The following is a 57671-nucleotide window of genomic DNA, read 5'->3' as shown; positions in this document are numbered from 1 at the left end:
TGTTCGCCCTTTGATTATTTTTGTAATTTATTTTCTTGATAATGCGTCGAATAATGTCCATGTCAACAGGATATCGCGCAATGAACTGCGCCGTCGGCGTTAAGATGAAAATTTATGAAATTGATTTTCATGAAGCGGCGGCGGACACACCGCGATGATGAGCGGAAAATGCATGCCCATTCAATGCCTTTAAGGCGGCTCTCAATGCTCCATGTGATATAAATTTACTTATCAGATGAAAAAGGAGCCGAAAAATTCGGCTCCTTTTTCATGTTTTCCGCTCACTTTTTTCAGCGTTAGGCCGTCATTTCACGCCACCATTGGCGCACAGTTCACCAAACGGTCCCACGTGCGGCAACATCTTCAACACGAGTCACCACACCGTCACGATGAAAAACAATGCGATCGAACAGGTTGCTGACGACGCACGTGTGATTGGGGATGACCCGAACAACAGCCCCCACCGGCGCGAAATCTTGTTTGCAATCCGTCAGATCGACCACACCGTGCTCTTCCGAAAGGGAAACAATCCGCGCGCCCTCAAAGCCTTCGATAACACCATGGTCAACAAAACCAAGCAGGTCCGATGTCAGAGCTTTGGAACCGCAATCCAGCACGGCCCTGCCCGGCGCGGGTCTGGAAACTACAGTTGCAAGAATATGCATGGCAAGATTCTCATTGGTGCAGTGCCCTGCCCTAACCATGCTGCGGTCGTTATAGACATAGGTACCAGCGCGGTGTTCAGTCGCTGACGGTACGAGATGCGCGGAATAGAGGTCCGGCGAGCCGCCATTCGACCGGATCGGGCAATCTATTCCTTTCGCCGCCAGCTTTTCCATCGTCTCGACGATGAAATTTTCGACTTGCGCCGCGCCTCCCGCCGCCGGGTAAGTCAGGATGCCTGCAAAACGAAGACCGGGCTTGGCGGAGATCACTTCAGCCAATGCCACAACGGCATCCGGCGTCTGGACACCGCATCGCTTGCCGCCTGTGTCGCATTCCACTAGCACCGCCAGTGGTCGCTCGGCATCAAAGGTTTCAGCAAGTCCCTTGATCGTGACTTCACTATCGACAGTCACTTTTAAAGCGCCGATTTTCGCATTGAGCACTTTCAACCGCGCGAGCTTTGCAGCTCCGAGAATATTGTAGGTTATCAAAATGTCATCGAAACCGGCCTCGGCAAAAACCTCCGCCTCGGTGATCTTCTGGCAATTGATGCCTTTGGCGCCCGCTTCAAGCTGTAGCCTTGCGATGGAAGGTATCTTGTGCGTCTTGATATGCGGACGAAAAGCCTTCCCGTGCTGGTCGAAATAAGCCTGCGCGCGGGCAATATTCGAGGCCATACGGTCTTCATCGATGATGGGCATTGGGGTCGGGATATTTTCAACAGGCGTGCCTGCTTCTGGCCAAGGGAACGTCATGGATTGCCTCTTCGGGTACGGTGCGCGATTGTTTTAGGCGGTGTATATTATTTTCTTGATTAACCTCGTGTGAGAGATAACCATTGATCAGAACGTGGAAAATTTCCATAGTCATGTAATTATTTTTCATCAGTATAGATATGGAAAGCGCTTTCAAAGTGCGTTTCCTTCTCGACCGGAGTTCCAATGGACGTCATTCACGCATTGTCGGACAAGGAAGGCAAACTTTCCGGTCTCGAAAAAAAGCTCGCAGCCGTGGTGCTGGAAAATGTCGATTTTGTCGTGAATTCCTCGATTGGTGAACTGGCGGAGAAGGCAGGCGTTTCTCCGCCAACCGTAACACGGTTTTGCCGACGGATAGGCTGTCAGGGCTATTCCGACTTCAAGGTGCAACTGGCAAAGATAACCTATGTCGGATTGCGCTATCTGATGCCGGAAACCGAGACCAGCTCGGTGGAAGAAGTCGCCGAAGACATTATAACCAAGGCGCAAAATGCGCTCTTCCAGTTACACCGGCAACTCGATCTCGCCGCAATAGAACGTGCCGCCCACCTGATCCGTGGGGCCGAGTTTATTCAGGCCTTCGGCGCGACGGGCAACTCGGCCATGATTGCCAATGAACTCCACAACCGGTTGTTCCGCCTCGGTTGTCGCATCAATGCATCGACGGACCACAGCATGAACCACATGCTGTCAGCTGCTGCGCAGCCGGGAACGGTTGTCATCGGTTCATCCATTACAGGGCGAGATCGCGAGCTGGTGAATTGCATGAATTTGCTGCGCGCCCGGGCCATTCCCACCATTGCGATAACGCAGAGCAATTCGCCTGTCGCACAGGCTTCCGATGTATTGATTGCAATTGATCTGGACGAAGGCAAAAATATCTTCCGTCCCACATCCACCCGCTACGCCTATCTGGCCACAATCGACATTCTGGCAAACATGGTTGCCTATGCAGACCGTAACCGCTCCGCGCATGTTCTCCGACAGATCAAGGAAGAGCTTGTCCGCTCCAGGGATGGCGACGACAAACAGGTGCTCGGAGATTAAGCGTTTGTCTCTCAGGCCGCAGTGGTTGCGGCCTGAGAGTTTTAAAATGCGCAGGCGTTAGCGCTGCGCCACCGGCCTGACCAGCGGTGTCACTCGGCGAATGGTAACACGGCGGTTTTCCTGCTCTGGCCCGTCGGTCTTGATCTTCAGAAAGCGCTCACCATAGCCCTGCGTGACGAGATTTTCGGCAGGAATATCATAGACTTCCGTTAGCAGGCTTGCGACTGACTCTGCGCGCTTGTCGGAAAGAACGAGGTTCGATCGATCAGAGCCGACAGCATCCGTGTGGCCTTCGATGAAGAAGGTTTCACCCGGGTCCTTGGAAAGAACCTTCTGCATGGCATCAGCCACTTTGCGCAGCGTCTTGGCCTGTGAAAGCGAGACTTCCGCGCTCCCGGTGGCAAAGTGGATGGTGTCCAGATCAATGCGGCGCACCTTATCGCGCAGACGTGCCGAATGACGCACCTCGTCAATCGTATACACGCGTTCAACCCGCTCTACCGGAGGCATGGCCAGGAAGTCATAGAAGTCGCGATCGCGGTCGTCTGTGACGTCAATGATATAATCGCTGACAGGAATTGTGAGACGCATCGGCGGTAGCTCGTAGCCGACATCGGCAATAGCTGCACGGGGTGTATCTTCATAGTCGGGTGCGTAGACCATGAGATATTCGTTGCCGTCGCGATCAATACGGGAACGTTGCACAACATCACCATAGCGATCATAGACAGTAACCACGCGATAGCCGCCGGGACGCACAATCGTTTCGCGCGTGCGGCCGCGCGGAAGCTCATCATAATAGGCTTCTTCAGCGTTGCGGCGCAGACGTGGGCGGTCATCGCCGCGCACAAAAATTCGATCTCCCACATTCATAACAACGCGGTTGTCGATTTCTTCAAGCACTTTCACATTGCTGACGTTGTTCGTCACATTGTTGACTGTCGTGTTATTGACGACCGTGTTGTTAACAACGGTGTTGTTCACAATGTTTGTGGTTTCCGGGACAACGAAAGCGGGTGCCTCATCGACGCGCTTTCCCTTTTCCTTCAGATTGGCTTCAATCTTCTTGGGAAGATCGGCTTTGATTTCTGCAGGAATAGCAACCTGAGCAGATGCGTCGTCTGCGGGGGGCGGCGCTGAGGCTTCGGCTTCGCGCTGTTGTCCACGCTGCTTGCGACGTTCCTCGCGAGCCTGATTGCCACCGTTATTATCGGCATCCTTGTCGCTGTCGAGAATCGCAGCACCGTTCTCGACCGGAAGAACCACCGTTTCGTCCGTCTTCGACGGATCTTTCGCGATGGCTTCCTTTTCTGCCGCGGAACGCTCGTCCACGATTGCAGGAACAGGCTCTGGCTTCTTCTCAGCCTCCTCTGGTTGTTCCGCTGGTTGCTGTTCTACCGGCGACGGGTCGCGCTTCTTCTTTCCATGCTGTTCTTTGACAGCTGGCTGTTCCGCAGGTTGAACGGGAGTGACTTCACCAGTCTGCGGTTCGGTCGGTTGCACCGGAACAGGTGCAGATTCCGGCTGTGGCGATGGCTTTTGCGCCTGTGCATCGTCGGCAGGAGCGGGCCTCTTCTTTGGCCGTTCCGCAGGCTCCTTCGTGGTCTCTTCCGATGCACCGTTTGCATCCGGCGTCTTCGCTGTTGGCTTTTTATGGGCAGGAACCTGTTGTTCTGGTTCAGCTTCGCCTTTCGGCGCGCTCTCTTCCGATGCAGGCTTCTTCTCTTGGGCTTGGCGCTGCGTCTCTTGCTCTGCCGCCTTCTTTTGCTCGACAGCCTGCTTTTCAGCCTCGTCGGCAGCAGCCTTCTCCTGCTTCTGTTTCTCAGCCTGGCGTTCCGCTGCTTCCTGCTCAACTTTACGCTGCGCCTGTTCTGCCGCCCTCTGCTGTGCGGCAGCTTCTTGTTCGGCCTTTTTCTGTTCAGCCGCCTGACGCTGCATTTCCGCTTCAGCCGCCTTGCGTTCTTCAGCCTGCCTGGCAGCCTCCGCCTTTTCCGCTTGCTGATTTTCTATTTCCTGGCGCTGCACTTCCTCACGTTCAGCATGCTTCTGCTCCTCAGCCTGACGATGCCCCTGACCTTCCTCAGAAGGACGCTCGCCTTCTGCCTGTGGCTGTTCAACGGGCTGTTCCTGCGGCGCTTGCTCCTCGCTGTTTTCCTGAGCCACTTGATAGGACTGCGACAGCCTATCCGCGAAAGATGGCTGCGCCAGAACACAGACCGATATCACTGGGATCGCAACAGTAGTGCGAAGCTTGGAACGAATAGACATATATCCTTCTCCTTCTCGAAGGCAGAACTGATAAGCAAAGGGCCTGCTTCCGATTCCGCACATGCTGGAATGCAAATAGAGGCAAATTGCGGCAACTTCACAGAAGCGTTACCGCTGTGATCATGAACCGAGGCTGAATGCCATTTTGGGAGCATTAAGTTTGGCAACCGATGCACATCGAATCGATTTTCGAGGCGCGGCGATGGCCACATTGTGGTTTCGTCATGGTCATCAAAGTGTAAGAATCTGCTCCGCGTGGGAGCAATTACCGACCCAGCAACTGATGTTCCGTTGCGCCATTAATCAAATGTCTTTTTTGTTTTAGCTGCATGGCCGTTCGCTGCCATGCCCGCAGAAAAATTCTGCGCAATATCCGCAAGGGTCACACCCTGCAATCGGCTCAAAAGCAGTTGCTCTGCTTCCTTGAAGACACTTTCAAGCTTTTTATTAACCGCTTGTTCTATAACGCAACCGGGAATGTCATAGGCGGGGCCGACAGCGAAAATAGAAGGTTCCCCGACCGCGCGGTAAATGTCCAAAAGTGTCAGCTGGTCGAGTGGCCGCGCCAGTGTCCAGCCGCCTCCGTGCCCCTTCTCTGAATGCACATAGCCCTCTTTACGTAACCCTGCCATCGTGCGTCGGATCACCACCGAATTGGTATCCAGCATCGCTGCAATTTCTTCAGACGTCATCGCGCCATCATGATGATCCATGTGGATCAAAACATGCAACATGCGAGAGAGCCGACTATCCTGCCTCATATGCGTTCACTCTTTATATCTGCCTGATAGGACTGCCCTGTTTATCGAACATTTCGTGTCAGAAAGCAATTTGACACACTATAAGTTACATGACTATTGACTCGAGCATTTCATGTAACTTAAGTTGTGTCATGTCGATTTTAACCCGCTTGATGTCCTGTCGAGGAGGTTCGTGCAGACTGCTCTGGCGCGTCATCGTCAACAGCTATCAAATGACCGGATAAACAATCATGCAAAATTACGAGACCATCATCATTGGCGGTGGCCCTGCGGGGCTTTCCGCAGCCTTGATCGCAGGACGCGCTCTGCGCAAAGTGCTCGTCATCGATGGCGGAGAGCCCCGAAATCGAAAAGCGCCCGCCATGCACAGTTACCTGTCACGGGATGGAATTCTGCCACAAGAATTTCGGAAGGTGTCGCGTGAAGAGCTATCGCGTTATGACACAGTGACCTATCGCGACGGTCTTGCCCAGGCGATCTGGCCAACAGATGGGGGCTACTCAGTAGAATTGGTCGATGGAGACATTGTTTCTGCGTCCAAAATTCTCCTGGCCCTTGGCCTGTCGGATCAGCTCCCGGCGATTGAAGGCTTAGCGGAGAACTGGGGACGAGGTGTTCATCATTGTCCATTCTGCGATGGTTTCGAACATCGCGGCGAGCATTGGGGTGTACTTGCCGAGAACGCCGCCATGCTGGATCATGCACCGTTTTTCAAAAACTGGGCGGGGCGTCTGACTATATTGACCAACGGCGCTGATCTTCCAGCCGACAAATTGACCGATTTATCGCGCGCCGGAATCAACCTGGTAACGACGCCAATCAAACAGGTTCTTAGCGGTGATGGTCACACCATCGGCGGCGCAATGCTCAAGGACGGTCGCCGGGAAGGCATCCAGTCACTGTGGATAAGGCCGCTTCAAAGTCAGACCCGCATCGTGGCAGATCTGGCGCTGACTATGCGCGAGGATGGCGGCCTGTGGCGCAACGAAATGAACGAGACTTCAATGAAGGGTATCTATGCCGCGGGTGATTGCGCGGCAGGGCCAATGCAGCAAGCCATCCTTGCCGCAGCCGATGGCGCCCGCACGATGTTTTCGATCATTCATAGCCTTGTGACCGCGCATTAAAGACGCGCTTCACGAAGGCAGCTTGAAACGGCTGCCTTCGGGTCAGATAATGCTTGAACTTAATCCAGCACGTAGCAGGCTTTTCCTTTGCCCGGTGCCGGATCTCCGAACGAATAATTGTCGCAATCGACTCCGTCACGGAAAGTCCGTTCGATAAAGCGACCTTTCGCGCCATAGCGAACCCGTTTGCGCCCGTAGAAGTCGCAATATCCGCCTTCCTTCGCGCAAGGCCGCCAATCGCGATCCCGATCATAACGGTCGGGACGATCCGGACGACCGGGGCGGTCGTAACGGTCACGGACAACGAAAGAGCAGCTCTTCTTCTTGCCCGGTGCTGGATCGTTAAAGACGCGGTTCGAGCACGGCACTTCCGGACGATCGATAAAGCGAGAGGTGTTGTGTCCGCCTGTCCCATAGACCACTTCAGCCGGGTAAGGCAGCCGGCAAATACCGCCTTCGCTTGCACAACGCTGCAATTCTGCCGCCGACGCGGATGTTGCGAGCAGCGGCGAAACCATTGTCATCACACCGCCCAGACATAGCGATGCAACCATCTTTTTAACTACAGATACCATACTGGGGTCCCTCCATATGCGCCGGACTATGCTTTAAATCCAACAGTTTGAATAGAGGATGAATGAGGTCGTACGCTTTGCGCCTAAGATAATTGCGTCGCCATATGGCGCAGACCTTTTACGGCACCTAAAACAGAAAAAGCCCCGCAAAACGGGGCTTTCCTAAAAAGACTAGAGCGGAGTTCGCTTAGCCCTTCGGGCTCAAATTCATGGAGAACCACTTTTCCGACATCTTGGCGAGCGTGCCATCTGCCCGCATTTCGCCCAGTGCATTGTCGAGCTTGGCTTTCAGTTCTGGCTCTTCCTTGCGCAGGCCGATGCAGACATTGGTTGCCTGAATGCCACCAACCAGAAGCGGCCCGGTGATCTTCAGCCTGCCATTGCTCTTCTCAGCACGGTCACGCGCGAAAACCACATTATCGTACTGACCGTCAACACGACCGGATTCGAGATCCAATTTAACCTGTTCCGATCCCTTATAGGTGCGGACCTGAACGCCATCACCGAAGTTCTGTTCGACAAACTGCAACTGGCTGGTCGAAAGCGACGCACCAATTGTCTTGCCTTTCAACGCTTCTTTGAGATCAGCAATCGCCTTTTTTCCTTCATCTGTATCTGTGGAAAGGCTTTCACCCGTATGCGGCAGATTGGCCAAAGGTCCATCAGCTGGCACCAAGAACGTATTCGGCGTAATCACATAAGGATCGGAGAAATCGATGACCTTGCGACGCTCTGGGTTTGGGCCCATCGTCAGTACTACGTCGAATTTTCCGGCTAGCAGCGACGGAATCTGGCTGTCCCAATCCTGCGCAACAATATTGCATTCAAGCTTGGCGCGCTTGCAAACTTCCTTGATGACATCGAGGTCAAGGCCCTGAAGCTCTCCGCCCGGGCTTGTAAGGTTGAAAGGCGGAAAGGCGCCCTCGACACCAACGGTCACAGCTTTCCAGTCTTTCGCCAAAACGCTGCCACTGTAAAGCATCGATAAAGTGCAAAGGCCAATGGCCGCAATTTTCTTCAGCATAGTTCCCTCGTGCGTATTTGTGTTTTTTACCTGCAATGCGGGCGGCGATTACGCGCTTTTCTCTGCCCGGTTGCTAAGAGTTTGAACCCGCTAACCAGCGATGAAAAGCGGAATTTGGTTCATATATATGAACTTTGTTCTGCCTTATGAAATCCGTGCATGACCGGTACACGTAAACACACCCGGTCCAAAAATCGGGCCAAAGTGAGTTTCAGCTGCACCGCAAAGTTCTAGTTATCAACCATTTAGCTTGGCATAACATGCAATATCCGCGTGGGTCGCAAACCATATATCCTTATAGGTGCGAATATGCGCAATCAGTTCTTTCAGTATCCAGATTCTCGAACGGTGCCCGATGATATCCGGATGCATGGTTAGCTGGAAAATGCCACCCTCTTCGTAAGCTGCATCGAACTCCCGGAGAAATATCTGGAGAATATCGTGCGGTGCGATCTGCGGGCGTAACCCACCCCATCTGTCCATGACGAGATAGGCTGCGTCATCTCGAATCCATTCCACAGGTAGTTCGGTGACACCACACGGCTCGCCATTAAGCAAAAGCTCGTAGCAATCTACATCCGCCATAAGCGATGAATCGTAGATCAATCCCATTTCAGAAGTGATCTGCAATGTGTTGTCGCTGAAATCCCAGGACGGCGTACGAATGCCGACCGGGCGAACACCGGTGATCTTTTCCAGCGTATCAGCGGCACGATGTTGAAGATCGCGCTCTGTTTCACCGTCAAGCAATGTGTTGCGCTCGTGTATCCAGCCATGAAGGGCAATTTCGTGCCCCTCGCCGATCAGGGCGCGTTGCTCATCAGGATAATGCATGGCCGAAATGGCAGGCACGAAGAATGTTGCCGGGATGTTATCGCGGCGCAGAATTTCGCGGATACGAGGGATGCCCTGCCTTGGGCCAAACTGCCCCTGCGACAAAGCCGATATTGATTTTCCGCCATCACGCAGTTCAAACGTGTCATGGTCTGAATCGAAGGACAAAGCGACTGCGCATCGAGCGCCGCCTTGCCAGGAAGACGGTTTGAAACTGCGGCCAGCGCGGGCACGATTCATGATGGTCTGAAGCCGTTCTTCAGACCATGTCCAGGTTGGAACAGGCGCGTCAGTTGTCATGATGTCGGCCCTCCACTGACCGATAATGTCTGGCCCGTGATCCAGCTCGCAAAGGGAGATGCGAGAAAAAGCACAGCATTCGAGATGTCTTCCGGCAGTCCGATCCGGCGCAACGGAATTTCGTTGATCATTGCGGCCTGCCCCTCATCACCATAGGAAGCCCACTGACGCTCATAGTCAGGGCTGGTGCGCAAAAAGCCGGGAGCAACGGCATTGACGTTGATCCCGAATGGTCCAAGCTCGTGACCCAGTTGGCGGGCAAGACTGATCAACGCAGCCTTCGCGCTCGCATAGGCCTGAATGCCAGTGAGGCTAACGCCAAGACCGGCGCCGCTGGAAATGAAGACCATTTTGCCCGTGCCCCGCCGCTTCATGGCCGGGACAAGTGCCCGGGCGACCAGAAATGCCCCGCGCACATTAATGTCGTAGATGCGATCCCAATCAGCGGCTGGAACGTTCTCCACCGGACGCTTCTTCTGTCCGAGGACACCACCGGCAACATGGACGAAGATATCAAAGCCTCCATTGGCCTCTTCTACCGCCGCCAAAGCGGCTATCGCGGCTTCATCGGTCACATCCAGATGTACTGTTCTGATCGAGCCGCCACGCCCGGGCTGTGCCTCACGGGCCAATTCTGTCAGTTCATTGTCCAAAACATCGGTAGCAGTAACGATTGCACCGTCCGCAGCAAATGCCTCGCAGATAGCCCGCCCAATTCCCCTTGCGGCTCCGGTCACCAGAACCCGCTTTTCTTTGAATTCTATATCCATGTTATTGCTTGTCTGCTGTTGTTGGTTTGTATCCAAGGCGCGCGCTCAACTCTGCCGCATGCTTGACGACAGCGTCGATCATGCGCTGACGGCATGCGGTAAAGCGCGATGAGATGGTGGCCATATTGAGCGTTGCGACCACTTCACCGCTGGCATCAAAAACTGGAGCAGCGACGCCGGACCCGCCGACAACCGCCTCTTCGTCACAGATTGCAAAGCCGTCCTCGCGGGCAACTTCAATGATACGACGTATCTGTACGCGATCGATCACGGTCTTATCCGTCAAAGGAACGATCCGTTCTTTGGCCAGATAGGAAGATGTCTTTTCCGGCTGCCAATGCGCCAGAAGAACCCGCCCCATTGCCGTGCAATAGGCAGGATCAGACCCTGTCAGATCAGAATCGAAGCGGACCGCCTGATGACTGACGCTCTTGGCGAGAAGCTTAACCCGCCCATCCTTGCGGCGTGTGCCGAGAAAAACGGTTTCGCCCTCACTGTCACGCATGGCGTCCATGATCGGCTGAGCCGTTGCGATCAGATAGGCATCGCTGCCGCTCGACCAGCCCGGCCCGTCACGAAACGCCTCATGGATGCGATAGGACTCGGTATCGTCCCGCACCACATAGGCGCGGGCCACCAATGTAGCCAGCAGATTGAACGTACTGCTTTTGGGATAACCAAGCTCAGCGACAATTGCTTTGAGCGTCACTGGCTTATGCGCACGACCGAGGAATTCGAGGATCTCGAGAACCCGAACGGCCGACTTAACTTCACCACTGTTTTCAATGTTCATATACGTGAACCAAATTCCTATTGTGGAATAATGTGGCAGACATACGATCAAGTGGCAATACAAAAAGGAGCGCATCTGGAAATGAACTCACAAAACAAGGTTGCCATTGTTACTGGCGGGGCAAGAGGCATCGGAAAGGCTTGCGCTCTCGATCTGGCGCGTGCGGGCTATGACATTGCGCTGGTTGATCTGCTGGAAGTGGAACTGGCGGCAACCGCAGCCGAAATTGAAGGCCTCGGCGTCAAGGCGATCTCCTGCGTGGCCGATGTTTCCAGCCACAAGCGGGCTGGTGAAGTCGTCGCACAAACCGTTGAAACATTTGGCCGTCTTGACTTTCTGCTCAACAATGCAGGCCGTTCTGCCCCGGTTGGCATTCTCGACATTTCGGAAGATGAGTTCGACCGCGCGATCGCCATCAACCTGAAAAGCTGCTTCAATTATATCCAGCATTCGGCGCCACATATGCTGAAACAGGGCGGCGGCCGCATTGTTTCCATGTCGTCGCTCAATGCACTTTCCGGGGGTGTGACCGCAGCCGTCAGCAGGTTTGCCTATGCTGCCGCAAAAGCCGGCATTCTGGGCATGACCCGCTCGCTCGCCAAGGAACTCGGCCCGAATATCGCCGTAAATGCGATCTGCCCCGGCGTCATCCGCACCGAGATCGACACGAATGTTACCGAACGCGCCGATGAAGTCATCAAGGGCATCGCGCTCGGTCGCCTTGGTTGTGCTGACGACGTGGCACGCCTTGTCACGTTCCTTGCCACATCCGAACCGTGCTTCATAACCGGTCAGGCATTCACGGTTGATGGCTTTCAATTCAATGTTTGACATGAACGCAGAAGGAAGTAATCAGCACCACTTCAGATTACTCCCTTCGACGGGATTGCGCTGAAAAGCGCAATCCCGAACATAAGGGCGACAATAACGGACCTCAATACAATGGGAGCCAGACGATGGAGGGTCGAGCTATGGCGAAGAACCATCACGATATCTGGGATATTGTGGACGGCAAAAGTGCCGCTTATTTCGAACTCAGCGACACGGTTTGGGATCATCCTGAGACCAATTATGAAGAATATGAGTCCAGCACAGCTCATGCTGCAATGCTTGAAGCTGAAGGGTTTCGCGTCTCGCGCGGCATCGCAGGACTGCCGACCGCCGTCATGGGCGAAGCAGGTGACGAAGGTCCGGTCATTGCCATTCTTGGCGAATTCGATGCCCTTCCCGGCTTGAGCCAGATCGCGGGCATTGCAGAAGAACAGCCCATCGAGGCAGGCGGACACGGCCATGGCTGCGGCCATAATCTGCTTGGTGCCGGTTCACTTCTGGCAGCGGCGGCAGTGAAGCAATATCTCGAAACACATGGGATCAAGGGACGTGTGCGCTATTACGGCTGCCCGGCGGAAGAAGGCGGATCAGCCAAGGGCTTCATGGTGCGCGAAGGCCTTTTTGACGATGTCGACGTCGCCTTTTGCTGGCACCCGGCACCTTTCGCAGGCGTCAACGACCCCGTATCGCTGGCCTGTAACGAAATAAGCTTTCATTTCACCGGTCGCGCGGCCCATGCAGCCTCCGCCCCCCATTTGGGACGCAGCGCTCTCGACGCCGTTGAGTTGATGAACGTCGGCGTCAATTACATGCGCGAGCACATGCCTTCTTCGGCCCGCATTCATTACGCTGTGACGGATTCCGGCGGTTTCGCGCCCAATGTCGTGCAGGCCAAGGCCAGCGTGCGCTATCTCATCCGCGCGCTGAGTCTGCCCGTGATGCAGACCTTGTTGGAGCGGGTTAAGAAGATCGCCGACGGCGCAGCGCTTATGACGGAAACGACGGTACGCAGCGAAATTGTTAGCGGCGACGCCAATCTGATCGGCAACAAGCCGCTGGAACAGCTTATGCAGCGCGAGCTGGAGCGTTTGGGACCACCCGTATTCGACGCAAAAGATCAGGAAATGGCACAGCGTTTTCAGGCCACGCTGACCAAGGAAGACATTTCTGACGCATTTCGCCGTTTCGGCGTCGAACCGAAGGAAGGCCTTGCTCTTTGTGAAGATGTTTATGAACCCTATAAGGGAGACAATTCCCTCGTTGGTTCGACAGACGTTGGTAGCGTGAGCTGGGTTGTCCCCACCGTGCAAATGCGTGGCGCTACCTGCGCTATTGGCACGCCGCTCCATTCGTGGCAAATGGTGGCGCAGGGTAAATTACCTACGGCTCATAAAGGAATGGCTCATGCTGCAAAGGTCATGGGAAGCACGGCAGTGGAACTGTTTTTGCATCCCGAACGGATTGTAGAAGCCAAACAGGACCACGTGAAAAGGCTTAACGGCGATGTTTTCGTCAATCCTATTCCAGATAGTGTGCAGCCTGCCCTGCCCGTCGCAGCGAAATGAAACATGGTCCAGCGCGACCGCCGGAAAGTGAAATGAACTTCAATCAATCCTTCAAGAATTGGCCTGACGCATCATGAAGGCTTTTTTCGACATTCTAAGCTTCGGCCCCGACGGCTGGGGCTATGTTCTCGTGATGGCGGCTTTGGTAACGGTCTCGCTGGCCGTTGTCGGTTTCCTGCTGGGTGCAACCATTGGCGTATTCGCCGCCTGGGCAAAGATTTCCGGCGGACGCACACTGCGCGGCGTTGCTGATGGCTACACCACCATCATTCGTGGCGTTCCCGATCTTCTGGTGATCTATCTGTTTTATTTCGGCGGCAGCGCCGCCGTTACGGCGCTTGGAAAGTTCTTCGGCGCTCAAGGCTTCATCGGCTTTCCCGCTTTTCTGGCTGGCGTGCTGGCCATTGGCATTTCCTGCGGTGCGCATCATACGGAAGTGTTTCGCGGCGCATTCAGAGCCGTATCCAAGGGAGAGCTTGAAGCTGCATCGGCCTGCGGCATGGGTCAGGCGCTCAAATTTCGTCGTATTATCGCGCCACTGGCCCTGCGCCATGCGCTGCCCGGTCTTGGCAATGTCTGGCAGGTTGCGTTGAAAGAATCTGCTCTGATCTCTGTTGTCGGCGTGGTCGATATTCTGCGTCAGGCGCAGATCGGCGCAGGCTCGACTGGACTCCCTTTCAACTTCTTCCTGATTGCAGGCGCGCTCTATCTGCTGATTTCCTCGGTTTCCGGCAGCATCCTGCAAGCTGCTGAACGTCATTTCTCGCGTGGCGTCAGGAGGGCAAAATGAACCTTCAATTCTACACAGAATCCTTTCTGGCAATGATGGGCGGGGTGCCGTTGACGTTGCAGCTTGCGGCCATATCCATCGTGTGCGGCGCAATTCTTGCCCTGCTGTTTGCTATGATGCGGTTGTCGGGAATAAAGGTCCTCGACTGGATTGCTCGGCTCTATGTGTTCGTGTTCCGTGGAACGCCGCTTCTAGTGCAAATCTTCATCATCTATTATGGTCTCAGCCAGTTTTCGACGATCCGCTATTCGTTCTTGTGGCCCATTCTCCGTGAGCCATACTGGTGCGCAATCATCGCGCTGACGCTGAACAATGCAGCCTATGCCAGCGAGATTATTCGCGGTGGTCTGCTGTCTGTGCCGCACGGCCAGATTGAGGCGGCAAAAGCCTGCGGCATGTCGCGTTTCACCTGCTTCCGCAGGATCGTGATGCCGCTTGCTATCCGACAGGCGCTACCCGGCTATGGCAATGAAATGATCTCGATGATCAAAGCAACCTCGCTTGCCTCCATCATCACGCTCATGGAAGTCACCGGCATTGCAGCCAAGCTCATTGCCGAAAGCTACCGCGTGATTGAGGTGTTCGTGATTGCGGGCGCGATCTATCTTGCTATCAATTTCGTTCTGACACGCTTGCTGCTGATCGCCGAATACAGGCTCACGCCCTATTTGCGCCAGCCCGTCGCTCGTATCTCCACCGAAGGAAAAACATCGTGAGTAAAGCCATCTCTCCTAACGCACCGGTGGCGCTAAAAGTCGAAAACCTGCGTAAAAGCTTTGGCGCGAATGAAGTGCTGAAGGGCATTTCGCTTGAAGCACGCGAAGGCGAAGTCATCTCAATCCTTGGCTCTTCCGGCTCCGGAAAATCCACTTTGCTGCGTTGCATCAACCTTCTGGAAATTCCAACATCCGGCACCGTCACCGTTTCTGGCGAAACGATCCGGATGGCCAAGAACTCCAAGGGCGAAGCCTATCCCGCAGACAAGAAGCAGGTCTCGCGAATCCGCTCCGAACTTGGCATGGTATTCCAGAGCTTCAATCTCTGGTCACACAAGACCATTCTTGAAAACATCATCGAAGCGCCGATCTATGTTCAGGGTCGGCAGCGCGCGGAATGCATTGCAGAGGCCGAAGCGCTACTCGCCAAGGTTGGCATCGCAGATAAGCGCGACTTCTACCCCTCACATCTCTCCGGTGGTCAGCAACAGCGTGCCGCCATTGCCCGCGCATTGGCAATGAAGCCAAAGGTGATGCTGTTCGACGAGCCAACCTCCGCGCTTGATCCCGAACTCGTCGGCGAGGTACTGCGTGTCATGCGCGGCTTGGCCGAAGAAGGACGCACCATGCTCGTCGTCACCCACGAAATGGGCTTTGCCCGTGATGTGTCGAACCGGGTCGTCTTCGTCCATCAAGGGCTGATCGAAGAAGACGGTGCGCCCGAAGAGGTGTTTACAAACTCCAAATCAGAGCGTTTTCGCAAGTTTATCAGCCATGAAAACGCCGGCTGATTATTTCAAACGTCACTGATTTATGCCAAAAGACCGCTCAGCACTTAACTGCAGTAAGGTAATTAAGATGAAGACCAAGGGATTGTTCAAAGCCCTTCTCGTTTCGGCCCTCGTTGTGACCGCTGCTTCGGCCCATGCCGAAGAGAAGAAGTGGACCAAGCTCACTATCGCGACCGAAGGCGCGTTCCGTCCATATAATTTCACCAAGCCAGACGGTACGCTGGACGGTTATGAAATCGAACTGAGCAAAGACCTCTGCGCCCGCATGAAGGTTGAGTGCACCATGATTGCACAGCCTTTCGACGGCATCATCCCGGCCTTGAATGCAGGCAAGTTCGACGCAATCATGGCTGGCCTTACCGCTACGCCGAAACGCGAAGAAACCATCGACTTTTCCGTCTCTTATGGCTTGACCCCGCAGACCTTCGCCACGCTGAAGGATAGCCCATTCGCAAAGCTGCCACATACGGGCGAAACGCTCTATCTGGCCAAGGACGAAGCTGCCGCTCAGAAGGCGATTGACGACGTCAACGCTGAAATCAAGGGCCGCACAATCGGTGTACAGACTGCCTCGCTCGGCCTCTCGCTGCTCGACAAGTATTTCAAGGATTCTGCCGATATTCGTGAATACAAGACCACCGATCAGCACGACCTCGACCTCAAGTCGGGCCGCGTCGATCTTGTCGTCGCTTCATTGGCTTATCTGAGCGATGCGGCCAAAAAGCCCGGCAATGAAGATATTGTCATGACCGGTCCTTTCTTTAAGGGCGGCATTCTGGGTCGCGGCGTCGCCGTTGGTCTTCGCAAGAACGAACCTGAACTTCAGAAGATGTTCAATGAAGCCATTGAAGCCGCTAAGGCCGATGGCACCATCAAGCGTCTTTCTGAGAAGTGGTTCGGTTTCGACGTGACACCGTAATCGATTCGTCAGCGATACTGTTGAAAGGCCGCCTCAAGGGCGGCCTTTTTTATGTCAAGAAGCCGCTTGATCAGGCGCCGTATTTCGACTCCACCGGCCACACTGACTGGAGCTTTTCACCACCTAGAATACGGTCACGGGCCGAAGCTTCGTTTGCGCCCAGCTTGTCGGCCTGATCCGCGACTGCAGCAACCATGTTCTTAGGGATGACGACAACGCCATCGATATCCGCGAAGATGACGTCGCCCGGCATGATCTTCACGCCGGCGATTTCGATTGGAACTTGCGAGAGCTTCGGTTCCATCTTGCCGGATACCGAAACCGGAGACCGCGCGCGACCGAAAAGCGGATAGCCAAGATGGCGAACCTGCGCGATATCACGCACCGTTCCGTTGACGATCGTGGCAGCCGCGCCCCGCGTTTTCGCGCCTGTGCTCATCAGCTCTCCCGAGCAGGAACCCTGCGCGCAGGACGCATCAACGACAACAATACCGCCCTTTGGCGCGTTGTCGATGGCATTGTGATAGACATCCTGCGGCTGATTGCGTCGTTCGCTTGGCGCAAACTGCACCGTGACTGCGGGACCGCAAACCACTTCGCCCGGCTTCAATTCACCCTGTAACGATATACCGTCCAGATAGCCCCAGCCACCCAGTTGTTCAAGACTGTCATGGACATCGCCGGAATACCATTTCGAAAGACGCTCGATCGACGCCCAGTCTGTATCGGAATAATCGAAGTTGCTCATTTGGTTTTGACCTTGTTCTTGAGATTTGAATTGTCTAGCGCCACCTTGAGATAACGCGAACTTTCATCGATCTGTCTGCGAATGGATTGCCGGGCGGTCTCGGGTTCTCTGGCCTTGATGAGGTTGTAAATTTCCTCATGCTCGGCAAACCCATCTTCCAGCGATTTGTTCGGCACGCGGCTCGTGACCCGGATGACGTCGATGATGATCGAGAAAAGATTGTCATAAACGACATTGAGGATTTCGTTGCCCACGGAATGTACGAGCCCAAGATGAAAAGCGGCATCGCTATCGGTAAAACGGGCCATGTCATTGGCGTCAGCCGCAGCCCTCATACTGGCAAGCGCTTCGTCAACTTCCGGCGTCATCACCAGGTCTTCCGAACTCAGTCGCGTCACGACTTCCGTCTCGATGATCCGGCGCACATCCATGAGTTGGACGAGATAGTCGGAATTATTGGCAAAGAGCTGTTTGACAGTCGTTGCAAGCGAACCGAGAAATTCTCCGACATCGTCACGTACAACAAGCGCTCTTTCACCGTGTTTGCGGCGAACGAGCCCCTTTGTTTCGAGGATTTGAAGCGCTTCACGAACAGATCGCGTGCTTACATTGAATTCACGCGCCATTGCGGCTTCGGCAGGCAGACGATCGCCAATCTTGAGCTTGCCGGAAAGTATCTGAGCTTCCAGCGCCTCAACGACCGAGACGTGCAGCTTGTCACGATCAGGTAACGCGCGCCTCGTCAGATATCGATTGTCTGCCTGTTCTGTCACCATGCCGTAAAGCCTCCATCCACAACGACATTCGAACCTGTCATATAGGACGAGGCATCGGATGCCAGAAACTGTATCACGCCATTATATTCATCGATCTCTGCTTGTCGGTTCATCGGAACGCGTTCGAGAAACGCATCCACAAATTCCTTGTCAAAGTTTGCGGTTTTCACGCCACCGAACGAAATCAGGTTTACTCGGACATTTTTGATTCCCCAATAGGTGCCAAGATAGCGGGTCAAGTTGACAAGACCGGATTTGGAAGCCGCATAGGAGACGGCCTTGATGAACGGCTCGCCATCTCGTGCTTCGCGATATGCATAGAGCGCCTGATTGGGCGACACGATGCCGTAGATCGAACCGACATTGATGATGCTGCCGCGTCTGGCGTCGGCCATCTTCGAGCCGATGACCTGACAGCACAGCATCACACCCGTCAGATTGGTCTCGATGATCTCGTTCCAGTATTTCTGCGGGTAAATTTCAAAAGGGCTGTTCTGGTCGGCAGAGCCAGACGGCTTTGAATCAATGCCAGCATTATTGACCAGAATATGCGGCACACCCCAATCGGCGATGAGCTGTTCGGTTGCCTGCTCAAGGCTGGCCTTGTCCGTAACACTCGCGACATAAACGCGAATGTTCTTCGTCAAGCCCGGAAACTTCGCTTCGAGATCGGCAGCGTCGATTGCCCGGCGGCTGAAGATCGCCACCTTGGCGCCAGCTTCGGCAAGCGACTTGCTGAACTGGGTTCCGAGCTGCCCCAACCCGCCTGTTACAATGGCGATCTTGTCTCTCACACTGAACTTGTCTGTCATAATTTCATTCCTGCACCTTAGAGCTCGTTTCGATCTGACCGGATCAGATCGGCGCTCTAAATGTTTGTTTTAACACGCATCTTTTCCGAAAGCTGTTTCATGCTTTTCGGGATGCGCTCCAATCTGCTGGCTTCGGGGTCGTCCAAGTTCTCAAGAGCAAGGTTCCGTTCCATCAGTATTCAGACCAGCACTGTGGCGGGTTGTGTCTTTCACAGCCCCGCCACGGCAGTTGTGTCACGACCGAGGCAAGTCACTGGCCAGCAGTTTCTGCGGGTCCAGACGAGCGCCATGATATTTTTCGTAAATGTCGATCAGCTTGCCGTTGTCGAGATTGGTCTTGATCCACGCGTCGATCCATTCCTTGAGCTTCGGCTCGTTCTTGCGGAGTGCAATGCCCAGCGGGTAAGCCTTGGCGACAAACTTTTCTTCGAGGTCGAGCTTGGGGTTGGCCTTGATCAATTCCGTCAGAAGCGGGCGGGACGTTGCATAAATTGCAATCTGGCCGCTGGTGACTGCCGCACTCGATGTTGGATCATCCTCAAACCGCACGATCTGCACGCCGGCAACATCCGCCGTCTTTTCCGTCAGATTGGTGTCGTTGACCGTACCGCGCGTGACCGCAACAGATGCATCGGTTAGATCCGCATAGGATTTCACTTTTGCTTCTTTGGGTGCTGCAACGACAATTGCGGTTTCAGCATAGGGAATGCTGAAATCAACAACCTCCAGCCGCTCCTTTGTTATTGAAAGCGTGGACACCGCCAAATCAGCCTTGCCGGAGACAAGAAACGGAATGCGACCCGAGGTTGGAACCTTCAGGAACTCCACATCCACGCCCAGGTCCTTGGCCAACAGCTTCGCTGTTTCGACTTCCGAGCCGGTCGGCTGGAACTGTGCATCGCGCATCGCATAGGGCGGGTTGCCAAGATCAATGGCGACCTGCAGTTTGCCTTTCTGGCGGATCGTATCCAGTTGATCGGCAAAAGAGGTCTGGGGCATCATGGCCGCCATACAGATGCCAAGTCCCATTATTGCCAGAAATTTTCTCTTGTTCAGAATAGTCATATTTCCTCCTCCTGTTGTTGATGATGTCGCTCCTCATCGACACCACATGCTTATGATCGGATGTTCAGTGATGCGCGCCAACGAAGCTGCGCAATTCAGGTGTTTGCGGATTTGCCAAAATTGTCGGCTCGCCCTGTTCGCAAATCTGGCCCTGATGCATGAAGACAATTCTGTCTGCCACGCGCTGGGCAAAATCCATTTCGTGGGTGACGAGCAGCATCGTCATGCCACCCCGCGCCAGATCTTCGATGACCTTCAGCACTTCTCCGGTCAGTTCAGGGTCCAGCGCCGAAGTGACCTCGTCGAACAGCATGACCTTCGGCTTCATCGCGAGTGATCGGGCAATGGCTACACGTTGCTGTTGTCCGCCGGACAATTGCTCGGGATAGGAATCTATCTTTTCCGCCAGTCCAACCTGCCGCAAAACCGTCTCGGCTATTTCGCGCGCGGCGGGTCTAGTCAGTTTCTTGACCCAGCGCAGCGCCAGAGTGATGTTTTGTTCAGCCGTCAGATGCGGGAAGAGGTTGTAGCTTTGAAAGACGATGCCAACATCCTGTCGGAGCGCGCGCAGATTGATATTGGGATCACTGACGCGATGATCGCAAACCCAGATATCCCCGCTGTTGACGGTTTCGAGCCGGTCGACACAGCGAAGCGCTGTGCTTTTGCCGGAACCGCTTCGTCCGATCAGAGCAACAACCTGTCCCTTCTCAATTTCGAGATTGATACCTCTGAGCACCGGCAGCGAGCCATAGCTTTTATGAACGTCAACAAACTTAACGACGGCTGGCACTGTACATCCTCTCGAATTTCCGGCTGGCCGCTGAGAGCGGGAAGCAAATGCAAAAGTAGAAGAATGCGATCACGAGATAGGTCGTGAAGGGCTGGAACGTCGAAGCGTTGATTTCCTTGCCAATATAGGTCATCTCGGCCATGCCGATGATCGATGCGAGCGACGTGTTCTTGACGATCTGGACCATGAAGCCGACTGTTGGCGGCGTTGCGATGCGAATAGCCTGGGGCATGATGACGAGGAACAGCCCCTGCAATCCAGTCAAGGCCAGACAATCGGATGCTTCCCACTGCGTGCGTGGCACGGATTGCAGGCTACCTCGCCAGATGGCGCCAAGGAAGGCGCTCGCGAAGATCGTCATCGCAACGCTGGCCGCAAAAAGTGACGAAACTTCAATGCCGAAGACCGGCAAACCGAAGTAAACGATGAACATCAGGATCAGAACCGGTGTGCCCTGCACCAGAACGGTATAACCATCGACCAGAGCAACCAAAGCCTTGTTCTTTGCTATTCCAGCCAGCGCCACGGCAAAGCCAAGCAGGCCGCCGAATATGAAGGCGATGATCGAAAGCAGAACTGTCCAGACCAAGCCTTGAAGCAGAACTTCGATGTGAATCCAGGAGAAATTCGTAAACATCCCGACCTCCTAAAGATTGGTGCCAAGACGGCGTTTGCGTGGAAACAACGCCAACCCCAGAAGCTTGAACAGTCCCCGCATCAATAGGGAAAGGACGAGATAAATCACCAGAATGACGAGATAGACTTCGAAAGAACGAAAGGTCATCGACTGGATTCTGGACGCAGCTCCGGTCAGCTCTTCAGCCGATATCTGCGATGCAACACTTGTTGCCAGCATCAACAGCACATACTGACTGACGAGAGCGGGATAAACCTTCTCAAGTGCTGGCGGCAGCATAATCCCTGCAAGCATTTGCAGCCGGGACAGTCCCAGTGTGTCAGCAGCTTCCAGCTGGCCGGGGTGAATGGCCTGCAAGCCCGCGCGAATGATCTCGCTGGAGTAAGCGCCAACATTGATGGTCAGGCCGATTAGCGCCGAGGTCTGGGCGGAAAATTTGACGCCCATGGAAGACAGTCCGAAATAGACCAGAAACAGCTGCACGAGCAGAGGTGTATTGCGGATCGCCTCGACATAGATCGCCACGAGAATGCGCAGGAACTTGTATTTGCTGATGCTGGCAACCGCACAGATCGTGCCCAGCACGAAGCCCAGCGCCGTGACAATCAGGGACATTTGGATCGTCGCCAAAGTACCTTTGAGCAGCAGCGGCCAATACTGGCTGAGGAAGCTGAAACTGAACTCGTAACTCATAGAGACTTCACCAGTTCAGGCGAAGAACCCTGCAAGGCACAAGTCAGTTTCTGTTCCACGCCCAACCACAGACAGGCAGATGCTCCGCCTGAAACACAGCCGCACGCGATCACACAATCGAAGATTGCAGTGTACAATCCAGTCACAAATATTTCCTCCCAAGCCCGATGTGCTCCACCCTCACAAGGGTCTCCTCGAAGCGCCATCTGCTCAATTTCAACCAAGCTAATTCCAACTTATGACATATGTCAAGATCGCGGGCGGATTTCTTTGCTATGGGGATGAAACTTACATTTCCACCCGAAACTTATTCCGCTTTTGGTCGAAAAATCGCCGTGTGCGCCATAGGCAGACGGTACAAAAGCAAACCAACCGGCAATAACCGGTTGGCTTACTTTGCTAACAACTCATTGAAATATTTTAGTAATAGCGTATCCGCCATCAATCACAACGGCTACGGACGAAAAAGAATATCGCCCGTTTTCCGTTCACTCCCATTTAGGCAAGTGCGGCACTTAAATCATGGGAGAGATCATTGATTTCCCGCAGGTCGAGCTCGGATTCCACATGTTCAAGGTGGTGTGCCATCAGATCGGCGGCCTTTGTGACGTCGCCATGCAGAATCGCTTCCACAATCTCCGCGTGTTCATCAGGCCCGCAGTTGAAGCGGTTGGTATTGCGGTAGACAGCTGTGATGAGAGAGGTGCGCGAAATGAGATCGCGCATCGTTGTGAACAGAAAATCAGAGCCCGTCAATTCGGCCAGCAGCAGATGAAAACCACCTGACAGCTTGATAATATCGGTCGTGACATTGTTCTTGTTGGCGACACGTTCTTTCGCAACATGTTCGCGCAAAATCTTGATCTTGTCCTTTGACGGAGAACGCCCAAGGCGCTCGACCACACAACGCTCAACAGTCCGGCGTACGAAGAACACATCCCGCGCTTCTTCCACGGTCGGCTTGCAAACAAAAGCGCCGCGATTGGGAATAATCGTGACAAGCCCTTCCCGTTCAAGCGCGGCAAGCGCCTGACGGATACGCGCACGGCTGACGTGAAAAATCGTCGCCATCTGCTCTTCTTTAAGCTGCACCCCCGGACGCAGACGGCGCTCGGCAATGGATAGCCATACTTTCTCAACAATCTGCTGCGTCGAGACACCTGTCTGATCAGTCATGGTCTTGCTCCCGTTCCGGTTCAGGAAGCGTGATGCGACCGAAAAAGTCAACTATTGCAACCGCAAAGCGCCTACAAAATTGTCAACAATACATCGTGATGCTTCTATTTCAGGCACATATTCCGCAGATGGCGTTCGTATTGCCCGTCTTCACACGCGGATAGTCATAGGTGTTCACCTTCGAAGTCGCGTAGCCCGCTCCGACCAAAGCTTCGGCAAGCTTCACCGCCGCCGCAACGCCGTCGATCACCGGAACGCCCGTTGCATCCCGCAACCGGTCGCACAAGGACGTCATGCCCGCGCAGCCGAGAATGATCGCCTCCGCCCGATCTTCGCGCTTGGCGAGTTCGATTTCGTTGATCAAAAGCCGTTCTGCTTCCGCAGGATCATCTTCCAAGCCGAGTACCGGCAAATTGATCGCACGCACTTTTCTGCAATGACGATCTGCGCCGTAATCACTGACCAGATCTTCGATGATCGGAACCGACCGCGGCAAGGTCGTGATAATTGAAAAGCGCCGGCTGATCGTCATAGCCACCTGTACCGCCGCCTGACAAATACCCAGTACCGGACCCTTCGCGATCTCTCGCGCCGCATGCAGGCCGGGATCGTCAAAGCAGGCGATCACATAGGCGTCCACACCTTGCGCTTCACCTTTTCGGATTTCCGCAAGCATGCCCGGCACAGCCAGTGCTTCGTCGGTTCCGCCTTCAATGCTGACAGGCGTGTCGGCAGGATTTGAGGCTGAGACCGTGGTGCTGCTGTGTTTGACGAGCAGAGCACTATCAAGAGCTTGCGCTGTCATAGACGCTGTTGAGTTAGGATTGATCAGATGAATGTGCATGGTAAAAATTCTCGAAGAACCGTCGTTCTGGCCTAGTTTTCCGGCTTCACGAAATCGGCGATGGTCGGTGCCTTCAAAACGAACTGACGATCTGAAGTGATGTAATTGTCGGCGTGAAGCCGGGCAATCGGTTGATAGAATTCGGGATCGACGTAGTGGCCGTCGGCATCCAGACAATTGCGACGAACGTGCATATGCACCACCTCACCCAGGATAAGCGCGCGACGCGGATAATCGATCACACGTTCGACACGGCACTCGAAGGTGCAAGGTGCCTGCTCAGCAAAAGAGACATCGATTTTCTGGCAGGGTGTCGCTGACAGCCCGGCCATCTCAAGCTCATCGACTTCGCTGTCGAAACCCAATCCGCAGATCAGCATCTGTTCCGACAATGCCATGTCGATCATGCTGATTGCGAACTCGCCGGTGCGACGGATATTCGCCAGCGTGTCCTTCTCCTCACCGGAAAGACGTGGTTGAATGCCCAGAACGACAATGGCCGGGTCGTGCGAAAACACGTTGAAGAAACTCATCGGCGCGGCATTGCTATGGCCTGCTGGTGAACGGGTTGTCACAAGTGCTATCGGTCGTGGACCGATGAAATTCGTCAGAAGCCTGTAACGGCTTTGAGGGTCCAACTCTTCAAAATCGAATTCCATCACGTCCCCAGAACCTGATTTATTATCTACAATAATATTTCATATTGTCGACAATTTAACAACCCGCTTTAATCCCGACTGGAGCACTTATCCGCAGATCTCGGCACCTGCTTTAAACGTGCAACAGTAGCCCAACGCGGTGCCTGAACACCCTACCTATATCAGGCAGCTGCTGCGGCCTCTTCCACCAGATGACAGGCGACGCGTGTGCCATTCGACAAAGTCTGCATCTTCGGCGCTTCTTGCGCACAGCGCGCCACCGCAAACGGACACCGCGGATGGAATGTGCAACCCGAAGGCGGTTTCAGCGGGCTTGGAACTTCACCGTTTGCCGGTGTGCGGTTGCGATTGGGAGATTCAATGTTGGGGATCGTCTGCAACAAAAGCTGCGTATAGGGATGACGCGGCTGCGCGAAGAGTTCTTCCGTATTACCCTCTTCAACAATCCGCCCCAGATACATGACCGCGATACGATCGGACATGTGGCGAACGACGCTCATATCATGGCTGATGAAGAGGTAGGTCAGGCCCAGCTCATCCTGCAAGCGGCGCATAAGATTGAGCACCTGCGCCTGCACCGAAACGTCCAGCGCCGAAGTCGGCTCGTCGCAAACAAGAAACTCAGGCTCGCTCGCCAAGGCACGCGCAATTGAAATGCGCTGCCGTTGCCCACCGGAAAACTCATGCGGAAACTTTTCGCCGTCGGAGGGTGAAAGCCCGACAGTACGCAGAAGTTCCTCCACGCGCTCGGTGACTTCCGCCGCTGTTTTGCGCAGTTTCAATTCGCGCAATGGTTCAGCGATGATGTTCTTGACGCGCCAACGAGGATTGAGCGAGGCATAAGGGTCCTGAAATATCATCTGCGCCGTCAATGGCGCACCACTTTTGCCGGGCGCAAACCGCATTTGGCCGCTTGTTGCACCATGCAATCCGGTGACCAGTCGGGCCACGGTTGACTTTCCGCATCCACTTTCACCAACGATACTCAGACAACCACCTGCTGGCACCGTAAAGCTGATATCGTTGACAGCCTGGAGGTACTGGCGCGGCTTGCGCTCTATCACTCTGTTGAGCCATGGAGCCGAGACATCAAATGTCTTGACCAGACGCTCGACGGTCAAAGCCGCAGTTTCTTTCGACGGGTTCGTCATACGCTGCCTCCTGCGTTGAGCCAACAAGCGCTAGCGCCAAGATTGGGGTTTTGACTGATAAAGTTGAGTTCGGGACGCTCCTGAAGGCAACGTGGCACCGCCACCTTGCAACGTGGATTGAAAGCGCAACCCTTGGGAATAGCGTCAAGACGCGGCATTGAGCCATCGATCTGATTCAGCTTTTCCACGCGCGCACCAAGCGACGGGATCGAGGCCATCAAGCCCTGTGTATAGGGGTGACGCGGCTGATGCAGAACCTGTTCGACAGGCCCGATCTCAATCAGTCGCCCCGCATACATTACGGCAATGCGATCAGCGGCTTCGGCAATCACGCCCATATCGTGCGTAACGAGCATAACAGCGGTTTGCTTTTCCTTGCAGAGTTTCCGCAGGAGCGAAATGATCTGTGCCTGGATCGATACGTCCAGCGCCGTCGTCGGTTCATCGGCGATGACGAGCTTAGGGGAAGCGGCAAGTGCAAGTGCAATCACCACGCGCTGCCGCATACCGCCCGAGAACTGATGCGGATACTGGTTGACGCGGTCCTCCGGCGAAGGAATGCCAACATCGCGCAACAACTGGATAGCCCGTTCACGCGCCTGAGCCTTGCCAAGACCAAGATGCCGCCGGATCGTTTCGACAAGCTGCGCGCCCACCGTGAACAGCGGATTGAGCGAGGTGAGCGGATCCTGAAAGATCGCGCCGATTTCACGTCCGCGAATTTTCTCCATGGCGCGGTCATCCAGTGTGTCTATCCGGCGCTTGCCAAGCCACACTTCACCGTCGGCGATATGCCCAGGCGCTTCCAGCAGGCCCTGAATGGCCAGACCGGTCATCGACTTGCCAGCACCGGATTCACCCACAACACCAAGGATTTCACCGGGCCGGATCGACAGGCTGACATCTGACAGAGCGGTAACCGTGCCATGACGCCCTGGAAAATCCACGCGCAGATTGCGCACTTCCATGATTGGTTCTTGCATGTCATGCATTGAAATCACCTTCTATCGGATAGCTGGAAGGGAAGATTTCCGCGACAGGAGGATGGTTCCAGCTGCGCTCGGGATATTTGGCGATAAGTCCGTCGAACTGGGCCTGTGCCTGACGACGAGCTTGTTCCATATCCAACCCTGCAAGCTTTCGATTAATCATGGAAGCGCGGCCATCGACAAAGACCGCGCGCGTGATCTTGCCCGAACCGCCTGTGACAATGGTCGTGATGGGGTCAACTGTCGCGGCCATGATGGTATCGCCGAGATCGAAGATCGCTATATCCGCTCTCGCACCCGGTGAGAGGTGACCGAGATCACCGCGTCCGAGTGCTTTTGCGCCACCTATGGTCGCCGCGTCAAAAAGATCCGCTGACCGCAAACGATCCGGCGCGCCATCGGCGATGCGGCCAGCGATAAGGCCCGTCAGCAAATTCATGAGCATATCTGGCGGCGTGGTATCTGTGCCCATGGCAATATTGATCCCCCGCTTGCGGCAAGCGGAGAAGGATTTGAGGATCGAACCGCTGCGTGCCGATACCAGCGGACAATGCACAATGGAAACGCCATTGGCCGCATAGAGGCCCAGATCTTCATCCGTTGCGTTCGTCGCGTGAGGTGCAATCATCCGGTCGCTGAGCAGACCATGTTTCGCAAGCCAGACCGGAGCAGTCGAGCCATGCAGCATCCGCACAGTATCGACTTCCATCGTGCCTTGAGCCATGTGAAGACGGAACTTGCAGCCAAGATCGCGCGCCGCTGCATCAGTGCGTTGCAACAATCCAAGTGTCGAAGTCTCGACCCGATCCGGGGCCAACATACCGCGCACCAGATCGCCGTGACGCCCATTCTGGCGCTCGATATAGGCAATGGCGTCTTTCAGCCCCTGAAAACCACGCTCTTCGTCGAAAACCGGAATAATCTTTCCCGGTTCTTCCAGAACCATACCGCCGGAACGGTAGGCAGGACTCAGGTAAACGCGTAGCCCCAGTTCACCAGCCGCCTCGGCAGCAGCATCGAACTCGGCAACTGTTTCGCCCCATTCTCGATAGAATAGAGAGGCGATAGGCGCTGCCGTGGTGATCCCGTTCAACAGGAGTTGGCCGAACGCAAAGCGCTTTTGAAAAGCCAGCTCGTCCTGACTGTACATCTCATAAGGGCCAGCCTCGACATAAGACCGTGGCCAGACGCGACCCTTGGCCCAACCAGGATGGTTGTCTATGCCAAGAATGGTGGTGTCGAGGTCCGACAAGGCATCAAGATCAATGAGACCCGGCGAGATTAGCGCATTGCCGAAATCGATGCGGCGCGCCAGTTCTCCGGTGAAGCCATGTCCAACAAAGACAATCTCGCCATTGTCGAAAACGACTTCACCATTGCGTAAAAGCGTATGGTTGCCATCCTTGTGCCCAACCACCCAACTGGCGGTAATCAGAGTCCGTCCATCAGGACGCTGACCGAGGGTTAATGTGTCAATAGCATTGTTCATCACGGCATCTCCACCACAGCAACGCCGTTGCGTGCAGTGACGCGACCGTTTTTGACCACCAGAGGGCGCGGCGCGATATCCACCACGGCATGGGCCAGTGTTTCACCCGTCAAAAGGGTGAAGTCGGCATTGCAGCCCACATCGAGACCATAGTTTTCAAGACGCATCACATCCGCGCCGCCTTGAGAGACGATGTACAGGAGATGTTCGAGATCATGGTCCGAGCGGACACCGTTTTTCATGCCAATGATCTTGGCACGGTCTAGCATATCCGGCTGGCCCCAAGGTCCCCAGGTGTCGCGAATGCCATCACAACCACCACCAACGCGCACGCCCGCTTCCTTCAGGCGTTTGATCGACGGCACCGTGGCCGATGGCGCGCCGGTCGTCAAAATTGCGACATCCAGAGCCGCGATCTGTTCGATCAACTGGCCGACGCGCAAATAATCATTCATGCCGAGCGCGAAAGCATGGCTGATCGCCACCTTCCCTTCCATACTGTTGGCGCGGATACGCTCAAAGATGAGTTCCATCGTGAACGCGCCAAGATCGCCGGTCTCATGCAGATGAATATCAATCGGTACGCCGTGCTTGAGTGCGAGCGCGAACAGAATATCGAGCTGACCCTTTGGGTCGCGATCAATACCGCATGGATCAATACCACCCAGAACTTCACAACCCTGACGCAAGGCCTCATCGAGCAATTCTTCCGTACCAGGCATGACCATCAGACCCGACTGCGGGAATGCAACGATCTCGATATCGATGATGCCTTTCAGCTTCTCGCGTGTTGCCCAGACGCCTTCGACCAATGACAATCCATGAGTGGGGTCGATATCGACATGGCTGCGGATATGCGTTGCGCCATGGGCAGCAAGACCGATGGCATGACGCATCGACTGGCGATGCGGATCAAGGCCGATTTCCAGCCGGTGCTCGCGCTCGAAATCGATACGTTCACGCAGAACCGCGGCACGATTATTGACATGCCAGGGCATGCCCCAGGTGGTCTTGTCGAGATGCGTATGCGCATCAATCAGGCCGGGCGCCATGATTGCATTGCCACCATCTTCGATGGCCATGCCCGGTTCTGCCTCGAACCGTCCGAAACCCGCAATCTTCCCATCCTTGATCAAAGCATCGCACGTATCGCCAGCCATAGGGCGCACATTGCGGAGCAAAAGATTGTTCATCGATATTACCTCAGTTTCGGATTGAGAGCATCGCGCAGCCAGTCGCCAAGCATATTGACGGCCACGACCAGCAGGCAGAGCTGAATGACAGGGAAGAGCACGATCCACCAGGAACCGGAAAACAGGAACTGGTTGCCGATGCGGATTAGTGTCCCGAGAGAAGGCTGGCTCGGCGGCATCCCGATGCCGAGGAAGGACAGCGTGGCTTCGGTAAGAATGGCCATGCCGAAGTTAAGCGTTGCCGCCACCATGATGGGGGTCAGTGTATTGGGCAGGATATGTCGCGCCATAATGCGGCGCGCCGGAACGCCGATCAGACGGGCGGCGGACACATAATCCTTGCCGGTTTCAACGATGGCCTGAGCGCGGACAGTACGGGCATATTGCACCCATGCGGAGAGCGCGATGGCCAGAATGAGAACCGCGGATGCTCCGACCTCGCGCAGGCTGACAGGCAACATCTGTCGCACGACGGTTGAAACCAGAATGGCGACCAGAATGGTCGGGATCGACAGCGTGATATCGCCGATGCGCATCAATAGATTGTCGATAAAACCGGCGAAATAGCCGGAGACCAAACCGGCACTCATGCCGATGAGCAAGGAAAGCACAACGGAAGCGATGCCGATAACGATGGAAATGCGCGTGCCATAAAGAATGGCTGACAGCATATCGCGCCCTTGCGTGTCGGTGCCCAGCAGGAAGGGCCATTCGCCGCCGTCTTCCCAGATAGGCGGCAGCTCTGCTTTCCACATATCGAGTGCAGCGCCATCATAGGGGTTTTGCGGTGCAATGAGGGGTGCAAACAATGCCGTCAGGATCAGGATTGCGAGCAGTGCTGCGCTGATCATTGCGGTCTTGCTGTGTGTGAACGACCACCACAAGTCGCTTTTACGAATCCGCTGTACAACCGACGGGCGGGAGATGGTAGTGGTTTGCGTGGTTGGGGTGCTCATCGGCTTTGACTCCACAATCGGTTCCATGGGCAACTCAACGCGCCGTGCGCAGGCGTGGATCGATCACCGCATAGGCAATGTCCACGAAAGTGTTGAGTACAACGAAGATGAAGGAAATGATGCAGAGATAGGCTGCCATAACCGGGATATCGAGGAAGGTAACGGCCTGAATGAACAACATGCCCATGCCCGGCCATTGAAACACGGTTTCGGTGATCAGCGCGAAGGCGATCAGCGAACCGACATTCATCGCTGTCATCGTCACAACCGGCATAAGGCAGTTGCGAAGAGCATGACGGAAATAGATACGCCAGCGCGGAATACCGCGGGCACGGGCGAATTTCACGTAGTCCGAACGCAGCACTTCCAACATTTCTGCGCGAACCAGACGCATGACAAGCGTGACTTGATAAAGCGAGAGCGCAATGGCCGGTAGCAAAATCGCGATACGACCGGAATGCGTCAACAATCCCGTGGACCACCAGCCAAGCTGTACGACATCACCCCGTCCGAATGCCGGGAACCAGCCAAGCGTGACCGAAAAAACCAGAATGAGCAGTATACCGACCACAAAACTTGGCAGCGAAACACCGACAATGGAGAGAAACTGCAATCCCTCCGTATACCATTTGCCACGTTTAATTGCTGTTAGCACGCCAAGAGGAAGGCCAAGCAACAACGAGATCAAGGTGGCCACCAGCACCAGTTCCAGTGTTGCCGGAAACCGCTCGGCGATAAGGCCAAGCACATCCTGACCATTGCGATAGGAAATGCCGAAATTGCCCTGAGCGGCGTTCACCACGAACCGGGTATATTGTGTCATCAGGCCATCGTTAAGCCCCAGACGCTCACGCAGATTATCGCGGTCGGCCTGTGTCATCTGTTCGTTGGCCATCATCTCGACGGGGTCGCCCGCCAGACGAAAGATCAAAAAGGCCAGCAAGGCAACAGCCAGCATGACCATGATGGCATTGGCCAGACGCTTGATGATAAAAACCAGCATGTGAATTCCTTGGGAACAGGACGCTCCGGAACGGCGTGCCCCGGAGCGTCTTGATGAGACTATTCGGCAAAATGCGTCAGCCAGTGACGCGGCTTGTTGTCTGGCAACTGGACGATATGATCAATCTTATTCGACATGACCCACGCCATCGGCTGTTGATGCAGCGGCAACATGACGATCTCGTCCTTGACCATTTGCAAGGCCTTTGTCTGCAACGCTAGCCGCTTGCTGCGATCCATCTCCGTGGATGCCTCAATGATCAGCTTGTCGATTTCCGGATAGCTCCAGCCACCCCAGTTGAAAACACCAGCATTGTCTGTCTTGGTTTCAATCATTTGCAACAGAATGGAATAGCTGTCGAGCATGGGCTCTGTCGCCCAGCCTATGATATAGACATCGGCCTTGCCGCCCGTGCGTTTCGGTGCCTGCGCAGCCGTTGGTGCAATATCAAGCTGCGGCTTGAAACCGCCCCGGCTCAGCATGTTCACGAGCCCCTGGCACAGTTCTTCCTCGTTCACATAGGCATCAGTTGTACAAACCAGTGTGAACGGAAAATCCGTGGCGCCAGCCTCGGCCAGAAGCTTCTTGGACAAGGCCGGATCATAGGCCAGAGTGGTATCCAGTTCCGGCGTGTAGCCCGGAATTTCCGGCGCAACCACCGCACCTGCCGTGCGCGACTTGCCGCGCATGATGCGCTTCTGTATCAAATCACGATCAAGCGAATGTGCGAAAGCCTGACGCACACGCAAATCGTTGAATTTATTTTCCGATCCATTATCGAGCTTCGGCTTGCGATTGAAACCCATCATGACCGTACGCAAATCGGTACGTTCCATGACCTTCAGGTCAGGCTGTGCCTGAAGGCGCGGCAAATCCTGCGATGGCGCACTTTCCGTAAAATTGACTTCTCCAGAGAGGAGCGCCGCCACGCGTGTCGCAGCCGAAGTGATCGGATTGAACTCGATGCGGTCGATGTTTGATTTCGACGTTTTGTCCCACCAATCCGGGTTCTTAACCAGAATGGTTTTGGAATCCGGTACGCGGCTTTCCAGCTTGAACGGACCCGTACCATTGGTGTGGTAGGTTGCATAACCTTCAATCTTGGCACCAACGTCAGTCGGCTTTTCCGAATTATTGGTCTTCAGCCAGCCCGCATCGAAGATGTGAATATTGGTGAGGTCGTTGAGGAGCAGCGGATAAGGGCCGCTCAACTCGATATCGATTGTGTAGTCGTCCACTTTCTTTGAGGACTTGTAGGCAGGCAAATTACCACGCAGCGGCGAAACCGGATCGCTCACGCGCTTCAATGAAGCAAGCACATCGTCGGCATTGAAATCAGCGCCATCATGAAACTTGACGCCCTTGCGCAGATGAAAGCGCCAAACCGTCTCGGAAACATTTTCCCAGGATTCAGCAAGGGCAGGCTCGATCTTCAGCTCGGCGTCGTAGCGCACGAGGCCTTCATAGATGTGATTGAGGAAGGACAGTGTATAGCTGTCGCCATAAGAATAGGGATCAAGCGAATAGATATCGCGCGCAGCGCCCCATTTGAGCGTTTCGGCGTGGCCAGCCAAAGTCAGCCCGGCCAGCATTGTGGCCGCGAGGCCAAGTTTTCTTAACATAGATTTTGCTCCGCTTCTGGAAATTTGCGCCTCCTTTTTGGAGGTCTGTTTTCATGCATCGCCGCATCCGTTTCGGTGCTGCGTTTCAGTGTCTGCTCACGCCATGCAGGCGGGTAATACTGATTTCTCCTTTTTTGGGGTGACCTGCCTCCCAGATCACGAAATGGAGTATTGCCAGTCGATATAAGGTTGTCAACGTAATTGTAGACAATTTTTTGGGTTTCAATAACCTATTTGTCGACAACTATGCTCTACAATTGGTCAGGCGCTGCCACATTTCTGAGCAGCAATCAAAGTGCGGCTTTTGAATGAGCGTCGTCGCATCTCCAAATTGTGCGCCACATAAAAAAAGCGCCTCACCAAGGTGAAGCGCTTTTCGGTTTTCTCTTTGCTGGCCTTACTCGGCCATTTGCGTGCGCCAATGACGCGGCTTGTTATCGGCCCGGAAATCCACGCTCTTGACCTTGTCCAGCATGCCCCAAGCGATAGGCTGCTGATGAAGCGGGATCAGAATAGCCTTGTCCTTGGCAACTTTCAGCGCCTGTTCTTCCAGCGCCAAGCGCTTCGCCGTATCCGGCTCCTGCGCCGCTTTTTTCATCAGCTCATCGAGTTCAGGATAAGACCAGCCACCATAGTTGGATACGCCGGTCGAACCGCTGCGCGTAGAAAGCACCTGCGAAAGCAACGAATAGGCATCGAGCGTCGGCTCATTGGCCCAGCTCAGATTGAACATATCGGCCTTGCCATTGGTGCGCTTAGGCTGCTGAACGGCACGCGGCCCCATATCGATGGACGGTTCGAACCCGCCACGTTTCATCATATTGGCGATGCCCGAGCAGATATCTTCCTCGTTGATGCTCTCATCATTCATGCAAAGATAGTTGAAAGTCAGGCCTTTCTGACCAGCATCTTCAAGCAGCTTTTGTGCGAGCTTGGGATCGGCTGGCTGATAAGTGTCGAGCGCTTTCGAATAGCCTGCGATTTCCGGCGCAATCAGCGAACCGGAAGGACGCGCCAGACCGCGCATGATTTTCTTGTTGATGAGATCACGATCGATACTTGCCTCGACGGCCTGACGCACGCGGACATCGAGAAACGGGTTCGGACGCCCATCCTCAAGCTTCTCCTTGCCGTTAAAGCCGATAAACACCGTGCGCAGCTCGGTGCGTTTGTCGACCTTGATGCCCGGCGTCGATTCCAGACGCGGAATATCCTGAATGGGTGCTGAATCGACCAGGTCAATTTCACTAGAGAGAAGCGCCGCAACGCGTGTCGCAGCCGAAGAAATCGGAATGTATTCGATGCGATCCAGATTGTGCTTTTTCTGGTCCCACCATTGATCATTGACGATCAGAACCGTCTTTGAATCAGGTACACGGCTGTCGAGCTTGAACGGGCCCGTGCCGTTGGTGTTATGCGTAGCATAATTCTCGGTCTTGGACGCGATATCGGTCGGCTTTTCGGCGTCATTATCCTTCAACCACTTCGCGTTGAACATGAAAATATTGGTCATGTCATTGAGGAACAGCGCCGACGGTGCCGAAACCTCGATATCCACCGTGGAATCGTCCACTTTCTTGACACCAACATAGAGCGGAATATTGCCGCGCAGAGGTGATGTCGGGTCGGAAACACGGTTCATCGAGGCCACAACGTCATCAGCCGTAAAATCTGCGCCATTGTGGAACTTCACGCCCTTGCGAAGCGTAAAACGCCAGAACTTGTTATCGACGAGCTTCCATTCGGTAGCCAGCGCGGGCTCGATCTCGAAGTTCGGGCCGTAACGGATCAGACCTTCGTAAATGTGGTTCAGGAAAGCCAGATTGGATGTGGATGGAACAGAATCTGGATCGAGCGAGTAGATATCCGCACGACTGCCCCAACGTAACGTAGCCGCGTCGGCAGAACTGGCCAGCGCCGGCGCCGCAATAGCAGCTGCCGTCAAGGCCGATATAAAAAACCTATTTAAACGCGACATGCTTTTCCCCTCATCTATAACGATAAGATTGTTGGACTGAATTTCGTCGCAGTATCTTAATCCATTCTTTTATTGTCAACGATATTGTCGCCAATTAAGTTCAAAAACATCGACACATCGATATGAGACCGCACAGTGTCAAACGCTGTCGTCTTGGACATTTAAAAGGAGAAGATATGACTGGATTGCTGCTGCTTCACGGGACTGTCGTGACAGTCGATAAAACACGGCGGATCATCGAAGATGGAGCTGTAGCAATCGAGAACGACAGAATTGTCGATATTGGCACATCGCAGGAACTCGCTCCTCGCCATACTGACAAGAATGCAATCGACTGCCGTGGGAAGATGCTCATTCCGGGCCTCATCGACGCGCACGGCCACGCTGGTCACGCGCTGATACGCAGCATTGCCGCCGACACCAATTCACTCTGGATGCGGATCGTCACACCAACCTATTATCATTATGTAACCCGCGACTACTGGTACGCCGATGGCCTCGTTTCCGGTCTGGAGCGACTGCGCGCAGGCGTGACAACCTCTGCCAGCATCATCACCTCCATGCCGCGCAGCGACGATCCGGTCTTTGCAGCCAATCACGCGCGCGCCTATTCGGAACTCGGTCTGCGCGAGATCATCTGCGTTGGCCCCGCTGGACTACCCTGGCCGCAATCGGTGACGCGATGGGAGAGCGGCAAGCCTGTGCGTCACACTGTTTCATTCGAAGAAATGATTGAGGGCGCTGAAGCCACCGTCGAAAGCCTTAACGGAACAGCCGAGGGCCGCATTAAGGTTTTTCTGACGCCTTTCACAATCGTCCCTTCGGTCGAGCCTTCTAACGCTTCCACACCGGATTTCGCGGTCAATCTGACGCAGAACGACCGGATGCAAGCGCGTCGTATTCGCGAAACGGCGCGCAAATGGGGTGTGCGCATCCATTCGGATGCCTTTGCCGGGCAAATTCGGATGGCTTATCAAGATAAGGAAAACGCGCTGCTGGGTCCTGACGTGCATTTGCAGCACTGCTGGGGCATCTCTCATGAGGAAATTGATATCCTCGCCGAAACGGGCACCCACGTCACCCATGCGCCGCCCGGACGTTCCACGCCGATTATGCAGATGCTGGCGCGGGGCGTGCCTGTCGCTATTACGTCCGATGGCGCAGCGCCGAGCCGCCATTTCGATATGCTGCAGGTCGCGCGGATCGCGCAATCGACCCAGCATATATTGCACAATCACGACCGATACCTTCTGCCGCCCGGCAAAGTGTTCGAGATGATCACCATCGACGCAGCGCGTGCGATTGGTATGGATCATGAGATCGGTTCTCTTGAAACTGGCAAGAAAGCGGATATCGCGATCATCGATATGCGCAAACCGCATCTGACACCCAATTGGATGCCCGTCCATCGGCTGGTTCATCAGGTTCTTGGCAGCGATGTTGATACCGTCATCGTCGATGGCAAGATTATCATGCAGGACGGCGTGGTCCTAACTGCTGATATGCACGAGGCGCTTGCCTTCGGTGAAGCAGAGGCGCGTGCGCTGGTTGCAAGAGCCGGACTGGACGCCCATATGCACGATGCGGGCTGGGGTCAGTTGCAGCGCACTTTCGAACAGCCGGTCGTACCGCCCTCACCGCCCGAATGTTGAAGGTAGCGGCCTTAATCCGTCAGTCGATAGCGCTTACTGAATAGGTTTCAGCTATCCACAATATTACTCAATGGCGAGCCAAAAGCGCCGTTGAACCCGCGATAGCGCTGATGGCTGCGATTGAGATGTGCCTGCATGGCTTCACGTGCCTGCTCTGCATTCCCGGCACTGATCGCTTCACAAATGGCGCGATGCTCGATGACCGTGTTCTGGATATAATCAGGCGTGATAAGGGAGGGGTTCAGATCCCGCGAAAATGCTGGCTGCGGCAGTATTTTCAGGCTCATGACGCTGAAAAACTCGATAAACGCCAGATTATTGGTTGCCTCCGATATGGACCGGTGGAAAATGAAGTCCAGTTCATCCAGCGCTTCTTCATTTTCAATAGAAGCCTCGAACTGCTTCAGCGCATCCCACATGTTTGCTTCCTGCGCCCATGACCGGCGCTGTGCGGCCAATCCGGCGGCATGGACTTCAAAAGCCATACGCAACTCAAGCAAATCCATAAATGGAAGCGAAAGCCGCGCCAACGGCTCCAGCATGGAATCGTCTGAAACGGGAGATGCTGCCTTTCCGGGATCGCGAATGAATATTCCGACCCCGTGCTTTGCTTCCAACAATCCGTCAGAGCGCAGAGCCGCCACAGCTTCCCGGATAACCGTGCGGCTGACACCAAGCTTGTCCCCAAGTTCGACAAGGGTCGGCAACTTGTCGCCGACCTGAAGCGTACCGTCACCGATCAGTGTCTTGAGGCTCTCAATCGTTCGCGCAGTCAGTGTTTTCAATATGAGCCTACCCCGGTGAAAATATCGTCTTTCCATGGTGATACGCGGTAAGCACGCTCAAGACAAGATACTATCATTATATCAGTGATAATATCACTTAAAATCACGCTTCGCTGTGCCACTCAATCTGGTGCCCCGTGGAGCGCCTAACAGGCACTATCGGAACAAAATGCCTCGACAAAAGTAGATATTCAGCCACTTAGCCCAGCCCTCTGAATTCGTTCAAAGATTGGTCAACATGCTGTTTTCCATATCGTAATGTCCAGTATCAATCGCTTTTTTACCAAAATAGACGCCCGAGATTCATTCTTGACAAGTGATATTATTTCAGCAAACCTAACATCACAACAAGACGCCATGTGATATTATCACTACGCAGTTGCAGGTAGTTCCATGCTACAGCAATTGCAGAACAGGCGAACAAAAACAGGGGAATTCGAGATGGGAATCGTTTCTTCCAGACTGGCGGAGTTGGGCCTTGCCCTGCCCAGTGTGACGGCCCCGAGCGGAACCTATGTTCCGTTTCGGTTGAGTGGAAGCACACTCTACATTTCCGGACAGGTGCCGCGCGTCAATGGCGTTGACCGTTATCTGGGCGTCGTCGGCGACACTATGGATATAGCGGAGGCGTATCAGGCAGCGCGTGTCTGCGCGCTCAATCTTCTGGCACGCGCCTCAATGGCCGTTGATGGCGATCTCGACCGCATTTCAGCCTGTTTGCAGGTGCGCGGCTTTGTAAATGCCGTGCCCAGCTTCAAAGACCATCCCGCCGTTATCGATGGCGCCTCCGATCTTCTGGTCGAAGTTCTCGGAGAGAAAGGCCGACATGCCCGCACGGCATTGGGAGCAGGCTCTCTGCCACGCGGATTTGCTGTCGAAGTCGACGCCATTTTTGAAGTTCAGCCCTGAGCGGGCAATTTCCGTTCTGCCTACACATATGAAGCGAGAGATAGATGTCTGAACAAGCCATCACGATGAGCGCGGTCAATAAATGGTATGGCCAGCTTCACGTACTCAAGAATGTGGATCTACACGTGAATCGGGGCGAGCATATCGTTCTGTGCGGCCCTTCCGGTTCGGGTAAATCAACGCTTATTCGCTGTATCAATCATCTTGAAGAGATTCAGGACGGCACCATCGATGTGAATGGAACAAGACTGGGCAACAAAGGGGCCAATGTCGATCATATCCGGCGCGACGTCGGCATGGTGTTTCAACAGTTCAACCTTTTCCCCCATATGACCGTACTCGAAAACTGTATGCTGGCGCCGCGCCGCGTGCATAAGGCTTCAACAGCCGAGGCCAAAGAAAAGGCCATGCATTTTCTCAAGCGGGTGCATATCGCCGAACAGGCCAACAAATATCCAGCCCAGCTTTCCGGAGGTCAGCAGCAGCGAGTGGCCATTGCTCGCGCGCTTTGCATGGGGCCAAAGATCATGCTGTTCGATGAACCCACATCAGCGCTTGATCCTGAAATGGTGAAAGAAGTTCTCGATACCATGATCTCGCTTGCGGACGACGGTATCACGATGATCTGCGTAACACATGAAATGGGTTTTGCGCGCGCCGTTGCGCACCGTGTCATCTTCATGGATCGCGGGGAGATTATCGAAAGCGCCCCTCCTGCAGAGTTTTTCGGCAATCCCAAGCACGAACGCGCCAAGGCATTTCTGGGCCAGATCCTCAATCACTAACCACAAAGGGGAACCAGACGAAATAACGGGAGCTTGCCAATGCAATATAGTTTCGACATGGGGCCGGTTCTGGCGGCCTGGCCGCTGCTGCTAAGCGGCGCATTACAAACCCTAAAGATATCCTCCATCTCGATGGCGCTTGGTTTGATGCTCGGCATTGTCTTTATGTTGATGCGCATGAGCTCGATACGAACCGTATCCCGGGTGGCATTTGCCTATATCGAATTGATCCGCAACACGCCGTTTCTGGTGCAGGTATTTTTCATCTTCTTCGGAATGCCTTCCCTTGGCGTCACCTTGACAGCCACACAGGCGGCAATTCTCGCCATGACGCTCAACTGCGCAGCTTATGCAGCCGAAATCGTGCGCGGTGGGGTGGAGTCCATCAAGAAGGGGCAGGTGGAAGCAGGACGGGCGCTTGGTCTTCACACACTTGAAGTCTATCGCTTCATCATCTTTCGGCCAGCCATTCGCGCGGTTTACCCAGCGCTTTGCAGCCAGTTCATTTTGATGATGCTCAATTCCAGCCTGGTGGCTTCAGTTTCCGCGGAAGAACTCACCTATGTCGGTCAAATGATCGATTCCGAGACATTCCGCAGCTTCGAAGTCTATTTCGCACTCGGCGTTATCTATCTCGCGCTTTCGCAGTCCTTTTCCCTTGTTCTCCAACTCATTGGCAGAACTTACTTTTCCTATCCGACGAAGTGAGGCAGACCGATGATACGCAGTTTCGGCTTTGCAGAATTCTTGTTCATTCTTGAAGGGGCTCGCTGGACAGTAATCCTGTCACTCCTCGCTTTCGTCTTCGGTGGTGCCTGTGGTCTCATCGTGGCCCTTGGACGCACCAGCAACAAGAAATGGCTTCGCTATTTCATGGCGACATATATCCAGATCTTTCAGGGTACACCGCTGCTGATCCAGCTTTTCTTCGTCTATTTCGGCCTGCCGTTGCTCGGCATTCGTGTCGACGTATGGGTCGCGCTGATCATCGGTCTTTCACTCCATACCAGTGCGTTTCTCGGTGAAATCTGGCGGGGCAGCATCGAGGCCGTATCGGCAGGGCAGGATGAAGCGGCTCGCGCGCTTGGTATCGGCTATATCCGCCGCATGTCGGATGTCGTGCTTCCCCAAGCCTTTCGCATCGGCCTGCCCGCAACGATTGGCTTCCTCGTCAATCTGATCAAAGGCACCGCCCTTGCGGCTCTGCTCGGCCTGACCGAACTCACACGCTCGGGGCAGCTGATGGCCAACATCACTTTCGAGCCACTCAAAGTCTACGGCGCTGTCGGTCTTGTCTACTTCGTGATCTGCATTCCGCTCACCTATTACAGCGCCCGGATTGAAAAGCGGATGAATGCATCCCGTTGAATAACAATAAAACAACCAGAGGTAAGGACATGTTCAATTCTAGTTTCGCTCGTTCCAAAGCTTCACTCGGCTTCGCGCTCGGCCTGCTCGCGTCCGTGTGCATCGCCACAGCAGCTGGCGCCGCTACGCCCGAGGAAATCAAGGCCAAGGGCACCGTTACCATCGGCGTGCAGATGGACCAGTTTCCATGGGGCTTTATCGATGAGAACGGCAAAAATGGAGGCTATGACGTCGATGTTGCTGACCTGATCGCAAAGGAACTGGGCGTTCAGATCAAGTTCGAGCGCATTACCGGTCAGAACCGTATTCCGCTTCTCACCAATGGCATGGTCGATTTTCTCGTTCCATCTATGACCATCACGCCAGAGCGTGCCAAGGTCATTCAATTCGCCATTCCCTATTCCTCCAATGACATCACTGTCTGGGGCAAGAACGACGTTGATATTAAGGGCAATGATGATCTGGGTAAATACATCATCGGCGTCAATCGCGGCAGCGTTTTCGAGCCGGTCCTGAAAAAGGTCGCGCCCGCCAACACGCAGATCAAGCGCTTCGATGATGATGCGACTACCGTGCAGGCGCTCCTGTCGGGTCAGGTCGATGCCATTCTGGGCAGCGTGACCTACGGGCTGGTGATCGACAAAACTGGCAACAGCGGCAACTACGGTCGCAAATACAAAGTCGCTGACAATTTCCAGGCAATGGCGGTACGCAAAGGCGATCAGGAAATGCTCGACTATCTAAATGATTTTGTCACGCGCCACACGGCGGACGGTTCACTCGACGGTCTTTACAAAAAGTGGATCGGTGTGGATCGCGCAAAGCTGCCGACCACTCTTGATGGAGTTGACTTCACCGGCAAGAACTAACCACAGACTGACTGGTGGACGTTTGAACGTTCCGAGTTAACCGAGACACCGCAAACAACATTTATGAACCGGCAGGCACCGCCTGCCGGTACGAGGAAACACGTGCCTGAACCGTGGCCTTCCAGCCCGGCCCCGCACTTAACGCATAGAATCTGATCTTGGGAGTTAGGCAAGACATGACGATAAATGGCAAACTGATCAGGGTTGGCGTCGACATTGGCGGAACCTTCACCGATGTGGCGATGGAGGTTGGTTCGACACTGCACTCAACCAAGGTTCTGACCGATTACGCGTTTCCTGAAAATGCAATTGTCAAAGCCATTCGCGAGGTAGCGGAAAAGGCTGGGATAGCGCTGAACCAGATCGATACGGTGATCCATGGCACCACTCTTGCGACAAACGCTCTGATCGAGCGTCGCGGTGCAAAAACGGCGCTCGTCACGACCAAAGGCTTTCGCGACGTGATCGAAATGCGCACCGAAAGCCGCTTCGAGCAATATGATCTTGATATTGTCCTCCCGGCCCCGTTGGTCAACCGTAGCGACCGGTTCGTCCTTGATGAGCGCATGGGCGCAAGCGGCGAAGCGCTTAAGCCTCTGGATGAGAGCGAGATGGAAGCGCTTTGTGATCGCATCGTTGCGCAAGGCTATGAGAGTATCGCTGTCGGCTTCATCCACTCCTATCTCAATGGCGAACATGAGCGCCGTTTCCGCGACAGACTGCTGGCCAGAAAGCCTGATCTTTCCGTATCGATTTCGTCGGAAGTCTCGCCGCAGATGCGTGAGTTTCAACGCTTCAATACCGTCTGTGCCAATGCCTATGTCAAACCTTTGATGGCGTCTTACCTCAATCGTCTGGTAGGCCGTCTTCACGATGAAGGGCTTGTTGCACCGGTCTTTATGATCCACTCGGGCGGCGGCATTATCAGTGTCGAAAGTGCCATTGAGTTTCCCGTTCGCCTGCTTGAATCGGGTCCGGCGGGCGGCGCGATTTTCGCAGCCCATATCGCAGCCAATCACAAGCTTGATCAGGTCGTGTCCTACGATATGGGCGGCACTACCGCAAAAATCTGCCTGATTGAACAGCAGACGCCGAAAACGTCGAAGACCTTCGAAGTGGCGCGTACCTATCGCTTCAAGAAGGGCAGCGGCATGCCAATCTCTATCCCGGTCATCGAAATGGTTGAGATTGGCGCAGGCGGCGGTTCGATTGCAACCGTCGATTCCATGCGTCAGATCCGCGTCGGTCCTCATAGCGCAGGCTCCGAACCGGGACCGGCTTGCTACGACCGCGGCGGTGTCAACCCAACCGTAACCGACGCCGATGTTATCCTTGGTCGCCTCGATCCCGACAGCTTTGCTGGTGGGTCGATGAAACTGTCGCGCTCGGCATCCGAAAACGCCATGGATGCAGATATTGGCAGCAAGCTGGGTTCAGATATCGCAACCTCGGCTTATGGTCTTAGCGAAGTTGTCGATGAGAACATGAGCAACGCCGCGCGTATGCATGCGGTGGAAAACGGCAAGGAACTTTCCGAGTTCACCATGATCGCCTTTGGCGGCGCGGCCCCAGTTCATGCCGCGCGGCTTTGCGAAAAGCTTGGTGTCAATGATCTGCTGATCCCGCCTGGCGCCGGTGTCGGCTCTGCAATCGGCTTCCTGCGTGCGCCTTTTGGTTTTGAATCGGTCCGCAGCGCTTATAGCCGCATCAGCCGCTTCGACGCCAATGCGATCAATACTGTGATTGCCGAGCTGGTGAAGGAAGCAACCTCCTTCGTGCGCTCGGGCGCACCCAGCGCCAATCCTTCACTCGAATGCACCGCTTATATGCGCTACGTTGGTCAGGGATGGGAAGTGCCGGTCACCATCGAAGTTCGTGATTATACTCAAGCGGATGCCTCACTTTTCAGCTCGCTTTTTGATGAGTGCTATGAACGCTTCTTCGGTCGCGTAATCGATGGGCTGGATGTCGAAATTGTCAGCTGGTCGCTGCGCGCCAGTGCAGATGCTGCGGTACCAACCCCCGCCAAACCTGTCACGAAACACTCAACCGCAACAATATCCGGCAAGCGCAAGGTGTTCGACGTTCTCGAAGAACGTTTCCTTGACGCAAGCGTGGTTGATCGCAGCGATATGAAGCCGGGTGACTGGATCGCCGGGCCAGCCGTCATCACAGAACGCGAGACATCGACCATCGTGACCTCAAGCCGCGAAGCGATCATGCAGGCCGATGGTTGCCTGTTGCTGCGCGCCAAGGCTGCCTGAAGGAGTTTACCCATGTCAGTGAAACCTATTTCCGATGTCCACATGCAGATCATGTGGAACCGCCTGATCTCGGTCGTCGAAGAACAGGCCGTAACGCTCATTCGTACAGCCTTCAGCACCAGTGTGCGTGAATCCGGCGATCTTTCAGCTGGCGTGTTCAATCGCGCCGGGCAAATGATCGCGCAGGCCGTGACCGGCACGCCCGGACATGTGAATGCGATGGCGGAAGCGGTTGGCCATTTCATCAACGATATCGGGCGCGAGAATATCTTCGAAGGTGATGTCTACATCACCAACGACCCGTGGAAAGGCACCGGTCACCTGCACGATTTCACCGTCGTATCACCAAGCTTTCGCGATGGCGCGCTGACAGGCTTTTTCGCTTGCACCGCCCATGTGGTGGATGTGGGCGGACGTGGTTTTGGCCCCGATGCCAACGAAGTTTATGAGGAAGGCATCTTTGTACCGATCATGAAATTCGCGGCACGCGGGGTGGTCAACAAGGATCTCGTGAACATTTTGCGCAACAATGTTCGCGAAAGCCATCAGGTCGTCGGCGACGTCTATTCCCTCGCCGCCTGCAACGAAATCGGGCATCGCCGCTTGATGGATATGATGGATGAGTTCCAGCTCGACGATCTGGAAGGGCTGGCCGAATTTATCTTCAAACGCAGCTATGATGCAACGCTTGAAAAGCTGGCGGCATTGCCGCACGGCACTTATTCCAACGTGATGCGGGTTGACGGTTACGGCGATCCTATCGATATCGCGGTGCGTATCGATGTCTATGCCGATCACATACTTGCGGACTTCAACGGCACATCTGCGCCTAGCCCCAAAGGCATCAATTGTCCGCTGATCTATTCGGCTGCCTATGCCTGTTACGGCCTGAAATGCTCGATTGCACCGGAAATACCGAACAATCATGCATCGCTTCTCCCCTTCAAGGTGATTGCGCCGAAGGATTGTATCTTGAACGCGCAGCACCCTGCCCCCGTTTCCGTCCGCCACGTGCTCGGCCATCTGGTGCCCGATGCAGTGCTTGGTGCTGTCCATAAGATGCTGCCCGGTCGAGTACCGGCGGAAGGCTCAGGCGCGCTTTGGAACCTTCATGTTAGTGCGCGTCCGCTTTCCGGCGACAAGGCCCCAAAAGATGGCGGCCAGCGAGCCGAGGTTCTTCTGTTCAACAGCGGTGGAGCTGGTGCCCGCTCCCATATCGACGGGCTGAGCGCCACCGCTTTTCCAAGCGGTGTTCATTCGATGTCCATCGAGGCGACGGAACATGTCGGTCCGGTTATTTTCTGGCGCAAGGAATTGCGCGACGGTTCCGGCGGCGCCGGAAAATTCCGTGGCGGGCTTGGTCAGGTTGTCGAGATTGCGCCGACTGACGGACATGAGATCTACTTCAATGCCATGTTTGATCGCATTAAACACCCGCCGCGCGGGCGTGAAGGTGGCGAGAACGGCGCACCGGGCGCCGTCCTGCTCGATGATGGTTCGGTGCTCAACGCCAAGGGCCGGCAGCATGTCCCAGCAGGACGCAGGCTGATCCTGCAATTGCCGGGCGGCGGCGGCTATGGCGCTGCAGATGAACGTTGCCCGGATGCCAAGCAGCGCGACAGAGAATTCGATTATGTCGTGAATGGTTGACCAGCAGATCCTGTCAGAAGCCGCCTTTAGGGCGGCTTCTCCTTTTCCCGACCCACAAACAAGAGCATTGTAATGCAATATGAAAATAGAAGATCGGCGGGCATCCAGTCATCGCCGAGCATGGCTGTTTCGATGGCCGCCAAAAAGCTGCGTGCCGAGGGGCGAGACATTATCGATTTGTCGCTGGGCGAGCCGGATTTTGAACCGCCGCGCCATGTTCTCGATGCTGCCTGCACAGCGGTCAATGCCGGCGGTGTTCGTTACGGAGCAGCAGCCGGAACCGAAGCGCTTCGCGCCGCGATTATCGCCAAGTTCAAGCGCGACAACGGTCTAGATTTTTCACAGGAAGAGCTGACCGTCGCCAATGGCGCAAAACAGATCTTGTTCGATGCGTTCCTCGCCACGCTCGAACCGGGCGACGAAGTGGTTATCCCCACACCTTGCTGGGTTTCTTACGGCGATATCGTTTCCTTGCATGGCGGCACGCCGGTCTATGTTGAATGCGGGCAGCAAGATGATTTAAAACTGACGGTCCAACATCTTGAGAAATCCATCACCCCACGCACGCGCTGGCTGATGCTGAACTCACCATCCAATCCCACCGGCGCGATCTACAGCGCTGCGGAATATCAGGCGCTCGCGACAGCGCTGGAAAAACACCCCGGTATTCTCATCCTTTCCGATGAGATTTACGAGCACATCTTGCTAAGCGACCATCCCTTCGTTTCCTTCGGCAGCGTCTGCCCGCAATTGCGGGAACGAACTCTCATCGTCAACGGCGTCTCGAAAGCCTACGCGATGACGGGCTGGCGAGTTGGCTATGCAGCAGGTCCAAAGGCGCTCATTGCAGCAATCAACAAGATGCAGTCGCAAAGCGTCACATCCGTTTGCAGCATTGCGCAGGCGGCCGCAAAAGCCGCACTCGATGGCGACCAGAGCTTTGTGCACGAAGCGGCACAGACTTTTCGTCTTCGCGCCGAGCTTGTCACAGCCCATCTGTCGGAAATACCCAATATCGACTTCCGCCAGCCGGACGGCGCATTTTATGCCTTCATCGGTGTCACCAAACTGATTGGCAAAACAACGCCAACGGGCGTGACCTTGAAAAGCGACACTGATGTTGCGGGATATCTGCTCAATGATTTTGGCGTATCCAGCGTGCCTGGTATCGCTTTTGGCGCGCCCGGCTTCATCCGCTTGTCAATTGCCGCTTCTGAAGCAGAACTGACCAAGGCCTGTGAACGCCTGAAAGAAATGGCCGCGTCACTGTAAACGCGGCCTTTATTGCGTCTTATAAAGAAACCGCGGGTGATGGACCCGCGGTTTTTCCTTTTGATCGTTCAAGCCGCTTCTTTGCGGCTGTACTTACCGATGAGCGCTTCGAGAAGGACTTCTTCCTCTCTGGTCAGATCGCAAAGCGGAGAACGAACCTTCCCGGCTTTGAAGCCCTGAAGACGCACGCCTGCCTTGATGGCAGCCACCGCATACCCCTTCTGCCGGTTACGGATTGCCATGAACGGATAGAAGAACTCGTTGAGAATACGCTCGCATGTGGCGCGTTCCCCCGCCCTCAGCGCACGATAGAATTCCACCGCCAGACCAGGAACGAAATTGAATACGGCTGAAGAATAGGTCGTGAACCCGGCACCGAGATAGGCTTCGGCGAAGAGTTCCGCCGTCGGCATTCCGCCCAGATAGGTCAGGCGATCTCCCATCTTGGCCGTAATCTGGCGAACGAGCCCGATATCGCCCACACCATCCTTGAAACCGACAAGATTGGGGCACTCATCACACAAGCGAGCCAGCGTGTCGGCCTGAAGAACAGCATTATCACGATTATAGACCATGACGCCGATGCCAATCGACTGGCAGATACGCTTGACATGTTCGTAAAGACCCTGCTGAGGCGCATCGATCAGATAATGTGGCAGAAGCAATATGCCGTCCGCTCCAGCCTTTTCAGCCGACTTGGCAATTTCAATCGCCATTTCCGTCCCATAGCCGCAGCCCGAAACAATCGCTGTGCCACTGTTGCCAACGGCCTCCTTTGCCGCAGAAACGATGGTCGGAATTTCACTCGGGCGCAGAGAAAAGAACTCTCCGGTGCCGCCGGCGGCGAACAACACCGGTGCATCGAAGCCCGAAAGCCATTCTACATGGGCTTTATAGCTTTCCGGCGCAAACTGCCCCTCGGCATCGAAATGCGTTACCGGGAAGGAGAGCAAGCCTGCTCCAAGCTTTTCCTTGATCTGCTGCGGTTCCATATGTTGACCCCTTTTTTGATGTCTGCATATGACCTAGCGCATTCAGATATTATATGTCAACAACTTATATTATAAGTTAGAGCGAACTTGCCTGAGAATGCTGCGGTATCGCATCTGACTCCCCTTCAAGTGCCGCCGCATTGCCGACCGTGCAGCCTCTTCGTCACCATTGGAAATGGCCTCGATGATCTGGGAGTGCTCCTCATGAATACGCGCGATATAATCGGCAGAATTTGTATCTGACTGGGACTGTAAAGCCGCACGCGGAATAACACCGCTGCCGATCATCGTCAGGAACTCGCGAAAGCGAGGATTGTTGGCCGCATCAGCAATCGCCAGATGCAACGCGAAATCCGCCTCCGCTGTCGGTTGCCCAGCTTCCAGGCAGGTGACTACTTGCCGGTGGCAGTTGATGATAGCCTCTTCCTGTTGGGGAGAGCGACGCAGCGCTGCAAGTCCTGCAGCCTCTACTTCTACGCCTGTGCGCAGCTCGAGCAGCTCGATGACCGATGAAACCCGGTCATAATCTAGGTTGTGAAATGGCAGAGTTTCCGCTGATTGCGCCTCAAGCACAAAAACCCCGGCTCCCTGCCGGGCCTCGACGAGCCCGTCGGCTCGCAGGGCAGCCACCGCCTCGCGAATAACCGTGCGGCTGACCCCATAGGCTTCGGTCAGCTTCGCTTCGCTGGGCAGTTTCATTCCCGGTTTGAACTCACCGGACTGGATCAGTTTTTTCAGCTCGCCACTGACTTTGACAACAAGATTGCCCGCAGTGCGGGCGGAAATTTCATTGCTTCTTGTTGCCATCATCGCGGTCCTGCACATTGTTTTCCGTACTCCTGTGGTAGCAGGCCCGTGGAGTGCTCACAAGTCAGGTGATACGAGTTATCAGTGTTATCGTCTATTTCGTCAAAACTTGTATGATGAATTTGGGGCGCCTCATGAAAACGCCGATCTGCGTGAAACAGACCGGCGTTTTGGTTTCAAAAGGCAGCGTTGGCTCAAGGCCAAGCCGCACTAGATCATTTCTTGGATTTGAATTCCTTTTGATAGACTTCGTCAGCCATCGTCCGCAATGCGCGCCCGATGGCTGCATATTCATACTCGTTGAGATTGGCTAGAGATGCGCGGCCAGCCGGCTGCTGCGTACCAAAGCCTGTGCCCGGCAAGAGAACGATACCGGTTTCGTCGGCGATCCGGAACAAGAGCTCAGTCGGCGATATGTTCTTCTTGACCCATGCAGCAAACTCGTCGCCATAGAGTCGGCCCGCGATGTCTTCCAGATCGAGAAGTGTGTAATAATCCACTTCATTGACGTCGCTCTGCGGTTCCAGTCCAAGCTCGCGATACAATGCAGCCTCGCGATTGCGGATCAGTTTCTTCAACTCTGCCTTGTAGGCATCCTTTTCATCCATCAGACCGAATAGGGAAAACAGAACCATCTGGACCTGCTGCGGTGTAGAAAGACCCGCAGTGTGGTTGAGGGCGACTGTGCGGCTATCGGCGACAAGACGGTCGATGAATTTCAGTTTTGAAACATTGGGCACCAGCGATGAATAGCGCTGATCCAGTTCCTTCCTGGCCGATCCCGACAAATCCTTCAGCTTTGCGTCCAGCACGTTGTCCTTCTGCATCGCGATTGCGCCGAGGCGCCAGCCCGTTGCGCCGAAATATTTCGAGAACGAGTAAACCAGCATGGTGTTGTATGGGCATATTGCGAAGATCGATTTGAAATCATCGGCAAATGTGCCGTACACATCGTCGGTCAGGATAATGAGATCAGGACGCTTTTCCTTGACGATCTTGGCGATCTGCTCCAGCCCGCGCTGATCCATTTTAACCGAAGGTGGATTGCTGGGGTTAATCAGGAAGAAGACCTTGACCGATTTGTCGAGCAGCTTGTTCAGCTCGGCTTCGGGATATTGCCAACCCTGTTTCGGGTCCGCGTTGATGTGCACTTCTTTCAGCCGATAATTGTTGAGTTCTGGAATTTCGATATAAGGCGTGAAGGCGGGCATACCGATTGCAACCGTGTCGCCTTCGGCAAGAATTTTGTTCTGCTTCAATGTGTCGAAAATGTAGGTCATGGCGGCCGTTCCGCCCTCGACCGCAAACAGATCGAGTTTATCGGAGCTCATATAGCCGCCGATCATTTCGCGGACGAGATAATGCTTCACTATCTCTTCGCTGATTTTCAGCATACGCGGCGGCACCGGATAGTTACAGCCGAGAATGCCTTCCACCATTTCATGAAGATATTCGGATGGAGAAAGGCCCAGCTGGTCACGGACGTAGGAAAGCGACCGTCCCAGAAACTGGACGCCCGGCTGATCGCTATGGTCGGAAATAAAGCGCTGAAACCGCCCTTCGATACCCTCGATCTTGGGAAGTCCGCCGACGCCCGTCGAGAGATAGGAATAAGATAGCTCGGCTTCTGCGACAGCGAACAGGCCCAGACGCAGGAAAGCCCGGCGGGGCAAGGTGGCCAGAAAATTCGGATTGCCACGACCCGCATTCAGCATGGCATGGTTTGCTTTGCTGGAGGCAAGTTCGATCAGCGCGTCCTTTAGCTCAAACGGGCTCAGCTTCGCATATTTGCTATATTCATTCTTCGCCATGATCTATTCCTCAGGAAAACGCGACTACCAGTGGCCCGAGCAAGGTCAGGAACACGTTGGCAAGTGCATAGGTGATTGCGAATGGAGTGGTTGGTATCGAGTTGCCGGCCTTATCCAGAATTTCGCCAAAGGCAGGATTTGCGCTGCGCGAACCAGACAGCGCACCGGCGAAAACGGCTACGTTGTCATATTTGAGAACATAGCGCCCAAATAGCATGGTGATGATGAGCGGGAGAATGGTCACCACCACACCAATCAGGAAGATCGACAGACCGCTGCTGACGATCGTTTGAACCGCCTGTAACCCCGACTGGAGACCGACAACGGCGACGAAACCGGCAAGACCGAGATCGCGCAGAAGGGTCGAAGCCGCCGTTGGCATATTGCCGATTGCCATATTGCGGCTGCGGTACCAGCCAAACAACAGGCCCGACAACAGAGCGCCGCCGCCACTTCCCAGTGTCAGCGGGATCGACCCAAACCGAATGACGGCAAGGCCAATCAAAAGGCCAACAGCAATTCCAAGGCCGTGGAAGACAAAATCCGTCTTGTCGCTGACGACGATAACCGGCCCGATTGAGCTTGAAACACGCTGCAAGTCCTGGTCCGTTCCGTAAAGAGAAACGACATCGCCAGCCGCGATAACGGTATCGGGCTTGAGCGGCAGTGGTTTATCGGCCCGCTTGACACCAATCACATAAATACCGTGACGGAGGTCGGCACTTATATGTTGTTTGATATCGGTAACCGACTTTCCGACGAATTCGGGCGCTGTGATGGTCACATCGCGAATAGCGACGATGACATCCATACCATCGGATGATTGTAGTTCGGAACCAAGCTCATTGCCCAATGTGACAACGCCGGTGCGGCGTCCGACAATCAATATGATATCATTGGTTTCGAGCTTGAGATCCGGTGCAACACCGATGATCTTGTTTGCACGTTTGACGCGTTCAATCGTGATGGAATTGTCTATAGAGGTTTTGGCCTCGATTTCCGCGACGGTTTTTCCGGCAGCTTTGTCTACCTGATAGATACGCCCGACAAGGTCAGGCGCAGCTTCCTGCTCATTGGGGCCGAGCAGCCGAATACCGGCAAGAAGTTCCGCTTCCGCCTTGATGGCATCGTCGCGAATGCTACGTCCCATGAATTTCGGCAGCAGATTGACGCAAACCAGGATTGCACCGAACGAGCCGAAAATATAGGTGACCGCGTAGCCAACGGCGACATTGGCCTGTAATCGCTGAACTTCATCGGCGGCCAGACCCAATTTCGATATCGCCGAACTGGCGGTGCCAATGATGGCTGACTGTGTCAGGCCCCCTGCGGCAATGCCGGCTGCGAGGCCTTTGTCGAGGCCGAACATACGCGCCAGGACAACCACCGTCACCAATCCGCTGATGGCCAGCACCGCGGCCATCGCAATTTCTCGAAGAGATTGACGCCCAAGCGACCGGAAGAATTGCGGACCGCTTTCGAAACCGACGGCGTAAATGAAAAGGGCGAAGAGCACTGCCTTCACCCCATTGTCGATATGGACACCGACTTGACTGATCACGACCGCTACGAGCAGCGACCCAGCGACGCCACCCAGCTGAAACTTCCCAAAATGTATTTTTCCCAGCGCGTAACCGCCAGCCAGAGATAGAAATAGTGCTATCTCCGGTGCCTGCTCAAAAACGGACTGAAGCCACTGCATACTGCCCTCCAAGCCACAATCGGACAGAGAGGGAGGGTAGGGCCCAGTTGCGTTAAGGCAAGAAAAATTGCCAAGAAAAGTTAGGGTTTTATAAAATAAGTATTCGCTTTCGCACGGCCCGATACTTCTGTGAGGATAAGCAGCCGAGTGCTTCGCAAGCTAACTATCAGAATAAAGCACCCGGCTGATGAAAAGTAGCGTTTGATATGAGCGAACGGCCCTCACCGGTATTCGTTCAATAACGCATACTCAGATAGTGTTATTCATTAATCTCAGGCTGGACCAGCTTTGCGAGTTTGTGAAGAGAATCCTGCCAGCCGAGATAACAGGCTTCCGTAGGAATAATGTCTGGCACCCCCTCCTGTGTGATGCTGATTTCTGTTCCAACAGACACGGCTTTCAGCGCGACCGTAACCTTCATCTCACCCGGCAGGTTCGGATCGTCGAATTTGTCCGTGTAGACGAGGCGTTCGCCGGGAACCACTTCAAGATATGTGCCGCCAAACGAATGGCTATGGCCTGTCGTGAAATTGCGAAACGACATTTTATGGCTGCCGCCAGCTTTTGCATCCAGTTCATGGACTGTGCACAGATATCCATAAGGCGGCAACCAACTCGCTATGGCATCCGGCTCAACAAAGGCTCGGAAAACTTTTTCTGGCTTGGCTGCAATGACGCGATGCAGGCGAATTGTATTCGGCATGATTTCCTCCCGTTGCTTGTTTACTGCCGTTCGCGGATGACGACATTCCCGTTTTCATCATCGGCTACGGGAACCGCATCAAGTCCATCAAGCCCGGCAGACAGGCATTTTCCGCTCTCAACGTCGAACGTCGCATCGTGTGCTGTGCAGAGGAGACGCGCACCATCGGTTGAGAGTATTGCATCTGATCGGTAGTTTAATGGCAGATATTGATGCGGACAAGCATTGACAAATCCACGCAAGATTCCGTCCCGCCTGATGAGAAGAAGCGGAAATTCCTTCCCATCAGCGCGCAGAACCAGACATTTTGTGCAACCATCGGATATGTCCGACGATGCGCAAATGACGGTGCCATTCTCAGGTGCCCCGGCATAGGACCGCCAGGCATCGCTCATGCATTGCGCTCCGCCACACGCTTATCTTGATGCGGCTTCTGCACATTGCCGAGCACACCGCGCTGGATCTGATCTTCCTCGATGGACTCGAACAGGGCCTTGAAATTGCCTTCGCCAAAGCCGTCGTCGCCCTTGCGTTGAATGAATTCGAAAAAGATCGGCCCGATGACGGTTTTTGAGAAAATCTGCAGCAGTATGCGCGTCTCGCCACCGCCCAGAACGCCTTCGCCATCGATGAGAATGCCGCGCCGTTTCAGCTTGTCGAGCGGCTCGTTGTGGTCTTTGACGCGCGCCTTGGACTTCTCATAATAAACGTCCGGAGGACCGGGCATGAATTCCAGCCCCTGCGCTGCAATCGCATCCGTACCGCCATAAATATCATTGCTGGCGATTGCTATATGCTGAATGCCCTCGCCCTTATATTCGCGAAGATACTCCTCGATCTGGCTGTGATCATCCGCACTTTCATTGATTGGAATACGGATTTTCCCGTCGGGCGATGTCAATGCACGGCTGGTCAGCCCCGTCATTTTTCCGGCGATGTCGAAATAGCGTATCTCCCGGAAATTGAAGGTGTCGTGGTAGAATTTGTACCACGTATTCATATTCCCGCGCACCACATTATGCGTGAGATGATCGAGGTAATAGAAGCCGAAACCTCCCGGTTTCGGATCGGCCTCTCCGAGCCATTCGAACTCCGCCGAATAGCATGAACCGTCATCGCCATAGGTGTCCACGAAGTAGAGCAGTGAGCCGCCAATACCGATAACGCCCGGAACATCCAGCGACTTGCCGTCGCCACGATATTCTTCCGCGCCCAGTTCCACTGCGCGGCGCAACGCATGGCCTGCGTCCACCACGCGCCACGCCATTGCTGGCGCGCAAGGGCCATGGTCTGCAACGAAGGATGCGGCGTGGCTGTTGGGCTCACGGTTTAGAAGATAGTTGATGTCGCCCTGACGATAGAGAAAGATATCCTTCTTGCGATGCCTGGCAACAGGACGAAAGCCCATCTGGCGGAACAATATATCGAGCTTTTCTGGTTCGGGATGCGCGAATTCCACGAATTCAAAACCGTCCGTTCCCGCGGGATTTGCTTCGTTGATTTCGGCTTTGGGTGCGTCGTGCGGATATGGGCCCATTTTGAATCCTCCTGATAATTGAGAAGATTCTATGAGCTGACCCGCGCGAAGTGCTTGCAATATGTGGCAATCTTAGCGAAGATTTGCACAAATTATGAGCCGGAAGGACGTTTCATGCACGAAATTATGCTCGATTCCTTCGATCGTGCAATCTTGCAAACATTGCAGCGCGATGCGTCCTTGACCAATGCGGAGCTTTCTGAACTGGTCAATCTGTCACAATCCCAATGCTCGCGTCGCCGCACGCGGCTGGAGCAGGAAGGCATCATTCAGGGCTATTCTGCGAGGCTTGATGCGGCACAGCTGGGCTACGGATTGCGCGCCATCACACGCGTCAATCTATCAACCCATAACGAACGCACCGATGAATCCTTCGTCAGCTTTCTGACCCGACATGAAGAAGTGCGCGAAGCCTATTCGGTTTCCGGCGATGCGGATTATGTGCTGATTATTGTCGCCAAGGACCTTTCCGCCTTTGCCGATTTCATTCATCTCGTGCTGCTACCCCATCCGCAGGTCGCCCGCGTGCAATCCGAAATCGCGTTGCGCACGATGAAATCCGAGACCGGCCTGCCCATCGGCTAGGCAAACCAGAGGCTAAGTTTCGCTCTCTATTCGTGACAGCAGATCAAGCAGCAAGGGGCGCAACCGGCGGATTTCCTCGCGGTGGGTCAAGCTCAGTTCAGCCAGTATTCTGTCCGCTTCTTCGGTCAGGCCAAGCACGGTTTGTCGTTTGTCGCCTGTTCCCGGTAAACGTTTAAGCAGCCCCAATGCTTCAAGGCGCGCAACCAATCCACTGGCGCTATGCGGCTTCAAAACCAGCCGTTCCGCGACATAGCCGACCGTGGCTCGGCCATCCTCTGCTGCGCGAATTGCTAGCAGGGCCTGATGCTGCTGTGGTGTCAGATTATACTCGGCGGCCTTGGTTTCGCTGAACGCCAGAAAATTTCGCAATGAATAGCGAAAATCCGCCAGAACCGCATAATCGTTTTCAGTCATTCTTCGGGAAACCATTTTTACCTTCTTGAAATATGTCGTAGTACGATATAATTCGCTTCCGGTCCTATCAAATCCGGAGCAATTATGTCCTCGCCGTCAGCCATACCAAATCTTCCAAGATTGCGCGACCATACGACCGACCGCCGTATGTTGATGCTTGCTCTTGCGGCAATCGTGGTTGGCACTGGCGGCGCTTTCGGGGCATGGCTGCTGCTGAAACTCATCGCGCTTTCGACCAATCTCTTCTGGTTTGGCAGGTTTTCTTTCGCGAATTCCGAAATCATCGACCATCAACTAGGAATGCTGGCGCTTGTCATACCCGTCATCGGTAGCCTTATCATCGGATTGATGGCGCGCTACGGGTCTAAAAAAATCCGGGGACATGGCATACCCGAGGCCATCGAAGCGATCCTGTTTGGCGAAAGCCGTCTTTCGCTTAAAGTTGCGGTGCTGAAGCCGTTGTCTTCTGCAATCTCAATCGGCAGCGGCGGTCCGTTCGGCGCCGAGGGACCAATCATCATGACGGGCGGGGCCATCGGCTCCTTATTTGCACAGCTTTTTGAACTGAGCGCCGCAGAGCGCAAGACCCTGCTGGTCTCAGGCGCCACCGCCGGCATGACCGCGATATTCGGCACACCAATGGCGGCTATCCTGCTTGCGTTGGAAGTATTGCTCTTCGAATGGAAGCCGCGCAGTTTCATCCCCGTTGTGGTCGCTGTGCTGGTTTCCTCGGCATGGCGGCCTTTTCTCATCAGTGCAGGCCCGCTTTTTCCGTTCATGGGCGCCGATGTCGGCGGCGGAATGCCACTGCTCTTCGCGCTGTTGCTCGGTGCTGTCGTCGGCATACAGAGCGTGCTGCTCTCCACTGGCCTTTATCGCATTGAAGACATGTTTCATCGGTTGCCAGTTCATTGGATGTGGTGGCCAGCGCTTGGAGCTGTCGCGGTTGGTATCGGAGGGCTGATCGATCCGCATGTTCTCGGTGCAGGCTATGCCAGCATCCAACAATTGCTGGACGGTTCCATGACCATGAAGGCAATCGCATTGCTGTTGGTGGTCAAGGCGGCAGTTTGGCTGATTGCGCTCGGCTCCGGCACGTCAGGCGGCGTCCTCGCCCCGCTTCTTCTGCTTGGCGGTGCACTGGGTGGACTGACTGGGCAGTTCCTGCCCGGCGGTGCAGGCTTCTGGGCCATGATCGGCATGGCAGGGATTTTGAGCGGTGCAATGCGCGCGCCACTGACGAGCGCCATCTTCGCGGTCGAACTGACCGGTCATTTCGCCGCCCTGCCCGAGACCATTGCCGCGTCGGCCTCAGCCTATGCCGTCAGTGTCCTCATTCTCAACCGTTCCATTCTGACAGAGAAAATTGCGCGTCGCGGACGCCATATCTTGCAGGAATATTCAGTTGACCCGTTTGCATTTCTACAGGCTGCGCACGTCATGACGCCTGCGCCGGAATGTCTGTCGGGCAAACAGTCGATTGACGAGACGATTGCATTTTTCACGAAAGACGCACGCCACAGAGCCTATCCTGTTCTGAGCGACGACGGGCGCTTGCTCGGTCTTGTTTCCAGATCGGAAGTTCTGCAATGGCAGGTGTCGGGCGCTCCGGTGGCCGCATCGCTTGCCGAAACCCTCTCCGACGCCTCGCAACCCACAGCCTTCACCTCGACGCCGCTTGGCGAGGTCGCCGATCTGATGGTTATGAGCGGCATTCCGCGCATTCCCATTCTCGACCCGCAGTCACACAAAGTCGTCGGTCTGGTCTCGCGGCAGGATCTGCCCAAAGCACGCATTCAGCATAGCAATATCGAGATGGTTCGAACGCGCTGAGTATCGATAACCCGGTGGACTATCTGTAAATTTCTGGCTTGTAGCGACTGCCCAAGCGATAGCGATCACCCGCATAGATCAGCTTGTTGACGGTCGCGACAGTCTCTCTGGTCCATGTGCGACGGTCGAGGTGGAGGCAGGCCGCGTTGACCTCGATTTGCAACAGGTCGGCAATCTGCGCATTCGCAGTCACCGCTGAGATCACCTGTTCGACTTCCGTCATCGGTGTGCTTTTCTGCAGATAATCATAGGTCGTCATGGTGCGGAAATCCTGCAGTTCATAATCCTGCACCAGTTGCGTGTTGACGAAGCGTTCTTCCAGTTGCACGGGCACATCGTTTTCGAAATGTACGATGATTGAATGCGCGACAGCTATCGGGCTTTGCAGTTCGAACGCGTTCAGCAGCGCCGCATCCGGCTGCACAATATCGAGCGCCACCACCTGCGCGCGATGCGTCGCGCCCCGCGCCGCAATCTCGTTGGCAATGTTCACCACTTCGATCAACGTCGTTTCGGGCTTAGGCGGTGAAACGAATGTACCAACACCTTGAATACGCTTCAAAATGCCTTGATCGGTCAGCTCGCGCAGCGCCCTGTTGACGGTCATGCGGGAG

At 54.7% G+C, this 57671-nt stretch carries 55 protein-coding genes (1 of these 55 running past the window's edge); 19 read left to right on the top strand and 36 right to left on the bottom strand.

The genetic code is table 11. The annotated features are described in order from the left end of the window. Nucleotides 1-332: 332 nt before the first annotated feature. Nucleotides 333-1421: a D-TA family PLP-dependent enzyme gene (locus ABWW11_RS12105; RefSeq protein ID WP_109366009.1), complete on the bottom strand. Its 1089-nt coding sequence runs from the start codon at nt 1419-1421 to the stop codon at nt 333-335. A 186-nt stretch (nt 1422-1607) separates the two neighbouring features. On the opposite strand from ABWW11_RS12105, the gene ABWW11_RS12100 reads away from it, so the two are divergent. Further along, a complete protein-coding gene (locus tag ABWW11_RS12100) occupies nt 1608-2471 on the top strand; it encodes a MurR/RpiR family transcriptional regulator (RefSeq protein ID WP_109366010.1) in 864 nt (287 codons plus the stop codon). A gap of 57 nt (nt 2472-2528) precedes the next feature. Here ABWW11_RS12100 and ABWW11_RS12095 read toward each other — a convergent pair whose 3' ends face one another. Next, nucleotides 2529-4739, bottom strand: a complete 2211-nt coding sequence (locus ABWW11_RS12095) for an OmpA family protein (protein WP_319080239.1) — start codon at nt 4737-4739, stop codon at nt 2529-2531. A 299-nt stretch (nt 4740-5038) separates the two neighbouring features. Next, nucleotides 5039-5500 carry an RrF2 family transcriptional regulator gene (locus tag ABWW11_RS12090; protein ID WP_319080240.1) on the bottom strand — a complete coding sequence of 154 codons (462 nt, stop codon included), beginning with the start codon at nt 5498-5500 and terminating at the stop codon, nt 5039-5041. Nucleotides 5501-5730: 230 nt separating this feature from the next. Here ABWW11_RS12090 and ABWW11_RS12085 point away from each other — a divergent pair, with 230 nt between their 5' ends. After that, a complete protein-coding gene (locus ABWW11_RS12085; protein ID WP_109366013.1) occupies nt 5731-6627 on the top strand; it encodes an NAD(P)/FAD-dependent oxidoreductase in 897 nt (298 codons plus the stop codon). Nucleotides 6628-6686: 59 nt separating this feature from the next. Here ABWW11_RS12085 and ABWW11_RS12080 read toward each other — a convergent pair whose 3' ends face one another. From ABWW11_RS12080 to ABWW11_RS12060, 5 genes are all read right to left on the bottom strand, one after another. After that, nucleotides 6687-7202 (bottom strand): hypothetical protein, encoded by a 516-nt coding sequence (locus ABWW11_RS12080; RefSeq protein WP_109366014.1) that lies wholly within the window; start codon nt 7200-7202, stop codon nt 6687-6689. 187 nt (nt 7203-7389) lie between these two features. Further along, entirely contained in the window at nt 7390-8226 is an 837-nt protein-coding gene (locus ABWW11_RS12075) for a transporter substrate-binding domain-containing protein (protein ID WP_109366015.1), read from the bottom strand. Between the two features lie 237 nt (nt 8227-8463). Next, complete coding sequence (locus ABWW11_RS12070) at nt 8464-9360, bottom strand: polysaccharide deacetylase family protein (protein ID WP_109366016.1); 897 nt, start codon at nt 9358-9360, stop codon at nt 8464-8466. Then, nucleotides 9357-10130: an SDR family NAD(P)-dependent oxidoreductase gene (locus ABWW11_RS12065; protein WP_109366017.1), complete on the bottom strand. Its 774-nt coding sequence runs from the start codon at nt 10128-10130 to the stop codon at nt 9357-9359. Before ABWW11_RS12065 ends, ABWW11_RS12070 begins: the two co-directional genes overlap by 4 nt. A 1-nt stretch (nt 10131) precedes the next feature. Next, nucleotides 10132-10923: an IclR family transcriptional regulator gene (locus tag ABWW11_RS12060; protein ID WP_109366018.1), complete on the bottom strand. Its 792-nt coding sequence runs from the start codon at nt 10921-10923 to the stop codon at nt 10132-10134. 81 nt (nt 10924-11004) lie between these two features. On the opposite strand from ABWW11_RS12060, the gene ABWW11_RS12055 reads away from it, so the two are divergent. From ABWW11_RS12055 to ABWW11_RS12030, 6 genes are all read left to right on the top strand, one after another. Continuing rightward, nucleotides 11005-11754: an SDR family NAD(P)-dependent oxidoreductase gene (locus ABWW11_RS12055; protein ID WP_109366426.1), complete on the top strand. Its 750-nt coding sequence runs from the start codon at nt 11005-11007 to the stop codon at nt 11752-11754. Nucleotides 11755-11894: 140 nt separating this feature from the next. Next, a complete protein-coding gene (locus tag ABWW11_RS12050; protein WP_244597040.1) occupies nt 11895-13319 on the top strand; it encodes a M20 family metallopeptidase in 1425 nt (474 codons plus the stop codon). A gap of 73 nt (nt 13320-13392) precedes the next feature. Next, the gene (locus tag ABWW11_RS12045) at nt 13393-14109 is read left to right on the top strand and encodes an ABC transporter permease (RefSeq protein WP_109366020.1); all 717 of its coding nucleotides are present in this window, start codon (nt 13393-13395) and stop codon (nt 14107-14109) included. After that, nucleotides 14106-14825: an ABC transporter permease gene (locus ABWW11_RS12040; protein WP_109366021.1), complete on the top strand. Its 720-nt coding sequence runs from the start codon at nt 14106-14108 to the stop codon at nt 14823-14825. Before ABWW11_RS12045 ends, ABWW11_RS12040 begins: the two co-directional genes overlap by 4 nt. Then, a complete protein-coding gene (locus tag ABWW11_RS12035) occupies nt 14822-15616 on the top strand; it encodes an ABC transporter ATP-binding protein (protein WP_109366022.1) in 795 nt (264 codons plus the stop codon). The genes ABWW11_RS12040 and ABWW11_RS12035 overlap by 4 nt, the downstream gene beginning before the upstream one ends. A 67-nt stretch (nt 15617-15683) precedes the next feature. Next, nucleotides 15684-16535 (top strand): transporter substrate-binding domain-containing protein, encoded by an 852-nt coding sequence (locus ABWW11_RS12030; RefSeq protein ID WP_109366023.1) that lies wholly within the window; start codon nt 15684-15686, stop codon nt 16533-16535. A gap of 70 nt (nt 16536-16605) precedes the next feature. Here the strand turns inward: ABWW11_RS12030 and ABWW11_RS12025 are convergent, their stop codons facing one another. The 18 genes from ABWW11_RS12025 to ABWW11_RS11940 all read right to left on the bottom strand — a co-directional run bounded on the left by ABWW11_RS12025 (nt 16606) and on the right by ABWW11_RS11940 (nt 35119). Then, nucleotides 16606-17283 carry an RraA family protein gene (locus tag ABWW11_RS12025; protein ID WP_109366024.1) on the bottom strand — a complete coding sequence of 226 codons (678 nt, stop codon included), beginning with the start codon at nt 17281-17283 and terminating at the stop codon, nt 16606-16608. Then, the gene (locus ABWW11_RS12020; RefSeq protein WP_078337161.1) at nt 17280-18059 is read right to left on the bottom strand and encodes a FadR/GntR family transcriptional regulator; all 780 of its coding nucleotides are present in this window, start codon (nt 18057-18059) and stop codon (nt 17280-17282) included. The genes ABWW11_RS12025 and ABWW11_RS12020 overlap by 4 nt, the downstream gene beginning before the upstream one ends. Beyond that, a complete protein-coding gene (locus ABWW11_RS12015; RefSeq protein ID WP_124915446.1) occupies nt 18053-18871 on the bottom strand; it encodes an SDR family oxidoreductase in 819 nt (272 codons plus the stop codon). Before ABWW11_RS12015 ends, ABWW11_RS12020 begins: the two co-directional genes overlap by 7 nt. Nucleotides 18872-19105: 234 nt before the next feature. Beyond that, entirely contained in the window at nt 19106-19936 is an 831-nt protein-coding gene (locus ABWW11_RS12010; protein ID WP_319080241.1) for a transporter substrate-binding domain-containing protein, read from the bottom strand. Nucleotides 19937-20000: 64 nt separating this feature from the next. Continuing rightward, entirely contained in the window at nt 20001-20729 is a 729-nt protein-coding gene (locus tag ABWW11_RS12005; RefSeq protein WP_124915445.1) for an amino acid ABC transporter ATP-binding protein, read from the bottom strand. Then, the gene (locus ABWW11_RS12000) at nt 20713-21366 is read right to left on the bottom strand and encodes an amino acid ABC transporter permease (RefSeq protein WP_109366027.1); all 654 of its coding nucleotides are present in this window, start codon (nt 21364-21366) and stop codon (nt 20713-20715) included. The genes ABWW11_RS12005 and ABWW11_RS12000 overlap by 17 nt, the downstream gene beginning before the upstream one ends. A 9-nt stretch (nt 21367-21375) precedes the next feature. Then, entirely contained in the window at nt 21376-22059 is a 684-nt protein-coding gene (locus tag ABWW11_RS11995; protein ID WP_109366028.1) for an amino acid ABC transporter permease, read from the bottom strand. 498 nt (nt 22060-22557) lie between these two features. After that, on the bottom strand, nt 22558-23235 hold the full coding sequence (locus ABWW11_RS11990) for a GntR family transcriptional regulator (protein WP_078337166.1): 678 nt from the start codon (nt 23233-23235) through the stop codon (nt 22558-22560). Nucleotides 23236-23344: 109 nt separating this feature from the next. Further along, nucleotides 23345-24079 (bottom strand): aspartate/glutamate racemase family protein, encoded by a 735-nt coding sequence (locus ABWW11_RS11985; RefSeq protein WP_109366029.1) that lies wholly within the window; start codon nt 24077-24079, stop codon nt 23345-23347. A gap of 32 nt (nt 24080-24111) precedes the next feature. Then, on the bottom strand, nt 24112-24738 hold the full coding sequence (locus tag ABWW11_RS11980; protein ID WP_109366030.1) for a flavin reductase family protein: 627 nt from the start codon (nt 24736-24738) through the stop codon (nt 24112-24114). A 161-nt stretch (nt 24739-24899) separates the two neighbouring features. Then, nucleotides 24900-25889 carry an ABC transporter ATP-binding protein gene (locus tag ABWW11_RS11975; protein ID WP_109366031.1) on the bottom strand — a complete coding sequence of 330 codons (990 nt, stop codon included), beginning with the start codon at nt 25887-25889 and terminating at the stop codon, nt 24900-24902. After that, entirely contained in the window at nt 25886-26881 is a 996-nt protein-coding gene (locus tag ABWW11_RS11970) for an ABC transporter ATP-binding protein (protein WP_109366032.1), read from the bottom strand. The genes ABWW11_RS11975 and ABWW11_RS11970 overlap by 4 nt, the downstream gene beginning before the upstream one ends. Beyond that, a complete protein-coding gene (locus ABWW11_RS11965) occupies nt 26874-28367 on the bottom strand; it encodes an amidohydrolase family protein (protein ID WP_109366033.1) in 1494 nt (497 codons plus the stop codon). Before ABWW11_RS11965 ends, ABWW11_RS11970 begins: the two co-directional genes overlap by 8 nt. Continuing rightward, nucleotides 28367-29560 carry an amidohydrolase family protein gene (locus ABWW11_RS11960; protein ID WP_109366034.1) on the bottom strand — a complete coding sequence of 398 codons (1194 nt, stop codon included), beginning with the start codon at nt 29558-29560 and terminating at the stop codon, nt 28367-28369. Before ABWW11_RS11960 ends, ABWW11_RS11965 begins: the two co-directional genes overlap by 1 nt. 5 nt (nt 29561-29565) lie before the next feature. Further along, a complete protein-coding gene (locus ABWW11_RS11955; RefSeq protein WP_109366428.1) occupies nt 29566-30516 on the bottom strand; it encodes an ABC transporter permease in 951 nt (316 codons plus the stop codon). Nucleotides 30517-30550: 34 nt separating this feature from the next. Then, complete coding sequence (locus ABWW11_RS11950) at nt 30551-31519, bottom strand: ABC transporter permease (protein ID WP_078337171.1); 969 nt, start codon at nt 31517-31519, stop codon at nt 30551-30553. A 59-nt stretch (nt 31520-31578) separates the two neighbouring features. Next, a complete protein-coding gene (locus ABWW11_RS11945; protein WP_109366035.1) occupies nt 31579-33141 on the bottom strand; it encodes an ABC transporter substrate-binding protein in 1563 nt (520 codons plus the stop codon). 397 nt (nt 33142-33538) lie between these two features. Then, complete coding sequence (locus tag ABWW11_RS11940; protein WP_109366036.1) at nt 33539-35119, bottom strand: ABC transporter substrate-binding protein; 1581 nt, start codon at nt 35117-35119, stop codon at nt 33539-33541. A 176-nt stretch (nt 35120-35295) separates the two neighbouring features. On the opposite strand from ABWW11_RS11940, the gene ABWW11_RS11935 reads away from it, so the two are divergent. After that, nucleotides 35296-36771 carry an amidohydrolase family protein gene (locus tag ABWW11_RS11935; protein ID WP_319080242.1) on the top strand — a complete coding sequence of 492 codons (1476 nt, stop codon included), beginning with the start codon at nt 35296-35298 and terminating at the stop codon, nt 36769-36771. 47 nt (nt 36772-36818) lie between these two features. Here the strand turns inward: ABWW11_RS11935 and ABWW11_RS11930 are convergent, their stop codons facing one another. After that, nucleotides 36819-37556 (bottom strand): FadR/GntR family transcriptional regulator, encoded by a 738-nt coding sequence (locus ABWW11_RS11930; RefSeq protein ID WP_109366038.1) that lies wholly within the window; start codon nt 37554-37556, stop codon nt 36819-36821. A 441-nt stretch (nt 37557-37997) separates the two neighbouring features. Here ABWW11_RS11930 and ABWW11_RS11925 point away from each other — a divergent pair, with 441 nt between their 5' ends. From ABWW11_RS11925 to ABWW11_RS11890, 8 genes are all read left to right on the top strand, one after another. Then, nucleotides 37998-38465 (top strand): RidA family protein, encoded by a 468-nt coding sequence (locus ABWW11_RS11925; protein WP_109366039.1) that lies wholly within the window; start codon nt 37998-38000, stop codon nt 38463-38465. Nucleotides 38466-38509: 44 nt separating this feature from the next. Next, a complete protein-coding gene (locus ABWW11_RS11920; protein ID WP_109366040.1) occupies nt 38510-39250 on the top strand; it encodes an amino acid ABC transporter ATP-binding protein in 741 nt (246 codons plus the stop codon). Between the two features lie 39 nt (nt 39251-39289). Further along, nucleotides 39290-39958 (top strand): amino acid ABC transporter permease, encoded by a 669-nt coding sequence (locus ABWW11_RS11915; protein WP_109366041.1) that lies wholly within the window; start codon nt 39290-39292, stop codon nt 39956-39958. A gap of 9 nt (nt 39959-39967) precedes the next feature. Then, the gene (locus ABWW11_RS11910) at nt 39968-40618 is read left to right on the top strand and encodes an amino acid ABC transporter permease (RefSeq protein WP_109366042.1); all 651 of its coding nucleotides are present in this window, start codon (nt 39968-39970) and stop codon (nt 40616-40618) included. Nucleotides 40619-40647: 29 nt separating this feature from the next. Further along, the gene (locus tag ABWW11_RS11905) at nt 40648-41487 is read left to right on the top strand and encodes a transporter substrate-binding domain-containing protein (protein ID WP_109366043.1); all 840 of its coding nucleotides are present in this window, start codon (nt 40648-40650) and stop codon (nt 41485-41487) included. 176 nt (nt 41488-41663) lie between these two features. Beyond that, a complete protein-coding gene (locus ABWW11_RS11900) occupies nt 41664-43751 on the top strand; it encodes a hydantoinase/oxoprolinase family protein (RefSeq protein WP_109366044.1) in 2088 nt (695 codons plus the stop codon). Nucleotides 43752-43763: 12 nt separating this feature from the next. Continuing rightward, nucleotides 43764-45401: a hydantoinase B/oxoprolinase family protein gene (locus tag ABWW11_RS11895; RefSeq protein ID WP_319080243.1), complete on the top strand. Its 1638-nt coding sequence runs from the start codon at nt 43764-43766 to the stop codon at nt 45399-45401. A 72-nt stretch (nt 45402-45473) separates the two neighbouring features. Continuing rightward, entirely contained in the window at nt 45474-46673 is a 1200-nt protein-coding gene (locus ABWW11_RS11890; protein WP_109366046.1) for a pyridoxal phosphate-dependent aminotransferase, read from the top strand. Between the two features lie 68 nt (nt 46674-46741). On the opposite strand, the gene kdgD is transcribed toward ABWW11_RS11890, so the two are convergent. The 7 genes from kdgD to hppD all read right to left on the bottom strand — a co-directional run bounded on the left by kdgD (nt 46742) and on the right by hppD (nt 54225). Further along, nucleotides 46742-47665: a 5-dehydro-4-deoxyglucarate dehydratase gene (gene kdgD, locus ABWW11_RS11885; RefSeq protein ID WP_109366047.1), complete on the bottom strand. Its 924-nt coding sequence runs from the start codon at nt 47663-47665 to the stop codon at nt 46742-46744. 69 nt (nt 47666-47734) lie between these two features. Beyond that, nucleotides 47735-48475 (bottom strand): FadR/GntR family transcriptional regulator, encoded by a 741-nt coding sequence (locus tag ABWW11_RS11880; RefSeq protein ID WP_371831079.1) that lies wholly within the window; start codon nt 48473-48475, stop codon nt 47735-47737. Between the two features lie 212 nt (nt 48476-48687). Then, nucleotides 48688-50283, bottom strand: a complete 1596-nt coding sequence (locus ABWW11_RS11875) for a bifunctional aspartate transaminase/aspartate 4-decarboxylase (RefSeq protein WP_109366048.1) — start codon at nt 50281-50283, stop codon at nt 48688-48690. Between the two features lie 10 nt (nt 50284-50293). Then, entirely contained in the window at nt 50294-51985 is a 1692-nt protein-coding gene (aspT, locus tag ABWW11_RS11870; RefSeq protein ID WP_109366049.1) for an aspartate-alanine antiporter, read from the bottom strand. Nucleotides 51986-52244: 259 nt separating this feature from the next. Then, nucleotides 52245-52688: an SRPBCC family protein gene (locus tag ABWW11_RS11865; protein WP_319080244.1), complete on the bottom strand. Its 444-nt coding sequence runs from the start codon at nt 52686-52688 to the stop codon at nt 52245-52247. Nucleotides 52689-52708: 20 nt separating this feature from the next. After that, a complete protein-coding gene (locus tag ABWW11_RS11860; protein ID WP_109366051.1) occupies nt 52709-53083 on the bottom strand; it encodes a Rieske (2Fe-2S) protein in 375 nt (124 codons plus the stop codon). Continuing rightward, the gene (gene hppD / locus ABWW11_RS11855) at nt 53080-54225 is read right to left on the bottom strand and encodes a 4-hydroxyphenylpyruvate dioxygenase (protein WP_109366052.1); all 1146 of its coding nucleotides are present in this window, start codon (nt 54223-54225) and stop codon (nt 53080-53082) included. The genes ABWW11_RS11860 and hppD overlap by 4 nt, the downstream gene beginning before the upstream one ends. 114 nt (nt 54226-54339) lie before the next feature. On the opposite strand from hppD, the gene ABWW11_RS11850 reads away from it, so the two are divergent. Continuing rightward, nucleotides 54340-54810: an Lrp/AsnC family transcriptional regulator gene (locus ABWW11_RS11850; protein ID WP_109366053.1), complete on the top strand. Its 471-nt coding sequence runs from the start codon at nt 54340-54342 to the stop codon at nt 54808-54810. Between the two features lie 12 nt (nt 54811-54822). On the opposite strand, the gene ABWW11_RS11845 is transcribed toward ABWW11_RS11850, so the two are convergent. Then, on the bottom strand, nt 54823-55224 hold the full coding sequence (locus ABWW11_RS11845) for a MarR family winged helix-turn-helix transcriptional regulator (protein WP_109366054.1): 402 nt from the start codon (nt 55222-55224) through the stop codon (nt 54823-54825). An 84-nt stretch (nt 55225-55308) separates the two neighbouring features. Here ABWW11_RS11845 and ABWW11_RS11840 point away from each other — a divergent pair, with 84 nt between their 5' ends. Next, nucleotides 55309-57057 (top strand): chloride channel protein, encoded by a 1749-nt coding sequence (locus tag ABWW11_RS11840; protein WP_319080245.1) that lies wholly within the window; start codon nt 55309-55311, stop codon nt 57055-57057. A gap of 19 nt (nt 57058-57076) precedes the next feature. Here ABWW11_RS11840 and hutC read toward each other — a convergent pair whose 3' ends face one another. After that, nucleotides 57077-57671, bottom strand: the 3' portion of a protein-coding gene (hutC, locus tag ABWW11_RS11835) for a histidine utilization transcriptional repressor HutC (RefSeq protein WP_109366055.1). The gene runs 176 nt beyond the window's last position; the window shows 595 of its 771 coding nt (coding positions 177-771); the start codon falls outside the window, past its right edge; its stop codon occupies nt 57077-57079.

Origin of the sequence: Brucella sp. NBRC 113783 (assembly GCF_040372265.1) — a bacterium.
Classification (GTDB): domain Bacteria; phylum Pseudomonadota; class Alphaproteobacteria; order Rhizobiales; family Rhizobiaceae; genus Brucella; species Brucella teleogrylli.
This window is presented reverse-complemented; position numbering and strand designations above follow the sequence as displayed.

Bases quoted from the DNA above. Each gene is read 5' to 3' on its own strand.
- ABWW11_RS12105 (WP_109366009.1), bottom strand. From the start codon at position 1,421: ATGACGTTCCCTTGGCCAGAAGCAGGCACGCCTGTTGAAAATATCCCG.
- ABWW11_RS12100 (WP_109366010.1), top strand. From the start codon at position 1,608: ATGGACGTCATTCACGCATTGTCGGACAAGGAAGGCAAACTTTCCGGT.
- ABWW11_RS12095 (WP_319080239.1), bottom strand. From the start codon at position 4,739: ATGTCTATTCGTTCCAAGCTTCGCACTACTGTTGCGATCCCAGTGATA.
- ABWW11_RS12090 (WP_319080240.1), bottom strand. From the start codon at position 5,500: ATGAGGCAGGATAGTCGGCTCTCTCGCATGTTGCATGTTTTGATCCAC.
- ABWW11_RS12085 (WP_109366013.1), top strand. From the start codon at position 5,731: ATGCAAAATTACGAGACCATCATCATTGGCGGTGGCCCTGCGGGGCTT.
- ABWW11_RS12080 (WP_109366014.1), bottom strand. From the start codon at position 7,202: ATGGTATCTGTAGTTAAAAAGATGGTTGCATCGCTATGTCTGGGCGGT.
- ABWW11_RS12075 (WP_109366015.1), bottom strand. From the start codon at position 8,226: ATGCTGAAGAAAATTGCGGCCATTGGCCTTTGCACTTTATCGATGCTT.
- ABWW11_RS12070 (WP_109366016.1), bottom strand. From the start codon at position 9,360: ATGACAACTGACGCGCCTGTTCCAACCTGGACATGGTCTGAAGAACGG.
- ABWW11_RS12065 (WP_109366017.1), bottom strand. From the start codon at position 10,130: ATGGATATAGAATTCAAAGAAAAGCGGGTTCTGGTGACCGGAGCCGCA.
- ABWW11_RS12060 (WP_109366018.1), bottom strand. From the start codon at position 10,923: ATGAACATTGAAAACAGTGGTGAAGTTAAGTCGGCCGTTCGGGTTCTC.
- ABWW11_RS12055 (WP_109366426.1), top strand. From the start codon at position 11,005: ATGAACTCACAAAACAAGGTTGCCATTGTTACTGGCGGGGCAAGAGGC.
- ABWW11_RS12050 (WP_244597040.1), top strand. From the start codon at position 11,895: ATGGCGAAGAACCATCACGATATCTGGGATATTGTGGACGGCAAAAGT.
- ABWW11_RS12045 (WP_109366020.1), top strand. From the start codon at position 13,393: ATGAAGGCTTTTTTCGACATTCTAAGCTTCGGCCCCGACGGCTGGGGC.
- ABWW11_RS12040 (WP_109366021.1), top strand. From the start codon at position 14,106: ATGAACCTTCAATTCTACACAGAATCCTTTCTGGCAATGATGGGCGGG.
- ABWW11_RS12030 (WP_109366023.1), top strand. From the start codon at position 15,684: ATGAAGACCAAGGGATTGTTCAAAGCCCTTCTCGTTTCGGCCCTCGTT.
- ABWW11_RS12025 (WP_109366024.1), bottom strand. From the start codon at position 17,283: ATGAGCAACTTCGATTATTCCGATACAGACTGGGCGTCGATCGAGCGT.
- ABWW11_RS12020 (WP_078337161.1), bottom strand. From the start codon at position 18,059: ATGGTGACAGAACAGGCAGACAATCGATATCTGACGAGGCGCGCGTTA.
- ABWW11_RS12015 (WP_124915446.1), bottom strand. From the start codon at position 18,871: ATGACAGACAAGTTCAGTGTGAGAGACAAGATCGCCATTGTAACAGGC.
- ABWW11_RS12010 (WP_319080241.1), bottom strand. From the start codon at position 19,936: ATGACTATTCTGAACAAGAGAAAATTTCTGGCAATAATGGGACTTGGC.
- ABWW11_RS12000 (WP_109366027.1), bottom strand. From the start codon at position 21,366: ATGTTTACGAATTTCTCCTGGATTCACATCGAAGTTCTGCTTCAAGGC.
- ABWW11_RS11995 (WP_109366028.1), bottom strand. From the start codon at position 22,059: ATGAGTTACGAGTTCAGTTTCAGCTTCCTCAGCCAGTATTGGCCGCTG.
- ABWW11_RS11990 (WP_078337166.1), bottom strand. From the start codon at position 23,235: ATGACTGATCAGACAGGTGTCTCGACGCAGCAGATTGTTGAGAAAGTA.
- ABWW11_RS11985 (WP_109366029.1), bottom strand. From the start codon at position 24,079: ATGCACATTCATCTGATCAATCCTAACTCAACAGCGTCTATGACAGCG.
- ABWW11_RS11980 (WP_109366030.1), bottom strand. From the start codon at position 24,738: ATGGAATTCGATTTTGAAGAGTTGGACCCTCAAAGCCGTTACAGGCTT.
- ABWW11_RS11975 (WP_109366031.1), bottom strand. From the start codon at position 25,889: ATGACGAACCCGTCGAAAGAAACTGCGGCTTTGACCGTCGAGCGTCTG.
- ABWW11_RS11970 (WP_109366032.1), bottom strand. From the start codon at position 26,881: ATGCATGACATGCAAGAACCAATCATGGAAGTGCGCAATCTGCGCGTG.
- ABWW11_RS11965 (WP_109366033.1), bottom strand. From the start codon at position 28,367: ATGAACAATGCTATTGACACATTAACCCTCGGTCAGCGTCCTGATGGA.
- ABWW11_RS11960 (WP_109366034.1), bottom strand. From the start codon at position 29,560: ATGAACAATCTTTTGCTCCGCAATGTGCGCCCTATGGCTGGCGATACG.
- ABWW11_RS11955 (WP_109366428.1), bottom strand. From the start codon at position 30,516: ATGAGCACCCCAACCACGCAAACCACTACCATCTCCCGCCCGTCGGTT.
- ABWW11_RS11950 (WP_078337171.1), bottom strand. From the start codon at position 31,519: ATGCTGGTTTTTATCATCAAGCGTCTGGCCAATGCCATCATGGTCATG.
- ABWW11_RS11945 (WP_109366035.1), bottom strand. From the start codon at position 33,141: ATGTTAAGAAAACTTGGCCTCGCGGCCACAATGCTGGCCGGGCTGACT.
- ABWW11_RS11940 (WP_109366036.1), bottom strand. From the start codon at position 35,119: ATGTCGCGTTTAAATAGGTTTTTTATATCGGCCTTGACGGCAGCTGCT.
- ABWW11_RS11935 (WP_319080242.1), top strand. From the start codon at position 35,296: ATGACTGGATTGCTGCTGCTTCACGGGACTGTCGTGACAGTCGATAAA.
- ABWW11_RS11925 (WP_109366039.1), top strand. From the start codon at position 37,998: ATGGGAATCGTTTCTTCCAGACTGGCGGAGTTGGGCCTTGCCCTGCCC.
- ABWW11_RS11920 (WP_109366040.1), top strand. From the start codon at position 38,510: ATGTCTGAACAAGCCATCACGATGAGCGCGGTCAATAAATGGTATGGC.
- ABWW11_RS11915 (WP_109366041.1), top strand. From the start codon at position 39,290: ATGCAATATAGTTTCGACATGGGGCCGGTTCTGGCGGCCTGGCCGCTG.
- ABWW11_RS11910 (WP_109366042.1), top strand. From the start codon at position 39,968: ATGATACGCAGTTTCGGCTTTGCAGAATTCTTGTTCATTCTTGAAGGG.
- ABWW11_RS11905 (WP_109366043.1), top strand. From the start codon at position 40,648: ATGTTCAATTCTAGTTTCGCTCGTTCCAAAGCTTCACTCGGCTTCGCG.
- ABWW11_RS11900 (WP_109366044.1), top strand. From the start codon at position 41,664: ATGACGATAAATGGCAAACTGATCAGGGTTGGCGTCGACATTGGCGGA.
- ABWW11_RS11895 (WP_319080243.1), top strand. From the start codon at position 43,764: ATGTCAGTGAAACCTATTTCCGATGTCCACATGCAGATCATGTGGAAC.
- ABWW11_RS11890 (WP_109366046.1), top strand. From the start codon at position 45,474: ATGCAATATGAAAATAGAAGATCGGCGGGCATCCAGTCATCGCCGAGC.
- kdgD (WP_109366047.1), bottom strand. From the start codon at position 47,665: ATGGAACCGCAGCAGATCAAGGAAAAGCTTGGAGCAGGCTTGCTCTCC.
- ABWW11_RS11880 (WP_371831079.1), bottom strand. From the start codon at position 48,475: ATGATGGCAACAAGAAGCAATGAAATTTCCGCCCGCACTGCGGGCAAT.
- ABWW11_RS11875 (WP_109366048.1), bottom strand. From the start codon at position 50,283: ATGGCGAAGAATGAATATAGCAAATATGCGAAGCTGAGCCCGTTTGAG.
- aspT (WP_109366049.1), bottom strand. From the start codon at position 51,985: ATGCAGTGGCTTCAGTCCGTTTTTGAGCAGGCACCGGAGATAGCACTA.
- ABWW11_RS11865 (WP_319080244.1), bottom strand. From the start codon at position 52,688: ATGCCGAATACAATTCGCCTGCATCGCGTCATTGCAGCCAAGCCAGAA.
- ABWW11_RS11860 (WP_109366051.1), bottom strand. From the start codon at position 53,083: ATGAGCGATGCCTGGCGGTCCTATGCCGGGGCACCTGAGAATGGCACC.
- hppD (WP_109366052.1), bottom strand. From the start codon at position 54,225: ATGGGCCCATATCCGCACGACGCACCCAAAGCCGAAATCAACGAAGCA.
- ABWW11_RS11850 (WP_109366053.1), top strand. From the start codon at position 54,340: ATGCACGAAATTATGCTCGATTCCTTCGATCGTGCAATCTTGCAAACA.
- ABWW11_RS11845 (WP_109366054.1), bottom strand. From the start codon at position 55,224: ATGACTGAAAACGATTATGCGGTTCTGGCGGATTTTCGCTATTCATTG.
- ABWW11_RS11840 (WP_319080245.1), top strand. From the start codon at position 55,309: ATGTCCTCGCCGTCAGCCATACCAAATCTTCCAAGATTGCGCGACCAT.